51 protein-coding genes (1 of these 51 cut by a window edge) are annotated in these 56,878 nt (G+C 63.0%); 26 read left to right on the forward strand and 25 right to left on the reverse strand.

What is annotated here, in order from left to right:
- From ACJO2E_RS00005 to ACJO2E_RS00015, 3 genes are all read right to left on the reverse strand, one after another.
- Positions 1-371, reverse strand: a 371-nt coding sequence (locus ACJO2E_RS00005; RefSeq protein ID WP_406960654.1) for a TRAP transporter small permease, incomplete at its 3' end; no start/stop codon positions are given.
- A gap of 80 nt (positions 372-451) precedes the next feature.
- Positions 452-1,633, reverse strand: a complete 1,182-nt coding sequence (locus ACJO2E_RS00010) for an acetyl-CoA C-acetyltransferase (protein WP_406960656.1) — start codon at positions 1,631-1,633, stop codon at positions 452-454.
- 142 nt (positions 1,634-1,775) lie between these two features.
- Positions 1,776-2,558 (reverse strand): SDR family NAD(P)-dependent oxidoreductase, encoded by a 783-nt coding sequence (locus tag ACJO2E_RS00015; protein ID WP_406960657.1) that lies wholly within the window; start codon positions 2,556-2,558, stop codon positions 1,776-1,778.
- Between the two features lie 262 nt (positions 2,559-2,820).
- On the opposite strand from ACJO2E_RS00015, the gene ACJO2E_RS00020 reads away from it, so the two are divergent.
- A complete protein-coding gene (locus ACJO2E_RS00020; RefSeq protein ID WP_406960658.1) occupies positions 2,821-5,532 on the forward strand; it encodes a winged helix-turn-helix domain-containing protein in 2,712 nt (903 codons plus the stop codon).
- Between the two features lie 377 nt (positions 5,533-5,909).
- Here ACJO2E_RS00020 and ACJO2E_RS00025 read toward each other — a convergent pair whose 3' ends face one another.
- From ACJO2E_RS00025 to ACJO2E_RS00040, 4 genes are all read right to left on the reverse strand, one after another.
- Positions 5,910-7,058, reverse strand: coding sequence for an acyl-CoA dehydrogenase family protein (locus ACJO2E_RS00025; protein ID WP_406960659.1), 1,149 nt, complete (start codon positions 7,056-7,058; stop codon positions 5,910-5,912).
- Positions 7,059-7,085: 27 nt separating this feature from the next.
- Positions 7,086-8,201 (reverse strand): CaiB/BaiF CoA transferase family protein, encoded by a 1,116-nt coding sequence (locus ACJO2E_RS00030; RefSeq protein WP_406960661.1) that lies wholly within the window; start codon positions 8,199-8,201, stop codon positions 7,086-7,088.
- A gap of 79 nt (positions 8,202-8,280) precedes the next feature.
- Entirely contained in the window at positions 8,281-9,447 is a 1,167-nt protein-coding gene (locus ACJO2E_RS00035) for a C4-dicarboxylate TRAP transporter substrate-binding protein (protein WP_406960663.1), read from the reverse strand.
- Positions 9,448-9,655: 208 nt separating this feature from the next.
- A complete protein-coding gene (locus ACJO2E_RS00040; protein WP_406960665.1) occupies positions 9,656-10,510 on the reverse strand; it encodes a thioesterase family protein in 855 nt (284 codons plus the stop codon).
- A 177-nt stretch (positions 10,511-10,687) separates the two neighbouring features.
- Here ACJO2E_RS00040 and ACJO2E_RS00045 point away from each other — a divergent pair, with 177 nt between their 5' ends.
- The 5 genes from ACJO2E_RS00045 to ACJO2E_RS00065 all read left to right on the forward strand — a co-directional run bounded on the left by ACJO2E_RS00045 (position 10,688) and on the right by ACJO2E_RS00065 (position 15,663).
- Positions 10,688-11,374 carry a nitroreductase gene (locus ACJO2E_RS00045; protein WP_406960667.1) on the forward strand — a complete coding sequence of 229 codons (687 nt, stop codon included), beginning with the start codon at positions 10,688-10,690 and terminating at the stop codon, positions 11,372-11,374.
- Positions 11,375-11,482: 108 nt separating this feature from the next.
- Positions 11,483-12,775, forward strand: coding sequence for a 3-hydroxyacyl-CoA dehydrogenase NAD-binding domain-containing protein (locus ACJO2E_RS00050; protein ID WP_406960669.1), 1,293 nt, complete (start codon positions 11,483-11,485; stop codon positions 12,773-12,775).
- Between the two features lie 13 nt (positions 12,776-12,788).
- Positions 12,789-13,580 (forward strand): enoyl-CoA hydratase-related protein, encoded by a 792-nt coding sequence (locus ACJO2E_RS00055; protein ID WP_406960671.1) that lies wholly within the window; start codon positions 12,789-12,791, stop codon positions 13,578-13,580.
- Positions 13,581-13,605: 25 nt separating this feature from the next.
- Positions 13,606-14,880 carry an acyl-CoA dehydrogenase family protein gene (locus tag ACJO2E_RS00060; RefSeq protein WP_406960673.1) on the forward strand — a complete coding sequence of 425 codons (1,275 nt, stop codon included), beginning with the start codon at positions 13,606-13,608 and terminating at the stop codon, positions 14,878-14,880.
- Between the two features lie 3 nt (positions 14,881-14,883).
- Positions 14,884-15,663 (forward strand): SDR family NAD(P)-dependent oxidoreductase, encoded by a 780-nt coding sequence (locus ACJO2E_RS00065; protein ID WP_406960675.1) that lies wholly within the window; start codon positions 14,884-14,886, stop codon positions 15,661-15,663.
- Between the two features lie 41 nt (positions 15,664-15,704).
- On the opposite strand, the gene ACJO2E_RS00070 is transcribed toward ACJO2E_RS00065, so the two are convergent.
- Positions 15,705-16,442, reverse strand: coding sequence for an SDR family NAD(P)-dependent oxidoreductase (locus ACJO2E_RS00070; protein WP_406960677.1), 738 nt, complete (start codon positions 16,440-16,442; stop codon positions 15,705-15,707).
- Positions 16,443-16,670: 228 nt separating this feature from the next.
- Between ACJO2E_RS00070 and ACJO2E_RS00075 the strand changes: the two genes are divergently transcribed.
- Both ACJO2E_RS00075 and ACJO2E_RS00080 read left to right on the forward strand, forming a co-directional pair.
- Entirely contained in the window at positions 16,671-17,741 is a 1,071-nt protein-coding gene (locus ACJO2E_RS00075) for a BtrH N-terminal domain-containing protein (RefSeq protein ID WP_406960679.1), read from the forward strand.
- Between the two features lie 30 nt (positions 17,742-17,771).
- Positions 17,772-18,200, forward strand: a complete 429-nt coding sequence (locus ACJO2E_RS00080) for a PaaI family thioesterase (protein ID WP_406960681.1) — start codon at positions 17,772-17,774, stop codon at positions 18,198-18,200.
- 16 nt (positions 18,201-18,216) lie between these two features.
- Here ACJO2E_RS00080 and ACJO2E_RS00085 read toward each other — a convergent pair whose 3' ends face one another.
- Entirely contained in the window at positions 18,217-19,257 is a 1,041-nt protein-coding gene (locus ACJO2E_RS00085) for a phosphotransferase family protein (protein WP_406960683.1), read from the reverse strand.
- 170 nt (positions 19,258-19,427) lie between these two features.
- On the opposite strand from ACJO2E_RS00085, the gene ACJO2E_RS00090 reads away from it, so the two are divergent.
- From ACJO2E_RS00090 to ACJO2E_RS00100, 3 genes are all read left to right on the forward strand, one after another.
- The gene (locus tag ACJO2E_RS00090) at positions 19,428-20,366 is read left to right on the forward strand and encodes an NAD(P)H-dependent flavin oxidoreductase (protein WP_406960685.1); all 939 of its coding nucleotides are present in this window, start codon (positions 19,428-19,430) and stop codon (positions 20,364-20,366) included.
- A gap of 197 nt (positions 20,367-20,563) precedes the next feature.
- Positions 20,564-22,120, forward strand: a complete 1,557-nt coding sequence (locus ACJO2E_RS00095; RefSeq protein ID WP_406960686.1) for a long-chain-fatty-acid--CoA ligase — start codon at positions 20,564-20,566, stop codon at positions 22,118-22,120.
- Positions 22,121-22,174: 54 nt separating this feature from the next.
- The gene (locus ACJO2E_RS00100) at positions 22,175-23,332 is read left to right on the forward strand and encodes a C4-dicarboxylate TRAP transporter substrate-binding protein (RefSeq protein WP_406960688.1); all 1,158 of its coding nucleotides are present in this window, start codon (positions 22,175-22,177) and stop codon (positions 23,330-23,332) included.
- A gap of 129 nt (positions 23,333-23,461) precedes the next feature.
- Here ACJO2E_RS00100 and ACJO2E_RS00105 read toward each other — a convergent pair whose 3' ends face one another.
- Entirely contained in the window at positions 23,462-24,622 is a 1,161-nt protein-coding gene (locus tag ACJO2E_RS00105) for a C4-dicarboxylate TRAP transporter substrate-binding protein (RefSeq protein ID WP_406960690.1), read from the reverse strand.
- A 271-nt stretch (positions 24,623-24,893) separates the two neighbouring features.
- Here ACJO2E_RS00105 and ACJO2E_RS00110 point away from each other — a divergent pair, with 271 nt between their 5' ends.
- Genes ACJO2E_RS00110 through ACJO2E_RS00125 form a run of 4 tightly spaced genes read left to right on the forward strand, consistent with a single transcriptional unit; the run spans position 24,894 to position 29,115 of the window.
- On the forward strand, positions 24,894-26,534 hold the full coding sequence (locus tag ACJO2E_RS00110) for a long-chain-fatty-acid--CoA ligase (protein WP_406960692.1): 1,641 nt from the start codon (positions 24,894-24,896) through the stop codon (positions 26,532-26,534).
- A gap of 54 nt (positions 26,535-26,588) precedes the next feature.
- Complete coding sequence (locus ACJO2E_RS00115) at positions 26,589-27,044, forward strand: MaoC family dehydratase N-terminal domain-containing protein (RefSeq protein ID WP_406960694.1); 456 nt, start codon at positions 26,589-26,591, stop codon at positions 27,042-27,044.
- Positions 27,045-27,050: 6 nt separating this feature from the next.
- Positions 27,051-27,476, forward strand: a complete 426-nt coding sequence (locus ACJO2E_RS00120) for a MaoC family dehydratase (protein ID WP_406960695.1) — start codon at positions 27,051-27,053, stop codon at positions 27,474-27,476.
- A 40-nt stretch (positions 27,477-27,516) separates the two neighbouring features.
- A complete protein-coding gene (locus tag ACJO2E_RS00125; protein WP_406960697.1) occupies positions 27,517-29,115 on the forward strand; it encodes a class I adenylate-forming enzyme family protein in 1,599 nt (532 codons plus the stop codon).
- 279 nt (positions 29,116-29,394) lie between these two features.
- Here ACJO2E_RS00125 and ACJO2E_RS00130 read toward each other — a convergent pair whose 3' ends face one another.
- From ACJO2E_RS00130 to ACJO2E_RS00155, 6 genes are all read right to left on the reverse strand, one after another.
- Positions 29,395-31,203, reverse strand: coding sequence for an AMP-dependent synthetase/ligase (locus ACJO2E_RS00130; protein ID WP_406960699.1), 1,809 nt, complete (start codon positions 31,201-31,203; stop codon positions 29,395-29,397).
- Entirely contained in the window at positions 31,200-32,009 is an 810-nt protein-coding gene (locus ACJO2E_RS00135; protein WP_406960701.1) for an ABC transporter ATP-binding protein, read from the reverse strand. Before ACJO2E_RS00135 ends, ACJO2E_RS00130 begins: the two co-directional genes overlap by 4 nt.
- 7 nt (positions 32,010-32,016) lie before the next feature.
- Positions 32,017-33,225 (reverse strand): ABC transporter substrate-binding protein, encoded by a 1,209-nt coding sequence (locus ACJO2E_RS00140; protein ID WP_406960703.1) that lies wholly within the window; start codon positions 33,223-33,225, stop codon positions 32,017-32,019.
- Between the two features lie 82 nt (positions 33,226-33,307).
- On the reverse strand, positions 33,308-34,351 hold the full coding sequence (locus ACJO2E_RS00145; protein WP_406960705.1) for a branched-chain amino acid ABC transporter permease: 1,044 nt from the start codon (positions 34,349-34,351) through the stop codon (positions 33,308-33,310).
- 1 nt (position 34,352) lies between these two features.
- A complete protein-coding gene (locus tag ACJO2E_RS00150; RefSeq protein ID WP_406960707.1) occupies positions 34,353-35,231 on the reverse strand; it encodes a branched-chain amino acid ABC transporter permease in 879 nt (292 codons plus the stop codon).
- Positions 35,231-36,043, reverse strand: coding sequence for an ABC transporter ATP-binding protein (locus ACJO2E_RS00155; protein ID WP_406960709.1), 813 nt, complete (start codon positions 36,041-36,043; stop codon positions 35,231-35,233). Before ACJO2E_RS00155 ends, ACJO2E_RS00150 begins: the two co-directional genes overlap by 1 nt.
- Positions 36,044-36,331: 288 nt before the next feature.
- Here ACJO2E_RS00155 and ACJO2E_RS00160 point away from each other — a divergent pair, with 288 nt between their 5' ends.
- Complete coding sequence (locus ACJO2E_RS00160) at positions 36,332-37,372, forward strand: phosphotransferase family protein (RefSeq protein ID WP_406960711.1); 1,041 nt, start codon at positions 36,332-36,334, stop codon at positions 37,370-37,372.
- Positions 37,373-37,449: 77 nt separating this feature from the next.
- A complete protein-coding gene (locus ACJO2E_RS00165; protein WP_406960713.1) occupies positions 37,450-38,622 on the forward strand; it encodes an acetyl-CoA C-acyltransferase in 1,173 nt (390 codons plus the stop codon).
- Between the two features lie 381 nt (positions 38,623-39,003).
- On the opposite strand, the gene ACJO2E_RS00170 is transcribed toward ACJO2E_RS00165, so the two are convergent.
- The 9 genes from ACJO2E_RS00170 to ACJO2E_RS00210 all read right to left on the reverse strand — a co-directional run bounded on the left by ACJO2E_RS00170 (position 39,004) and on the right by ACJO2E_RS00210 (position 48,371).
- Complete coding sequence (locus tag ACJO2E_RS00170) at positions 39,004-39,825, reverse strand: crotonase/enoyl-CoA hydratase family protein (RefSeq protein ID WP_406960715.1); 822 nt, start codon at positions 39,823-39,825, stop codon at positions 39,004-39,006.
- A 29-nt stretch (positions 39,826-39,854) separates the two neighbouring features.
- The gene (locus tag ACJO2E_RS00175) at positions 39,855-40,742 is read right to left on the reverse strand and encodes an SDR family oxidoreductase (protein WP_406960717.1); all 888 of its coding nucleotides are present in this window, start codon (positions 40,740-40,742) and stop codon (positions 39,855-39,857) included.
- Complete coding sequence (locus ACJO2E_RS00180) at positions 40,739-41,554, reverse strand: enoyl-CoA hydratase/isomerase family protein (RefSeq protein ID WP_406960719.1); 816 nt, start codon at positions 41,552-41,554, stop codon at positions 40,739-40,741. The genes ACJO2E_RS00175 and ACJO2E_RS00180 overlap by 4 nt, the downstream gene beginning before the upstream one ends.
- Before the next feature lie 127 nt (positions 41,555-41,681).
- The gene (locus ACJO2E_RS00185) at positions 41,682-42,755 is read right to left on the reverse strand and encodes an NAD(P)H-dependent flavin oxidoreductase (protein WP_406960721.1); all 1,074 of its coding nucleotides are present in this window, start codon (positions 42,753-42,755) and stop codon (positions 41,682-41,684) included.
- Positions 42,756-42,885: 130 nt separating this feature from the next.
- Positions 42,886-44,034 carry an acyl-CoA dehydrogenase gene (locus ACJO2E_RS00190; RefSeq protein ID WP_406960723.1) on the reverse strand — a complete coding sequence of 383 codons (1,149 nt, stop codon included), beginning with the start codon at positions 44,032-44,034 and terminating at the stop codon, positions 42,886-42,888.
- Between the two features lie 51 nt (positions 44,035-44,085).
- On the reverse strand, positions 44,086-45,135 hold the full coding sequence (locus ACJO2E_RS00195; RefSeq protein WP_406960725.1) for an enoyl-CoA hydratase/isomerase family protein: 1,050 nt from the start codon (positions 45,133-45,135) through the stop codon (positions 44,086-44,088).
- Complete coding sequence (gene mmsB / locus ACJO2E_RS00200; protein WP_406960727.1) at positions 45,132-46,025, reverse strand: 3-hydroxyisobutyrate dehydrogenase; 894 nt, start codon at positions 46,023-46,025, stop codon at positions 45,132-45,134. The genes ACJO2E_RS00195 and mmsB overlap by 4 nt, the downstream gene beginning before the upstream one ends.
- Positions 46,026-46,067: 42 nt before the next feature.
- Positions 46,068-46,841, reverse strand: a complete 774-nt coding sequence (locus ACJO2E_RS00205) for an enoyl-CoA hydratase (RefSeq protein WP_406960729.1) — start codon at positions 46,839-46,841, stop codon at positions 46,068-46,070.
- A 24-nt stretch (positions 46,842-46,865) separates the two neighbouring features.
- Positions 46,866-48,371 carry a CoA-acylating methylmalonate-semialdehyde dehydrogenase gene (locus ACJO2E_RS00210; protein WP_406960731.1) on the reverse strand — a complete coding sequence of 502 codons (1,506 nt, stop codon included), beginning with the start codon at positions 48,369-48,371 and terminating at the stop codon, positions 46,866-46,868.
- A gap of 136 nt (positions 48,372-48,507) precedes the next feature.
- Between ACJO2E_RS00210 and ACJO2E_RS00215 the strand changes: the two genes are divergently transcribed.
- The 9 genes from ACJO2E_RS00215 to fdxA all read left to right on the forward strand — a co-directional run.
- Positions 48,508-49,413: a LysR family transcriptional regulator gene (locus ACJO2E_RS00215; protein ID WP_406960733.1), complete on the forward strand. Its 906-nt coding sequence runs from the start codon at positions 48,508-48,510 to the stop codon at positions 49,411-49,413.
- A 270-nt stretch (positions 49,414-49,683) separates the two neighbouring features.
- Positions 49,684-51,045, forward strand: coding sequence for an ABC transporter substrate-binding protein (locus ACJO2E_RS00220; RefSeq protein ID WP_406960735.1), 1,362 nt, complete (start codon positions 49,684-49,686; stop codon positions 51,043-51,045).
- Positions 51,046-51,100: 55 nt separating this feature from the next.
- On the forward strand, positions 51,101-52,033 hold the full coding sequence (locus ACJO2E_RS00225; protein WP_406960737.1) for an ABC transporter permease: 933 nt from the start codon (positions 51,101-51,103) through the stop codon (positions 52,031-52,033).
- Positions 52,030-52,911: an ABC transporter ATP-binding protein gene (locus tag ACJO2E_RS00230; RefSeq protein ID WP_406960739.1), complete on the forward strand. Its 882-nt coding sequence runs from the start codon at positions 52,030-52,032 to the stop codon at positions 52,909-52,911. The genes ACJO2E_RS00225 and ACJO2E_RS00230 overlap by 4 nt, the downstream gene beginning before the upstream one ends.
- 71 nt (positions 52,912-52,982) lie before the next feature.
- Positions 52,983-53,726: a GntR family transcriptional regulator gene (locus ACJO2E_RS00235; RefSeq protein ID WP_406960741.1), complete on the forward strand. Its 744-nt coding sequence runs from the start codon at positions 52,983-52,985 to the stop codon at positions 53,724-53,726.
- Positions 53,727-53,735: 9 nt separating this feature from the next.
- Positions 53,736-55,472 (forward strand): fumarate reductase/succinate dehydrogenase flavoprotein subunit, encoded by a 1,737-nt coding sequence (locus ACJO2E_RS00240; protein ID WP_406960743.1) that lies wholly within the window; start codon positions 53,736-53,738, stop codon positions 55,470-55,472.
- 49 nt (positions 55,473-55,521) lie between these two features.
- Positions 55,522-55,755, forward strand: coding sequence for a 4Fe-4S dicluster domain-containing protein (locus ACJO2E_RS00245; RefSeq protein WP_406960745.1), 234 nt, complete (start codon positions 55,522-55,524; stop codon positions 55,753-55,755).
- A gap of 8 nt (positions 55,756-55,763) precedes the next feature.
- The gene (locus ACJO2E_RS00250; RefSeq protein ID WP_406960747.1) at positions 55,764-56,723 is read left to right on the forward strand and encodes a HEAT repeat domain-containing protein; all 960 of its coding nucleotides are present in this window, start codon (positions 55,764-55,766) and stop codon (positions 56,721-56,723) included.
- Between the two features lie 55 nt (positions 56,724-56,778).
- On the forward strand, positions 56,779-56,878 hold the beginning of the coding sequence (fdxA, locus tag ACJO2E_RS00255) for a ferredoxin FdxA (protein ID WP_406960749.1). It continues 224 nt past the right edge of the window; only the first 100 of its 324 coding nucleotides appear in the window; the start codon lies at positions 56,779-56,781; the stop codon falls past the right edge of the window.

A 56,878-nucleotide genomic window follows, 5' to 3' on the forward strand; every position in this document is an offset into this window, starting at 1 on the left:
ATGGAGGCGCCCATCTCGAACTTCTTCTGGGCCTCACCAAAGGTGCGTACCGCCAGCAACCCGAACACCACCAGCGAGCACAGCATGGCCAGCCGCTCCAGGTTGTGACGCATCCACGCCGGCATACGCTCGGTGATCACCTCCACGGAGATGTGGGCATCCTTCTGCTCGGCGAAGGCCAGGGGGATAAAGGCCGCAATGGACATGTAGTAGTAGGAAACAATGGTGATGGTGCCCGGGATGGGCGTATTGAAGAAGTAGCGTCCGGCCACATCGAAGCTGATGTGGAACATCATCAGGGCGATGGCCAGGCCACCAATAATGGAGATCAGGTTGGTCACGTTCGACAGGAATCGACCAATGGCGTACATGGTGCACCCTCGCTGATTATTATTGTTACCGATGTGCGGAGGTGGAGCGGGTGACCGTCAGCGGGCCACCCGCGCCGGTGTCAGAGCCTTTCGATAATGGTCACGTTGGCCATGCCGCCGCCCTCACACATGGTCTGCAGGCCGTAACGTCCGCCCCGGTCATGGAGGGCATGGACCAGGGTGGTCATCAGCTTGGTGCCGGACGCGCCCAGCGGGTGCCCCAGGGCGATGGCACCGCCATTGACGTTGAGGCGGTCCGGATCGGCACCGGTGACATCCAGCCAGGCCAGCGGTACTGGCGCGAAGGCTTCGTTGACCTCGAACAGGTCGATGTCGTTGATGTTCAGGCCGGACTTCTTCAGTGCCTGCTGGGTGGCGGGGATCGGTGCCTCCAGCATGATCACCGGATCGTGGCCGATCACGCTCATATGGTGGATACGGGCCAGGGGCTCCACGCCCAGTTTCTTCAGGCCCTTCTCGCTGACCACCATCACCGCAGTGGCGCCGTCGCAGATCTGGCTGGCCACCGCCGCGTTGATGAACCCGCCTTCCTGTAGTGGCTTCACACCGGCGATACCCTCCAGGGTGGCGTCGAAGCGGATGCCCTCGTCCACGGTGTGCATTTCGTCCTGGGGTCCACCGTCCTGCAGTCGTGATTGCAGTGGCAGGATCTCCTTGTCGAAACGGCCCGCCTCGGTGGCGGCAATGGCCCGCTGGTGGCTCTTGAGGGCGAACTCATGAAGGTCTTCCCGGGACTGGCCATACTTCTTGGCGATCATTTCAGCGCCCATGAACTGGCTGAACTCGATGTCCGGGTAACGCCGCTGGATGTTCGGCCCCATGTAGTGCTCGGCAATGCCCGCTTTCTGGGCCAGGGCCATGGGCGAGAACATGGGGGTGCGGCTCATGCTCTCCACACCGGAGGCGATAACCACGTCCTGGAAGCCGGACATCACCGCCTGGGCCGCAAAGTGAATCGCCTGCTGGGAGCTGCCACACTGGCGGTCGATGGAGGTGCCGGGAACCGATTCCGGCAGTTTCGACGCCAACACCGCGTTGCGGGCCACGTTGGTGGACTGCTCGCCAATCTGGCTGACACACCCCATGATCACGTCATCGATCAGGTTGGGGTCGGCCTTGGCCTTGTCCACCACATCGTTCAGGACTGCCGCTGCCAGGTCGGTGGCGTGCCAGCCGGACAATCTGCCGCCCCGGCGGCCACCGGCGGTACGGGTTACTGCTACGATATACGCTTCTGCCATGTCTCTCTTCCTCATTGCCGCCCAGCGGCGAAGGTTGTTCGATGATCATCCCACCGCCCGGGTTGGGATGATGTGCTAACGAATGCCTGACATTCTTGCGTGAACACGCTATGCCCGCGTCGTCGCAAGCGACGATATCCGGTTAACGGGGCGCCATGCGGATGGCACCATCCAGTCGCACGCTTTCGCCGTTGAAGTAGCCGTTGATCACCATCTGCTCCACCAGCAGGGCAATCTCTTCAGGATCGCCCAGACGCTTGGGGAAGGGCACGGATGCCGCCAGGGCTTCCTTGACGTTATCGGGCAACCCATTCATCAGTGGTGTATTGATCAGCCCCGGCATAATGGTATTCACCCGCACGCCCTCGCCCATCAGGTCACGGGCCATGGGCAGGGTCATGCCCACCACCCCGGCCTTGGACGCGGCGTAGGCGGCCTGCCCCATCTGGCCGTCCTGGGCGGCCACCGAGGAGATATTGACGATCACACCGCGCTCCCCGTCCTGCAGGCCGTCCAGGGACAACATGCCGGCGGCGGACTTGGCGGCACAGCGGAAGCTGCCGATCAGGTTGATCTGGATAATCTTCTCGAACTCCGACAGCGGAAAGTGCTTGATCTCACCGGTCTGTTTCGCGCGGCTGGCAGTCTTGTGGGCGTTACCGGTACCGGCACAATTGACCAGGATACGCTCCTGGCCGATGGCGGCGCGGGCCTTTTCAAGGGCCGCATCCACGGCGTCCTCGGAGGTAACGTCCACCTTGCAGAAAACGCCCCCAAGCTCGGCGGCCACGGCTTCTCCGCGTTCTTCATTGAAATCCAGGATTGCCACCTTGACGCCGGATGCCGCCAGGCGACGGGCTGTTGCCTCGCCGATACCGGAGGCGCCGCCGGTAACCACCGCGCTGATGGATGAATCAAGCTTCATAGGGTCTGCCCTTGTGTTATTTCTGGTTCAGGGTTAGTTGTCTCTGGTTCAGGGTCAAAAAGCGACGCCGGCCGCACCCGGGGGCACCGGCCAGAGCAATCTGATCACAGGTTAGGGGAGCCCCGGTGAGGGTGCCATCGTCGTATCCGACGAATTGCCCGGGCTTGCGGCTGATTTGAAAACCGGCTTAGACTGGAGCACTTGCAAGCCTGCAGGCCAGCCACAAAAAAGTTACGATAATCAATAACAAGGATAAGCATCGATGTCATCTGCCACCCCCTCACGCGTGCTGATGACCAGCAAACTCAACCCGCCCACCTCCCGTGCGGCGCAGGTGCCCCGCGCCGGTGTGGTTGACCGGATGCTGTCCGCCTCCGCCGCCCGCCTGGTGCTGGTCCGTGCGCCGGCGGGTTTCGGCAAGACCACTGCCATGAGCCAGTGCATGACACGCATGGAGGACCAGGGGCTGGTCACCGCCTGGCTGACCCTCGACGACGCCGACAACGACGTCTCCCGTTTCCTGTGGTACCTGAATGCGGCGGTGTCCCGGCTGACCGAAGACGGCAAGGACCAGAACACCACCGGGGAGCGCCCGTTCACCTCCACCGGCGATGCCGCCCTTGATATCGTGGCACGGCTGTCTGAGCACCAGTCCGCCTTCGCCCTGTTCCTGGACGACTTTGAACGGGTACAGGACTCCGCGGTGCTGGGCCTGATCCGCGAAATCGTCGAACACCTGCCCCGCCGGGGCCAGTTCATCATCGGCACCCGCAACCTGCCGGAACTGGGGCTTGGACGTCTGCGGGCCCGGGGCCAGCTGCTGGAGATCGACGCCCGGCAACTGCGCTTCTCCATGGAAGAGACCACCGATTTCCTGATCGCCCGCCGGCAACTGGCCCTGACCCAGGAAGACCTGCTGCGCATCCATGACCGTACCGAGGGCTGGGTCACCGGCCTGTGGCTGGCGTCCCTGGCCCTGGAGGGGCACGAATCGCCGGAGACCTTTATCGAGCGTTTCTCCGGCGCCAACCAGACCATCTCCGATTACCTGGCCCATGACGTGCTGGCCCTGCAATCGGAGGCGGTACGCCGTTTCCTGCTGCGCACCAGCATCCTGCGGCACCTGAACGCCTCCATCTGCCAGGCGCTGCTGCCGGACACCGATGCCGAATCCATGCTGTGCCACCTGGCCAGCACCCACACATTCCTGACACCGCTGGATAGCGACGAGAACACCTACCGCTATCACAGCCTGTTCGCCGAATTCCTCAAGGCCCAACTCAAGGCCGAACACCCGGAAGAGATCCCCCGACTGCACCAGGCCGCGTCGCAGTGGTACGAGCAGGAACAGCGGCCCGTGCCCGCCATTGACCACGCCCTGGAAGGGGGCGACTATCAACGGGCCCTGGCACTGCTGCGCACTCACGCCGCCCACCTGTTGTCCCAGGGGCGCATGCGCCTGCTCTCCCGCTGGTTCAGTACCATCCCGCCGGAGCACCTGCAGCGGGACGAGGAACTGCAGATGACCTGGGTCTGGGCCCTGTGCTTTACCCGTGGCCCCACGGAAGCCATCGAGATGCTGGAGGAAACCCGGCTGGAGGAGTCCGACAACCCGGCGATCCGCCCCCATGTCATGGCCATTCGTCCCCTGACCCTGTCCATGTCGGACCGTCAGGAGGAGGCCATCGAGGTTGGTGAACGGGGGCTGCCGGAACTGCCCACCTGCCAGCCATTTGCGGACATGGCCCTGATCAACTCCATGGCCAACAGCTATTCGGTGATGGGTCTTTACAACAAGGGGCGGCAACTGCTGGACGGCGCCCGGGATGCCCAGGGTACCCATTCCAGTTCCTTCAATGTGATGTACTCGGAGACCGTGGAAGGCATTATCGACATGCAGGAGGGCCGCCAGCGCCAGGCCGCCGCCCGCTTCCGCCTGGCGGTGGGCGCCACCCGACAGGCGTCCTCCTTCAGCCAGGCCAACGGCAACGCCTGGGCCGGGGTGCTCCACGCCGGCGCCATCTATGAGCAGAACCAGTTGGACCTGGCGGCGAGGCTGCTGCATGTCTACGGCCCCTTGGCCAGGGATGTGGGCCTGCCGGACCATATGCTGCTGAGCGATATCATGCTGGCACGGATCGCCTTCACCAAGGGCGAGATCGACCAGGCCTTCCGTATCCTGACGGAACTGGAACACCTGGGCCATATCCGCACCCTGCCCCGGGTGGTCGCCACCACCCGGCTGGAACGCTCCCGGCTGCTGCTGTTACAGAGTCGCCACGATGCCGCCCGCCAGGAACTGGAACGGGCCGGTGACCGCGACCTGTGGCAATGGGTCCAGACCCTGCGGCTGCCCGCCAATGACCTGGAATACCTGGAACTGGCGGAAATCCGGCTCGATATCGCCACCGGCAACGCCGACCGCGCCCTGCCGGCACTGGAAAAGGAACTGGCCACCGCCAACGACGAGCACCGCTACCGGAGGGCGCTGAAGCTGAAGCTACTCAAGGCCATCGCCCTGCACCGGGGCACCCGGCTGCGGGAGGCCCTGGAACAGCTGGGAGAGGTACTGCACGTAGCGTCGTCGGAGGGCTACCTGCGACTGATCGTGGACGAGGGCCTGGCCGCCGGCACCCTGGTGCAACTGTTCGCCCAGAACCAGAAGGAAAGCAACGAGCGCAGCGACCCGATCCTGTCGGGCTACGTGCAGTCGCTGCTGGACGCCTTCGGCCCCGGCCTGCTGGAACAGGCAGCCAGCCCGGAACCGGAGAACACCCTGCTCGACCCCCTCACCCGCAAGGAGATCCGCGTGCTGAGGCTACTCTCGGAGGGCTACTCCAACAGTGCCATGGCGGAGAAGCTGTTTGTGTCCGACAGCACCGTTCGTACCCACCTGCGAAACATCAATTCCAAGCTGAATGCCAGCAGCCGGACGCAGGCTGTCGCTATTGCCCGGCGGTTGGGGATTGTCTGAGCGTTTCTCTCGGAGATAGTTTTGGCTTCGGAGTCTGGAGGCATGGTGGGGGGCATTTCCTCCGCTGCAATTCACGGTCCATCCCTGGACCGACCTTGCACCGCGACGTCCTGTCGCTGCTCCGGAAACACCCCCCACCATACCTCCGGCAAACCTCACGGGCGCACGTACCCGTCCATAACGAGCTAAGGTGCTCTTTATATTACCTTCGTGGAAAGATTCCTGAGCGATTGGAGGCCCGCACTACAGTTTGACGGATTTGGTGTGGGTACCCTTTCGTAGCAGCGCCATGGATGGCGCGGTGCAAGGTCGGCTCATGGACGAGCCGTGAATTGCAGCGGAGAAAGGGTACCCGCACCAAAGCCAGCCCCCAATCACTAGAGAGACCGGGAAATCACCTCTTTCATGATCTCGTTGGTACCACCGTAGATCCGCTGAATACGGGCATCGGTATACATCCGCCCAATCAGATACTCATTCATGTAGCCGTAGCCACCAAACAGTTGCAGGCATTCATCAATCACCCGGCACTGGTTCTCGCTGCCCCAGAGCTTGGCCATGGAGGCCTTGTTGGTATCCAGCTTACCGGCCAGCATGTCCTCGACACACTCATCGACAAAGGCCCGCCCCACCTTGAGGGTGGTGGCGATCTCCGCCAGCTTGAACTTGGTGTTCTGGAACTCGGCAATGGGCTGGCCGAAGGCCGTACGCTCCCGGACATAGTCCAGGGTGGCGTTATAGGCGCCTTCCATCGCGGCCATGGCGCCCACGCCGATAAACAGGCGCTCGTAGGGCAGATCCCCCATCAGCTGGAAGAAACCCCGGCCCTCGACGCCGCCGAGCAACTGGCGCTCGTGTACCCGCACATCCTCGAAGAACAGCTCCGAGGTGTCCTGGGCCTTGAGGCCGATCTTGTCCAGTACACGACCCACCTTGTAGCCGGGCTGATCCTCGGTATCCACGATCATGATGGACATACCCTTGGCGCCCTGACTGGTGTCGGTCTTCACCACCACCAGCACCACGCCCGCCAGGTAACCGTTGGAGATAAAGGTCTTGGAGCCATTGATCACATAGTGATCGCCGTCTTTTTTCGCATGGGTGCGTACGCCCTGCAGGTCAGAGCCGGTGCCAGGCTCGGTCATGGCGATGGCGCCCACCAGCTCGCCCCGAGCCATGCGGGGCAGGTACTTTTCCTTCTGCTCGTCGGTACCATGGTTGAGGAAATAGTGCGCGACGATGCTATGAACGGAATGGTTCAGGCCTGTGAGGCCACGCTTGCCCATTTCCTCGGCCACCACCGCCTCATGGCGGAAGTCCCCGCCGGCACCGCCGTACTGCTCAGGGATGTCGGTACACAGCAGGCCCATCTCGCCCACCTTGCGCCACATGGCGTGGCCCACGTTGCCCTGCTTGCGGGCCTCCTCGTCGTGGGGGGCCACTTCGGCCTCCAGGAAGCGGCCAACGCTGTCGCGGAACATGGACAGCTCTTCGTCCTGCCAGCGTGGGGTGAGATCAATCGACATAATGCAGTCCTCGGTTAATGAATCAGGTCACAGGGAGCGGATCAGGTCGTCCGGCAGCCCCCAGTCGGAGAGTACGCCGGTGGCGTCTTCCACCGGGGCCGTGGGCGCCGCCGGCGAATCCGAAGGCGTTCGGCTGAAACGGGGCGCCGGTGCCGGCTGGGTATAGCCGCCCGCCTCCACGAAGGTCTTGCGGGCCCGGTTATGGGGATGCAGTGGCGCCTCGTCCCAGTCCAGCACCGGTGCGAAGCAGGCATCGGTGCCCTCCAGGATCTCACACCATTCGTCCCGGGTGCGGGTACGGAATACATCCGCCAGCTTCAGTTTGAGCATGGGCCAGCGGCGGGGGTCCATCTGGGGCTCGAAGGCGTCCTGCTCCAGGCCACAGCGTTCCAGCAGCTCGGCGTAGAACTTGGGTTCGATGGCACCGACCGCCACGTAGCGGCCGTCGGCACAGGTGTAGACATCATAGAAATGAGCGCCGCCGTCGAGCATGTTCTCGCCCCGGTTGTTACTCCACTGACCGGCGGCCTTGAATCCGTACATCATCGACGACAGCAGCGCAGCGCCATCGGTCATGGCGGCGTCCACCACCTGTCCCTGTCCGGAATCCGCTGCTTCCAGCATGGCGGCGAGCACGCCCACGGTCAGCAGCATGCCGCCACCGCCGAAGTCGCCTACCAGGTTCAGTGGTACAACCGGCGGTTCGTCGGCACGGCCAATGGCATGCAAAGCGCCGCTGATGGCGATGTAGTTCATGTCATGGCCCGCAGCGTGGGCCAGCGGGCCATGCTGCCCCCAGCCGGTCATACGACCATAAACCAGCGCCGGGTTCCGGGCCTGGCATGCTTCCGGCCCCAGGCCCATCTTCTCCATCACGCCGGGGCGGAAGCCCTCGATCAGCGCATCGGCGTTTTCCACCAGCGCCAGTACCGCCTCCACTCCTTCCGGCTTTTTCAGGTCAAGACAGACCGTCGTTCGGTTTCGGGAGAGGATATCGTACTTCCAGGCGCCGTCCCTGCCGGCACCCGGGCGGTCTACCCGGATAACCTCCGCCCCCATGTCCGCCAGCATCATGCCGCAGAAGGGCGCCGGACCAAGGCCGACCATTTCAACAATTCGCTTGCCAGTGAGTGGACCTGACATGGTTCCCCCGGATCACATTGGTCATTCGATAATCCGGGCCTCCAGAGGGGCCCGGTCAATACGGTATAGCTGCCTGGTTTCAGAGCCCGTGGCTGGACACATCGACCTTGGCGAAGATCTCGTCGTAGTAGAGTTCGGCCAGTTCATCGACGCTCTCCACGCCCTGGACCAGGTCAACCCACTTGTCGAGCACCTGGGAGAACTCCGTCATGATCTCCTCGCCACGTTCGATGCCATAACGCTCCTGGTAAAACTCGACGATGGTATCCATATCCTTTTCCACAAAGGCCGCCGTAGCCTCGTGGAATTCCTCCGATGCGGTGTGGACATTGCCGCCCTGCTCGCGGACGGCATCCAGCGCTTGTTCCTGGGTGGTCTCATAACGCCAGGGGGTGCTGGCGGTCAGGTAGGCACCCGCCCGCAGCATGACCCGCCGCTGGTCCTCGGACAGGGACTGCCAGACGTCCCGGTTGACACTGGCACCACTGGAACCGGCGTAGATACCGCCCGGCAGGTCCACCGTCACATCGGAGACCACTTCGGTCAGGTTCAGGTTGGTGATTTCCGGCAGCGATGAAATGGTACAGTCCAGCACACCCTGGCTGAGCCCTTCACGGATCTCGCTGATGGTCATGGATACCGACGATCCGCCGAATCCGGATACCCAGCGGGACCAGTGCGACCCGGCCACCCGCATGCGCAGGCCTTCCATATCCCCCGGCGTCACCACCGGTTCGTTACACACCATGCCATAACCGCTGCTGGCGACATTGCCGGTGTACACGTGGTTCTGGGCTTCCAGTTCCTGCAGGCATTCCGGACAGTTGAAGAAGATAAATTCGGTGATCGCCCCCTGGAAGGCGTAGGTTCCCAAGCCGTTGAGGCGGTCCTTGTCATACAGGTTTACCTGCATGGCGGACTCGTTGAGCAGGTTGATATGGGGATACTCCGCCGGGAAGTACGCCGTTAGCAGATAGCCAGCGTCAGCCAGACCGTCACGGACACCGCCGGACACTTCCGACGCGCTCAGCAACGACATGGCGTAGATCTTGGCGGTCAGGTCGCCATCGGAATACTCTTCCAGCTTGTCGGCCCAGGCGTTGACCGCCTTGTCGGCTTCCGATCCGGCGGGATAGACCGAGGCATAGCTGAGGGTCCGGGCCTGGGCCTGGCCGGCCACCAGGGCCATGGTAAGCAGGGAGACCGACAGTACGGCCAGCGATCGCGGTTGTCTGGGATGTGCCATGGGTGTGCTCTCCGGTGTTGTTGTTCTGATGACAGAGCTGTCTGTATGTATCGCACAGTGTAGGCAGGCCAATCCGGCGGTCCCATCGTCGAAACCGACGAACTGACGACGATCTTTTGGGTGGAGGCAGAAGGGGCTGACACAAAAAAGCCCGGGCTGCGCCGGGCTTGTCAGGGAACCTTGCCGGCCAACGCCGGAACAGGTCGGTTCAGAGCGACAGGCGCTCCAGTTGCTGCCGGATCTCGTCGGTGATCGGCGTCGGACGGTTGGTGGACAGGTCAACGATGACCATCACGCTGTTGGCGATGGCGTGGACCCCGTGACGGCTCTCGGCGCCGCCGGTCAGATGGAAGGAGGTGTTGCCAATGTGGCTCACACCGGTCACCAGGTTGACGGGCGTGGAGCTGGGTCGATAGTGGCCGAAGGTGACGTCCAGGGCAGCAATCAGCAAACCCTTGCCACCCAGATCCACCTCGCGCAGGGTGCCGAAACGGGCCTGCTCCATGTACCGGGCAATGGCCGCTTCGCTGCGCTGGCTGTCGGCGTCCAGGTCCGCGTAACGGGGCGTCAGTTCCCGCTGTACCGGGAACCGGGAGAAATCGTCGGCGTACTGGCTGTAGCCCTCGTCCGGAAGGGCGGCGGGGGCGGCATCCACCCCCGATCGGAAGCCGCTGAAGAGGTCGTCCGGCAGGGCCACCCGTTCATGGTTGAGGAAAGCCCCCAGCCAGACATCCTGAATGCCCACCAGTTGATCGTTCTGGTGCAGTTGGGTGCGCAACTGCACGGTGTCCCGGTCACAACCGAGCACTTCCACCTCGAACCCGATGTCGTTGCCGTAGAAGCTCATCTCCCGAAACTGGGTGATGGCCCGCAACGGTCGCAGCCGCTCGGCATCGGAGAACCAGGCATCGGGGCCGAAACGATGGACCAGCGCCTGCATCCGGGCTTCGATATGCAACTGGTAGGCGCGGGAATTATTCACGTGGCGCCAGGTGTCCTGGTCGGTATATCGGGGGGGCAGGGTGCCGCGGAAAACGGCACCGGGTTGCGTATCTGTCGTCATATTGCGATGAATGTCCTGCTGGAGTTGATCCTTTTAGGATCCATTTTCCTGTCAGATTTCGCAACCTACTTCGTCGTAAGCGACGATTGCCAAGTGACCCGCCGAAAGCCACGATAGCACCATCAAAACTTTCATCTCTTACAAGATACAAGAACCAGTCCATCAGGGAGCCCCGCCATGAGAGACAAGGCCACAACCGTTTCAGAGGCCGTCGACACCCGCATGTCCACACGCGGCTTTACCGACCAGCCCGTGGACGGCACCGTTATCCGCCGGGTGCTGGAGAAAGCCGCCCGTTCCCCGTCCGGCGGCAACCTTCAACCCTGGCAGCTTTACGTGATCGGTGGTAACGAGCTGAGATCCTTCAAGGAAATCATGGCCACCCGGGTGAAGGAAGCCCCCACCGGTGAGGGGCCCGAGTACAGTGTCTATCCAACCAAGCTGAAATCCCCCTACCGGGACTACCGTTTCCAGGTGGGGGAGGACATGTACGGACTACTGGGCATCCCCCGGGACGACAAGGCCGCCCGTATGGGCTGGTTTGCCCGCAACTACCAGTTCTTCAATGCGCCCCTGGCCCTGTTCTGCTATGTAGACCGGCAGATGGGCCCGCCCCAGTGGTCGGACCTGGGCATGTACCTGCAGACGGTGATGCTACTGCTACGGGAGGAAGGCCTGGACTCCTGCGCCCAGGAATGCTGGAGCCTGTATCACCAGACCCTGAAGGAATTCCTCGAACCGCCGGAGGACCTTATGCTGTTTACCGGCATGTCCATCGGCTACATGGACGAGGATGACCCGGTTAATCAGCTCCGCACCCGTCGGGCGGCGCTGGAGGACTTCACCACCTTCCGGGGCATCTGACCCCGGCGCCCCCGCTTCGTCGGTTCGGACGACGACAGCGGGGCGCTGCCACGCTATTTCTCTCACCAATATTCATACCGCTATTCAGATAGAACAGGAGGCAGACACGTGTCCGGACTTTCCGCCGAACTCAAGCAGGTTTTCAAGGAACACGGTGACAAGGCCCGCCCGGTCAATCAGGCCGCGGTACTGGGCGCCGGCATTATGGGCGGCGGCATCACCATCACCAGCGCCGCCCATGGCGTGTCGGTCATCATGAAGGATATCGCCCAGGAACAGCTCGACCTGGGTATGAAGACGGCCACCAGTCAGGTCAACCGGTTGGTGAAGAAGGAAAAGCTGACCCAGGCGCAGGCTGAGGAAGTACTTGCCACCATCGTTCCCACCCTGGAATACCAGGGCTTCGACAGGGTGGACGGCGTGATCGAAGCCGTGGTGGAGAACCTCGGCCTCAAGCACAAGGTGCTGGATGAGGTGGAAACCGCAGTCCGCGACGACACCCTGATCGCGTCCAACACCTCCAGCCTGCGCATCGACGACATCAGCCAGCACATGAAGCGCCCGGAGCGCTTCGTGGGCATGCACTTCTTCAATCCGGTGCCGGTGATGCCGCTGGTGGAGATCATCCAGGGCTCCCGCACCTCCGACGAGTCGGTATCCACCGCCGTCACCTGGGCCCTGAAAATGGGCAAGACGCCGATCGTGGTTCAGGACTGCCCCGGCTTCCTCGTCAACCGCATCCTCACCGCCTATACCCGGGCCTTCCTGCAACTGGTGGAGGAAGGTGCCGACTTCGAGCACGTGGACAAGTCCATGGAAGCCTTCGGCTGGCCCATGGGCCCGGCCTACCTGGAGGACGTTATTGGTATCGACACCGGCAGCCATGTGTCCGACGTGATCTCCGCCGGCTACCCGGAGCGCATGCCCCATATCGAAAACGACGCCTTCCGGCTGATGAAGTCGAAGGACCGGCTCGGCCAGAAGAATGGCAAGGGCTTCTATGAGTACACCCCGGATGACAGCGGCCGGCCCCAGAAGCACTCCAGCCCGGAGGCCCATGAGCTGATCCGTACCATCCAGCCCAACGGCCCGAAGGACATCAGCGTCGAGGAGATCCAGCAACGCATGATGCTGGCGATGATCACCGAAGCCGTGCACTGCCTGGAGGACAAGGTGGTCAACTCCGCCGAGGAACTGGACACCGCCCTGCTGATGGGCATCGGCTTCCCCCGGGAAAAGGGCGGTGCCATGCGCTACGCCGACAGCCTGGGTGCCAAGGCCATCCTGGACCAGTGTGAGCAATACCGCCACCTGGGCACCCAGTACGAACCCACCGCCACCATCCGCAAGCTGGCTGAGAACGGCGGCAGCTTCTACGACGCCTTCCCGGCGGGCAACTGACAGGAGACCGGCCATGAGCTACGAACGCATTCACCTGGCCATCGAGGACGGCATCGCCACCCTCACCCTGGACCAGCCCAAAACCATGAACGCCATGTCGGTACCGCTTCAGCAGGAAGTCATGGCGGCCCTGGATGAGCTGTCCGGCAACGGTGATATCAAGGCGCTGATTATCACCGGCACCGGCAAGGCCTTCTGTTCCGGGGCGGACCTGGGCTCCATGGGCCCCGACAGCGACGGCCCCAGCCTGGGTACCCAGGTGAAGAACCTGATGGAGGAACTGTCCAACCCGCTGGCGCTGAAGCTGCGGGCCCTGCCCTTCCCGGTGGTCTCCGCCGTTAACGGCGCAGCCGCGGGCGCCGGCGCCAGTATCGCCCTGGCGGCGGATATCGTGGTGGCCGGCAGGTCCGCCTACTTCCTGTTCCCGTTCATTCCCAAGCTGGGCATCCTGCCGGACCTGGGTGCCACCTGGATCCTGCCCCGGCTGATCGGCCGGGCCAAGGCCATGGCCGTCAGCCTGCTGGGGGAACGACTCTATGGTGAAGATGCGGTCCGCGAAGGCCTGATCTGGAAATGCGTGGCGGACGACGACCTTGCCGGAGAGGCCCTCACCACCGCACGACGGGTGGCCGCCGGCCCCAATCACGGGGCCCCGGAACTGCGGGAAGCGTTCGACCGCGCCGATGGTGCCACCCTCGCGGAACAGCTGGACTACGAGGCCGAGCGCCAGCAGGAACTGATCGACAGCCCCACCTTCCAGGAGGGCGTCCAGGCGTTCCTGGAAAAGCGGGACCCGACATTCTGACCCCATCCTGACAGCGAGGCACGCCATGTGGAGCTTTGAGACCGACCCCGACTTCCAGCGGGAACTGGACTGGATCGACCAGTTCGTCCGGGAGGAAGTGGAACCGCTGGACCATGTACTGGGCAGCCAGTGGAACATCCATGACCCGGAATTCCAGCGTCTGGTGAGACCCCTGCAGAAGCAGGTACAGGAGCGCGGCCTGTGGGCCTGCCACCTGGGCCCGGAACTGGGCGGCAAGGGCTATGGCCAGCTCAAGCTGGCGCTGATGAACGAGCAGTTCGGGCGCTCCCGCTTCGGCCCCATCGTGTTCGGCTCGCAGGCCCCGGATACCGGCAATGCTGAAATTCTCGCCCATTACGGTACCCCGGAGCAGAAGAGACGTTTCCTCGACCCGCTGCTGGATAACGAGATTGTCTCCTGCTTCACCATGACCGAACCCCAGGGTGGCGCCGATCCGCTGGTGCTGGAGGCCTCGGCGGTCCAGGACGGTGACGAGTGGGTGATCAATGGCGAGAAGTGGTTTGCCTCCAACGCCCGTTTCGCCAGCTTCTTTATCATCATGGCGGTGACGGATCCCGAGGCCCCGCCCTACCGGCGCATGTCCATGTTTATCGTGCCGGCAGATACGCCAGGCATCGAGATTGTCCGCAACTACGGGTTCTACGGTGAACCCCAGGACACCCATGCCCACCTGCGCTGGACCAACGTGCGGGTGCCAGCCGAGAACATGCTCGGAGAGCGTGGGGATGCCTTCGTGGTGGCCCAGGTGCGTCTCGGTGGTGGTCGCATGCACCACGCCATGCGCACCCTGGCCCAGGCGTCCCGCGCCTTCGACATGATGTGCGAGCGGGCGGTGTCACGCTTTACCAAGGGCGAACAGCTGGCGAAAAAGCAGATGGTGCAGGAGAAGATCGCCGACTCCTGGGTGGAGCTGCGCCAGTTCCGTCTGCTGATCCTGGAAACCGCCTGGCTGCTGGACCAGGGCCAGGATTACAAGGCCACCCGCAAGAACATTGCCGCCGTTAAGACGGTGATGCCCGGGGTGCTCAACAACATCGCCTCCCGCGCCCTGCAGATCCACGGGTCCCTGGGCATTTCCCATGACATGCCCTTCGCGGAGTGGATCATCAACTCCTTCCACGTCGGCCTGGGGGACGGCCCCACCGAGGTGCACAAGGTCACCGTCGCCCGTGAGGTGCTGAAGGACGTGGAGCCAGCACAGGGCCCGTTCCCGGATTACCTGAAATCGGAGCAGGTTCGCCGCGCCCGGACAAAGTTCGGCCTGGATAAGGAGGCCTGAATCATGACCGGAATCACCGAACTGAGCCGATCCCTTAAAGGCAGCCGCGTTTTGGTTACCGGAGCCGCCAGTGGCATGGGACGGGCGACGGCCGCCATTTTTGCCGCCGAGGGGGCGCAGGTTGCCGTTACCGACTTTGACATGGAGGGCGCCCGATCCGTGGCGGATGAGCTGACCGGAGCAGGGTATCAGGCCCGGGCCTGGCATCTCGATGTGAGCGACCCGGAGGCCATTCGCCAGGTAACCCGGGACGTGGCCGAGGCCTTCGGCGGCCTGGATATCCTGATCAATAACGCCGGCATCGCGGGCTTTTCCGCCATTGACGATGACCAGTACGACATCGTGTGGGACCGTTGCCTGTCGGTCCTGCTGACGGCCCAGCAACAACTGGTCCGGGCCGCCTTGCCACACCTCCGACAGTCGTCCCACCCCCGAATCGTGAATATCGCATCCACCGAGGCGCTGGGGGCGACCGCGGAAAACAGCCCCTATGCCGCCGCGAAGGCGGGTGTCACCGGACTGACCCGGGCCCTGGCGGTGGAGCTGGGTCCGGTGGGCATTACCGTGAACTGCATTTGCCCGGGGCCCATCGACACGGCGATGACCGCCTTCGTCGAACCGGACCACAAGCAGATTTTCGCCAGACGACGCACCGCCCTGCGCCGGTATGGTACACCGGAAGAAGTCGCCCAGGTCACGGTCAGCCTGTGCCTGCCGGCATCGTCCTATCTGACCGGCGCGGTTATTCCCGTCGATGGCGGGCTGATGGCCCGCAATGCCTGAACCTTTTGCCTTGCGGCCATCAGACCGGTGGCTTCAGGCACTCATGACAGGGTGAGGCCACCATCCACAATCAGGGTCTGGCCCCGCATGTAGGACGCCAGCGGCGACGCCAGGAACAGCGCGGGGCCGGCCATTTCCGAGGGCAGGCCCATGCGGCCCACGGGGATGGCAGCCTCCGCCATCTGTTTTCGTTTCGGGTTTTCAGTGGTCACTTTCGTCATCTTGGTAGCGACGAACCCGGGCGCAATGCCGTTAACTGCGATCCCTTCCGGTGCCCAGGCCTCGCCAAGGGTTCGCACCAGTGCCACGGCCCCCGCCTTGGAGGCGTTGTAGGCCGGGTTACCCTTGGTGGAATGGAACGCTGCCGTGGAGCTGACGATGATTAACGAGCCCTGGCTTTCAGCAAGCTGGTCATAGAACTTCATGGCGCAGGCCCGCAGGCTGTTCAGGTTCACGTTCATGACATGGTCCCAGCCCTCCCGATCGAATTCACCCCGCTTGTAGATCACCGCGCCCTGGCACAGGATCAGCACATCCAGCGTCTCGAACGACGGCCGGCAGGCGTCGATGGCATCGATGTTGCCCACATCGACCTGGCTGTAGTGCAGACCGGACAGGTCCGAGCCCTCGCCAGGATCATAATCTTCCGCCGACGCCCGCGTCCCCCAGACATACACCTTCGCACCCCGGGCGCGGAAAGCCTGGGCGATACCGTTACCGATGCCGCTGGAGCCGCCCACCACCAGCACGGTCTTGCCGGAATAGTCCAGATCGTTCATTGTTCTGTCTCCTGGCTGCTGCCTGTAAAGGCCTGATAATGCATCGACATTACCGGCCTCCACCGCTGCCAGCATCGTCGGATCGGACGATGCCGGGTAACCGGCACCCGGCTAAGGTGACCCTTAAGAACAACAAGATCGACGGATAGCCCCTATGCCCCACTCAGGACCTGACGCCAGCACCGGCGTTAACCGCAAAGCCCGCCATTTCATCGGGAGTCCGACATTATGAGCCGGGTTCTGATTGAGCCCTATCCCCACAACCTGGGCGGCCACTGCGGCTCCGGCGCCCTGCGGGATTTGCTGCACTGGGCCGACCTCGGCTGGAACAACCTGCCCGGTGACGGGCGACCCAGCGAAGGGCTGGTATTCGGGCTTGGGGGCGGATTGTCGTTTATGTACACCCGCTATCCGGGACTGACTCCTCCTATTTACCTGGTGGGTCGTAACGCGGATATGGAGCTGGATTTCTGCCGCCGGCTGGGGATCGACACCCGGCACCAACAGACCGATGACCCGGACCAGGGCTGGCACTGGGTAAAAGACGAAATCGACGCGGGCCGACCGGTCATGGTCTGGTGCGATATTGCGGAATTGCCCTATCTGCGGGTCCGGCTGTCCAACACCCGCCATGATGTGGTGATCATTGGCTACGATGACGACCGGAAAACAGTGTTCATTGTGGATAATGATCGGGAGGATGTGCAGGAAGTCCCCATGGAAGCCTTCCGCAGGGCCCACGGCTCCAACGGCTTCCCGGGCCCCAACCGGTTTGCCTCCTACCCGATGCGCTTCCCGGCGCAACTGCCCGACCTGCTGACCTGTGCGCGGGATGCCGCCACCTCCGCCGCCCGGGTGCTGGGCGGGGAGGATGCCCTGCTGTTCGACGTTACCAGCCTGCCCGCCGGCAGCCAGGTGGCCAGCGGCGTGGACGGCGTCAAGGCCTTTGCGGACGACATCATTACCTGGCCCTATCGTTTTGACCCGGACGAACTGCCCGCTGCGGTAAAAAGCCTGCCCGTCTTCGTGGAAAAGGCCGGTACCGGGGGCGGCCTGTTCCGGCGCCTGGAAGCTGAATTCTGTCGGGACGTGGCCCAGACCACCGGCGACCGGCACTTTACCGCTGCCGCCGAGGCCTGCCAGCACAGTGCCGATGCCTGGTCGGCCCTGGGCGAGATTGCCCGTGCCGAGCCCATGGACATCCAGGCCATCAGCGATGCTGCCCACCGGCTACCGGCCCTGGAAGCGGCCATGCAGGCAGTCCTGGAAAGGGCCGGCCAGGGTGGCCCGAATAACTGACACTATCGCCAACACCGAGGACCCGACGCCATGACCATCCAGGTAACCGCTTACGAACTGCAGTCGTTCATGCGCACCGAGTTTCCCCAGGCCACTATCACCGTGGAGCAGGTGAGTGAGCAGGAAGCCTGGGTGCGCCAGCCAGTGGATGAGTCGCACCTTCGCCCCGGCGGCACCGTGTCCGGCCCCACCATGATGGCCACGGCGGATACCGCCGCCTATGTAGTAGTGCTGGCCCATATCGGCATTGTCCCCCTGGCGGTCACCAGCAACCTGAACATCAACTTCCTGCGCAAACCGGAATCCGGCAAGGCCCTGCTGGCCCGGGGCACCCTGCTGCACCTGGGGCGCCGTTCGGTACTGACGGAAGTGAACATCTACTCGGAAGGCCACCTGCAGAAGCCGGTGGCGCACGCGGTGGTTACCTACGCTATTCCTTCATCCCACAGCCAGGCCTGAGCGATTTACCGCCGGCTTAACGCACCCACCCCAGCGCCCGTTCAAACAGCGCCACCGTACTGGCATGCAACTGATCCCCGATCGCCTTCGGGGCCTTGCCGGCACAGGCCCGGGCGTGGGTGCCCTCGAGGATAATACCCAGCTTGTAGCAGGCCAGTACGGCGTACCAGTCGATGGCCGAGAGATCCCGGTGACTGTTTGCCCGGTAGCGTTCCACCAGTTCATCGGCGCTGGGGAAGCCTTCCCAGGGCTGTAACCGGAAGTGCTCTATGGTGTCCTCATCGACAACCTCACCGGGCCAGGTGGCCAGCAGCCAGCCCAGGTCCAGCAGCGGATCGCCGATGGTGGTCAGTTCCCAGTCCACAATGGCCGCCAGTTCGCCGCTGTCGGGTCGGACCATGACGTTGGCCATGTGGTAGTCCCCATGGATGATGCCCGGCTCGAAGGACGATGGTCGGTTCCGGTCCAGCCATCCCGCGATGGTATCGACACCCGGTATCGACCGGGGCCCCGGCCAACCGGGAAAGTCAGCGTAACCCTGCAGTTGCTGCTGCCAGCGGCGGACCTGGCGCTGCAGGTAATTGTCCGGCTTACCGAAGCCTTCCAGCCCCACCGCCCGGTAATCCACCGCACCCAGCGCTGTAATACCCTCCACCAACGACAACCCCATGCGATGCCGGACGGTGGTATCCGAGGAATGAAGGGAAGGCAAGCCATTGACCGGCGCAAAGCCCTCAACTGGCTCCATCAGATAGAAGGCCGCCCCCAGCACGCCCTCGTCAGGACAGCCTGCCACCAGCCGGGGGTGAGGAACATTAGTACCGGCAAGGGCCTCCAGCATGCGCATTTCCCGCCGCATGGTGTCATTGGAGTTGGCGCGCAGGTGCGGCGGCGGTCGCCGCAGGACCAGGTCCTGGCCGTTGTAATCGAACCTCAGCAGCAGGTTCTGCGTGCCGCCGCCCAGCAGGTGGGCGTTGGCGACTTCCCCCTGGCCAAGCCCCTGCCCGGCTATCCAGTCCGCCAGCCTTTCGGTGTCGATGTGCCTCTGCCAGTCCATAGGTGTCACCCTGTCTGCGGTAATGTTATGAACCTATCGGAGTTGCACACCGTCCGAATCGTCAGATTGGACGAATCGAAAGGCGCGCCCACCTGTCAGGATGACGGAAATGGAAGACCGTGCTTCACTTCCAGACGACACATACCGACCACCTGATGGAGACTAACGCCATGCCCCTTCCCTCCGCATTCGAGGGCCGGCTCAAGGTTCCGGCCATTGCCGCCCCCATGTTCCTCACCTCCGGCCCGGATCTGGTGGTGGAAGCCTGCCTGAACGGCGTGGTGGGCACCTTTCCTGCCCTCAACCAGCGCTCCACGGAAGGTTTTGTGGAATGGCTGCAGGACATCGAAGCCCGCCTTGAAGGCAAGGATGCTGCTCCCTATGGCGTGAACCTGATCGTGCATCGCTCCAACCCCCGGCTGGAGGCGGACCTGGAACAGGTGGTGAAGCATCAGGTGCCATTGGTGATCACCTCCCTGGGCGCGGTGCCGGAGGTGGTGAAGGCCGTGCATTCCTATGGCGGCCTGGTGTTCCACGATGTGATCAACCGCCGCCACGCCGAAAAGGCCGCAGAAGCCGGCGTTGACGGCATTATCGCGGTGTCAGCGGGCGCCGGGGGCCATGCCGGCACCATCAGCCCCTTCGCGCTGGTGCAGGAAATCCGCCAGGTATTCGACGGCACCATCATCCTGGCCGGCTCCATCAGCACCGGTGCCCAGGTTGCCGCCGCCCGGCTCATGGGTGCCGACCTGGCCTACCTGGGTACCCGTTTCCTGGCCACAAAGGAATCCCTGGTGGAACCGGAGTACAAGGCTATGGTTCGGGACACCCGGGCCGCCGATATCGTCTACACCCCCAAGGTGTCCGGCGTGAATGCCAACTTTCTCCGCCCCAGCATCGAAGCCGCCGGTCTCGATCTGGACAGCGACGAAGCCCACGGCGGCCTGGACATGGAAAACGAGGCCAAGGCCTGGAAGAATGTCTGGTCCGCTGGCCACGGCGTTGGCGCGATCTCGGACGAGCCGGCCACCGCCGAGCTGTGCCAGCGCCTCGCCCGGGAGTACCACGATGCCCTGCAACAGGCCTGCAACGACGAATTCAGCCGGTAACTGCCAGACCGGGAGCCGCCTGTTCCATGGCGGCTCCTGCCCGCCCCGACAGTCCCTTTCCGACATCCCCCACCGCAAATGAAAACAATTCGTCGTTTCCGACGATAGCTGACCCTGACTTCGTGACCTAGCTTGACCATGACTGGTTAATCAACAACCAACATCCGGAACAACAACAAGTCACGGAGACCCGACGAATGTACCTGACCCAACCCCTGCACAAGGCCCTGACTGAAGCCCCGGACAAGACCGCCACGGTCTTCCAGGGCCGCCGCCACAGTTATCGCGAATTCGTATCCCGGATCGCGAGACTGGCGGCAGGCCTGCGACAGCTTGGCCTGAAGGAAGGCGACCGGGTGGCGATCCTGAGCCTGAACTCGGACCGCTACGCCGAGGCCATCTACGCCACCTTCTGGGCTGGCGGCGTGATCAACCCGGTGAACATCCGCTGGAGCCCGGCGGAGATCATCTATTCCCTGGACGACTGCGACAGCACCTTCCTGATCGTGGATGACACCTTCAGTCCCATGGTCAAACCGTTGACTGAAGGCTCCAGGTCCCTGAACACGGTCATCTACTCGGGCGACGGGGAAACACCCGCCGGCACCCACAATTTAGAAGCCCTGATCCGCGACCACGAGGAAGCCGAAGACGCCCTGCGCAGCAACGATGACCTGGCAGCGGTCATGTACACCGGCGGCACCACCGGCAAGCCCAAGGGGGTGATGCTCAGCCACATGAACCTGTTCAGCAATGCGCTGGGCTCCCAGGCGGTGGCCAACATGCCCCTGCGCTCGGTGACCCTGCATGCCGCACCCACCTTCCATGTCGCCGGCACCGGCCTGATCCTGCAGGGGGTCACACGCCACAGCACCAATGTGATCATCCCCATGTTCGAGCCTAAAGCGGTGCTGGAGGCCATCCAGAACGAGGGGGTGATCGAGACCTTCCTGGTGCCCACCATGCTGCGGATGGTGCTGGCCCATCCGGAGTTCGGCAACTACGACCTCAGCGGCCTGCAACATATGATGTACGGGGCCTCGCCCATGGACAGCACCCTGCTTAACAAGGCCCGCCAGGCCATGCCCCAGGCCGGTTTCCTGCAGGCCTACGGCATGACCGAGCTGTCGCCAACGGTGACCATCCTCACCAAGGACTGGCATGGTAATGAAGGCTTTGAGAGCGGCAAAATGATGTCCGCCGGACGCCCCCTGCCCATGGTGGAGATCCGCATCGTGGACGAGAACGACAACCCGGTACCCCACGGCACCCGGGGGGAAATCGTGGCCCGCGGGCCGGTGGTCATGCAGGGCTATTGGAACAAGCCGGAGCAGACCGCCCAGGCGCTGCGCAATGGCTGGATGCATACCGGCGACGCCGGCTACATGGATGAGGATGGTTTTGTCTACGTGGTGGACCGTATCAAGGACATGATTGTCACCGGTGGTGAGAACGTCTACTCCGCCGAGGTGGAGGAAGCCCTGCTGCAGATGCCCCAGGTGGCCCAGTGCGCGGTAATCGGCGTGCCGGACGACGACTGGGGCGAGCGGGTACACGCCACGGTGGTGGTGAATGACGACGCCGACCTGACCCTGGACGAGGTCATGGCCCATTGCCGGACCCTGATTGCCAACTACAAGATCCCCCGCAGCCTGGAAATCCGCGAGGAACTGCCGCTGTCACCAGCCGGCAAGCTGCTCAAGTACAAACTCAGGGAGGAACACTGGTCCGACCGGGACCGCAAGGTGAGCTGAACAACAACAAGACCACACCAAACCCCATGACAACAACAATGACGGGAGTGTCCCATGACCTACCTGAAGAACCCCCTGGCCGGCTTTATAGCCGGCGCTGCCCTGACCTCCATGATGGCGGTGGGCAATGCTGACGCCCGGGAACTGAGCTTCGCCTCCGGCGCCACGCCCAACTCCATCGGCTCCAAGAGCATCGAGGTGTTTGCCGATGCCCTGGAGGAACGCAGCGATGGTGATCTCAACACCAAGGCCTACATGCAGTCACTGCTGAGTTTCATGGAAACCCCGCCGGGCCTGCGGGATGGCATGGCGGATATCGGCTCGGTGCTGACGCCCTATTTCCAGACCGAGTTTCCCGCCACCATCATGCTCACCGAGATGACCATGCTGCTGGAGCTGGACGACACCACCGCCCGGGAAGCCACCTTCGCCTTTGGCGGCGCCATCTCCGAATACGTGTTCAACAACTGTCCGGAGTGTCTGGAAGAGTACAACAATGAAAACCAGGTGTTCCTGGGGATATCCGGCAGCACCCCCTATACCCTGATCTGCAACACCCCCGTGGTGACCATGGATGACATTGAAGGCAAGCGCATCCGCATTGGCGGCCCCCAGTGGGCCCGGTGGGTGGAGTCCATGGATGCCTCACCGGTGTCCATGGCGGTCAACGAAGTCTACGAAGGTCTGGGCCAGGGTGTGCTGGACTGCACCGCCCATAACCTGCCGGACCTGACCAACTTCAACTTTATCGAGGTCACCACCGACGTCACCATGGGCGTACCCGGGGGCATCTTCGGCGGCATCGCCACCCATATGAACAAGGACACCTGGAACAGCCTGTCGGCGGAGAACCGCGAGGCCATGCTCTACGCCTCGGCGGCCATTGCGGCGGAGCTGGCCCGCCTGTATGTGAAGGAACATGAGGAGAACCGCCAGCTGATTGAAGACAAGGAGGACATCACCGTCCATGAAGCCGGGGATAGACTCAAGGCCGCTACCCGCGAATTCATCGAAGGGGACATCGACACCATCGCGGAACGCTACCGGGACAACCACGACCTGGAACGCTCCGAAGAGATGATCAGCGAGTTCCGCGAAAGCATGACTCGCTGGGTGGAGCTGGTGAAGGACGTGGAAACCGGAGAGGAACTGCAACAGCTCTACTGGGATGAGGTGTTCTCGAAAGTGGATGTGAACGAGTACGGCCTGTAACAACCCTGACGGGCCAGGCAGGACGCCCGGCCCGTCAGTGCCCTTACAGGTTGCGCAGCTCCTTCATTCAGGTTGGTGCAGAATCATGATTCGGCTCTCCTGTCGCAACGGTCTTGTGATTTCAGGACTTCACAGGCCATGGCGACTCACATCCACTTTGGAGAAGACTTCCCGCCAGTAGAGCTCGGCCAGGGCTTCGCCGCTGTCAACGCCATCCACCAGGGAAACCCATTTCTCGAGGATCGGGCGGAAGGTCTCAATCATGTCACCGCCATTGTTGACATCGTATTTTTCGGCATAGGTAGCGGCCATGTTGTCCAGATCCTGACGGATGAATTCCCGGGTCTTTTCCTTCATGGCATCGCTGGCGTCGTGGATGGTAATCCGGTCGAGCTCTTCGGCGGTCTGCATGTTGTCCCTGGCCGCCTCGGCATAACCCCAGCTCAGTTCTGCGGACAGCACCGCGGAGGCGTGAAGCACGGCACGGCGCTCGTCCTCACTCAGACTGGCCCAGGCATCCTGGTTGACGGTGTTACCCACCCCTGCGAACACACCGCCCGGGGCACCGGTGGTGATGTCCGATACCACCTCCATCAGCTTGACGATGGTCAGTTCCGGCGCGGAATGGATGGTGCAGTCAACCACGCCCTGACTGAGTGCTTCGTAGGTTTCGTGTTGTGGAACCGATACCGGGGAAGCGCCAAGATCTTCGGCCCAACGGGACCACTGGGCTCCACCGATCCGTACCCGTTTGCCCTCAAGCTCTTCCAGGTTCCGTACCGGGGTATTGCAGAGCAGCATATAGGGCGATGTGCCACCGCCACCGATAAATACCTGATTCTGAGCCTCGAATTCATCGGCACACTCCGGGCAGTGGTTGAACAGGTACTCGGACATGGCACCGGCGTATGCCAGGCCCGCCGTGTCCGCCGGCGCATCCGTCAGCTCCAGCAACATGGACACTTCCGCCGCCAGATTTGTGCTCGGAAACTCCGCTGGGAAATAGGGTGTCAGAACCAGACCCGTGTCTGCCATGCCGTCCCTCACACCGGAGGGCGTCTCCGAGAAACTCAACAGCGACTGTGGAAAAACCTTCACCGTAATGGCCCCATCAGAATATTCCGACATGGCTTCAGCAAATACGTTGCCCGCTTCTGCGCCGATGGACTGAGGGGCGTAGCCGGTGGCGTAGGTCAGGGTGCGGGCCTCCGCGATACTGGCCAGCATGGAACCAGTGACCACCAGCGACAGGGCAAGGCGGGGAAAACGGGGAATATTGAAAGAACGCATAACAGCTCCTGGGGGACCCATCCGGGTTCCATTTTTGTTGTATAACAGGTTGTTGTATGTCGGCTGTCCGTTGAAAAGCAGGTCTGAGGCGACCATCGTTCAGCTTAGGAAGAGCGGCGGAGAAGGGCCTCGTCTGTTCCGACGAGATCGGAGAAAGGTGTTCCGGGTTCCAATCGGTCAAATCGTCGAATCAGACGAGGTCGGGGCTTTTTTCGTGAGGGACACTGGCACAAACGTCCCGCTATAAACACAAGAACCCCAGGAGACAGCCATGCACGGACTTATGCAGGATCGGCCGCTGCTCATTTCCTCCATTATTGAGCACGCCGCCACCTTCCACCCGAACACCGAAATCGTCACCAAGACCGTTGAAGGAGACATCCACCGCACCAACTACGCCGAGATCCGCGACCGCTCCAAGCAGGTGGCCAACGCCCTGGCAAAGCTCGGGATCAAGCAGGGGGACTGCGTCGGCACCCTGGCCTGGAACACCTTCCGGCACTTCGAGCTGTACTACGGCGTCTCCGGCAGCGGAGCGGTCCTGCACACGGTGAACCCGCGCCTGTTTCCGGAGCAGATTGATTACATCGTCAACCATGCGGAGGACCAGGTGTTGTTCTTCGACACCACCTTCGCCCCGCTGGTGGAGAAAATGGCGCCGGCCTTCAAGAGCGTGAAGGCGTTCATCGCCATGACCGACCGCGCCCACATGCCGGACATCGATGTGCCCAACCTGCTGTGCTACGAGGAGCTCGTACAGGCTGAATCCACCGAGTTCGAGTGGCCGGAGTTCGAGGAGCGCACGGCCTCATCCCTGTGCTATACGTCCGGCACCACCGGCAACCCCAAGGGCGTGCTCTACTCCCACCGCTCCACGGTGATCCACTCCCTGATGGAGCTGGCGCCGGACGCGTTCGATTTCAGCAGCAAATCCACCCTGCTGCTGGTGGTACCCATGTTCCACGCCAACGCCTGGGGCGTACCCTACTCCGCCCCCATGGCCGGCTCGAAGATGGTACTGCCGGGACCCCATGTGGATGGCGAGAGCATCTTCCAGCTGATGCGCGACGAGAACGTCACCTTCTCCCAGGGCGTGCCCACTATCTGGCTGATGCTGTTCCAGTACCTGGACGCCAATCCGGAGGCGGACCTGCGCAAACTGACCCACCTGGAAGGCGTGGGTGTGGGTGGCGCCGCGCCCCCCGCCGCCATGATCGAACGTTTCCGCAATTCAGGCATTAAAATGGTCCAGGGCTGGGGCATGACCGAGACCAGCCCCATCGGCGTGATCAACAAGCCACTGCCCAAGCACGAGTCCTGGTCCGACGATGAGCGCACGAAACTGACCGCCATGGCGGGCCGGGGTGTCTGGGGCGTGGAGATGAAGATTGTCGACGACAACGGCAACCGCAAGCCCTGGGATGGTGTGGCCTCAGGTCACCTCTATGTTCGCGGCCCCTGGATCTGCAGCGGCTACTACAAGGGCGAGGGCGGCAACCCGCTGGATGACGAGGGTTACTTCGGCACCGGCGACATAGCCACCATCAACCCGGACGGCTTCCTGCAACTGGTGGACCGATCCAAGGACGTGATCAAGTCCGGCGGCGAATGGATTTCCTCCATCGAGCTGGAAAACGCCGCCGCCTCCCACCCGAAGGTGGCAGAAGCAGCGGTGATCGGCATCCCCGACCCGAAGTGGACCGAACGGCCCCTACTGCTGGTGGTCACCCGGGATGACCAGGAGATGGAAAAGGAGGAAATGATCGACTTCCTGAGCGACCACGTGGCCAAGTGGTGGCTGCCGGACGATGTCATCTTCCTGGATGAACTGCCCCACACCGCCACCGGCAAGCTGCTCAAGACCAAGCTGCGGGAAGAGTTTGGCGGCATGAAACCCGCCAGGGTCTCCTGAACCAACCATCGGACTGCCCTCCCCGGAGGGCGGGTACCCGCAGGAGCGCCAGCCATGATTGATCCCGCGTTCGTTGGCTACGAGACCCGCCCCCATACCCAGATGGTGGAGGCGGGCCGGTTACGCTTCTTTGCCAAAACCATTGGCGAGGACAACCCCGTGTACCTGGACGAGGGTGCGGCACAGGCCGCGGGCTGGCCATCCCTGCCGGTGCTGCCCACCTTTCTGTTCTGCCTGGACCTGGAACGTGATGATCCCCTGGACTACATGACAGCCCTTGGTATCGAACTGGGCAAGGTCCTGCACGGGGAACAGCACTTCGACTACCACCGGATGGTCTGCGCCGGTGACCGGCTGACCTTCCGTTCCCGGGTTACCGATATCTACCAGAAAAAGGCGGGCAGCCTGGAGTTTGTGGTGCGGGAGACCGCGGTGTTCCGGGAGAATGGAGGGCCCACCCCGGAGAGAGTGGCCGATCTCCGTTCCACTATTATCATCCGTCACAGGTAGAACTCCATGAGCACGACTGTCGATATCGCTTCCCTGAGGGTCGGGGACGAGATTCCGGCCCTGACCACACCGCCCATATCCAGGCTGACCCTGGCACTCTATGCCGGGGCCTCCGGCGACCATAATCCGATTCATGTGGACCTGGATTTTGCCCGCTATCATGGAATGGACGATGTCTTTGCCCACGGCATGCTCGCCTCTGCCTACCTGGGACGCATGCTGACCAACTGGCTGCCCCAGGAGGCTCTGATCAGTTTCGGGATGCGGTTTGTCGCCATCTCCCAGGTGCACGACGAATTAAGCTGCCGGGGTCACATCATCGAGCGCTTCGAGGAGGAAGGTGAGCAGCGGGCACGCCTGGAGCTTCGCGTCGTCAACCAGTATGGCGACACCCGGGTGGTGGGTGATGCGGTAGTCCGGCTCAGTTCATGATTTACAGTCCCCCCAGGATCAAACCCGGAGAGTCTTCCCAATGAGCACGACACCCCGCTTTACCATCCGCCACGAACACCATTTCGGTGACCGTGTAGTCCGCTGTTACCAGGAACGCCCGGCCAGCGTGCTGGCCTCCTTCCTGGCCTCGGTGGAACGGGCGCCGGAGGCGGACTGTATCGTCTGCGAAGGGCAGCGGCTCAGCTATCAGGAAGTGGCAGACCGGGCGGACGCCATGGCAGCACAACTCCGGCACCGGGGCGTTGAGCCCGGTGACCGGGTAGGACTGCTGATGGGTAACAGCACGGAACTGGTGCTGACCATCCTGGGTGTCCTGCGGGCCGGCGCCATCGTCATGCCCCTGAACATCCGTGAGCAGGCGCCGGGGCTGCGCTACATGCTGGAGCACTCCGACGCCAGGGCCGTCGTCTACCACGCCGACCAGGCCAACAAGCTGCCATCCCCCGATGACCTGCCGGGGCTTCGCCACCGGTTCGCCATTGGTGGCGGAGACGACCACAGTGAGCCCTTCGACAACCTGCTGAAGGACGCGGGAACCGACCTGCCGCTGCCGTCGACAAAGGAAGAAGACCCCGCCGTCATCCTCTATACCTCAGGCACCACCGGAAAACCCAAGGGGGTCATCCTGACCCACTTCAACATTATCCATTCGGTGATGCACTTCCAGCACACCATGGCGCTGGGGGAAGGCGAACGCAGCCTGCTGGTGGCCCCGGGCAGCCATGTCACCGGGCTGGTGGCCAATATCCTGACCATGACCCATGTGGCCGGTGCCACTGTGGTCATCCCCGCCTTTGATGCCGTGCAGGCGGTGGAACTGATCGCCCGGGAGAAAGTCACCCATACGGTCATGGTGCCGGCCATGTACAACCTGTGCCTGCTGCGCACCAATTTCCGGGACCACGACCTCAGCACCTTCCGTATCGGCGGCTTCGGCGGCGCCCCCATGCCGGAGAGCACCATTGCCCAACTGCGGGAGCAACTGCCGGACCTGGAGCTGATCAACGCCTACGGCGCCACCGAGACCACCTCGCCCTCCACCTGCCTGCCCCTGGGCGACGCTGGCCGCCATGCCGACAGTGTCGGATTGGTAGTGCCCTGCGGCGACATCCGCATCATGGATGATCACGGCCGGGAAGTGGCGCCGGGGGAATCCGGCGAGCTGTGGATCAGCGGCCCCATGGTGTCACCGGGCTACTGGAACAACCCGGAAGCCAACGCCCGGGAGTTCACCGCCGGGCACTGGAAGTCCGGGGATATCGGTTCCATGGATGAACAGGGTTTTGTCCGCATCTTCGACCGCAAGAAGGACATGATCAACCGGGGCGGCTACAACATCTACAGCGTGGAGTTGGAGAACCTGATTATCAGCCACCCCGCGGTGGTGGAATGCGCGGTGATTCCCCATCCGGACGAGGTGCTGGGGGAGAAGATCCATGTGTTCGTGACCCGGGTGGAAGACCAGGGGTTGAGCGAAGACGACATCCGCCGGTTCTGCCGGGAGAACCTGGCGGACTACAAGACGCCGGATTATGTGACGATTCAGGAGGAGCCCTTGCCGCGGAATGCCAATGGGAAGTTGGTCAAGGCTGGTCTCAAGGAGCGGATTGGGGGCTAAGTCGGCAACAGGCTGGCTTTGTGCTTAACTGCTCCCCCCTCTCCCCGGCCCTCTCCCTCCAGGGGAGAGGGGGGAGTTTGCCGCTAATCTGTATCTGGACTTCACCCCTTAGTCTCCCCGAAACGTCGTTGTTTAAGTTTGCACAGGACAGTCCCCTCTCCCCTGGAGGGAGAGGGTTAGGGAGAGGGGGGAGCAGACGAGTTCGGGGCTAGATGGACTGCACCTGAAATGCAATGGAGAAAGCCTCCCGGCCCCGGACCTCGAAGATCAACGGTCCGATCAGGCTCCCTCATAAAGCGACTCAATCACTTCGGTATACTTCTCATGGATCTTGCTCCGCCGTACCTTCATGGTGGCAGTCACTTCGTCATCGTCGTGGTCCAGTTCCTTGGTGAGCAGGTGGAAACGCTTCACCTGTGCCACCTGCGGTAGCTGGTCATTCCCCCGGTTGATCTCGTCCTGAACCAGTGCGTTGACCCGTTCATGCTCCGCCAGGCTGCGGAAGGTGGTGTAGGCCACCCGCTCCTGCTCCGCCCATTTGGCCACCGTCTCGAAATCAATCTGGATCAGGGCGGACACATACTTGCGGGACTCGCCGATCACGATACATTCCTTGATGTAGGGGCTGGCCTTGATGGTGTTCTCGATCTCAGTGGGCGACAGGTTCTTGCCCCCGGCGGTGATCATGATGTCCTTCAGGCGGTCCACGATGCGCAGATGCTCGCCCTGCCACTGGCCCACATCGCCGGTGTGCAGCCAGCCATCCTTCAGGGTTTTGGCCGTGGCCTCGTCGTTCTTGTAGTAGCCCTGGAACATACTGCCACCCCGCAGCAGGATCTCGTCGTGCTCACCAAGCCTCACCTCCACACCGGTGATTGGCCTGCCCACGGTACCCAGCTGGATCTCGTCCAGGGGCTGGGCGGTGGCGACGCCGGTGCTTTCCGTCTGGCCGTAGACTTCCACCAGCGGCACGCCGATGGTGCGGAAAAACTCAAGGATGCCGGAAGAGATGGGCGCCGCCCCGGTCATGGCGATATGGCAGCGGCGCAGGCCCACATAGTTCTGCAGGGCCCGGAACACCAGCCAGTACCAGAACCCGTAACGGGCCCGGTCCATCCGGCTCCACCGGGCCTTCGGCTTTGTCGCCAGTGACGCGCAGGCGGCCATGGCCCGGTTGAACAGGGCCCGGCGCAGGCGACCGGTTTCCTGGATCTTGATGTAGATGGCCGAGTGCAGCTTCTCCCAGATACGGGGCACCCCAAGGAAAAAGGTGGGCGCGATTTCCCGCAGGTCCTCCTGCACCGTGCGCAGGCTTTCGCCAAAGCTGACGGTGCTGCCCACGTACAATGGCCCGATATTGGTGAAGGCCTGTTCAGCCACATGGCACAGGGGCAGGTAGGACAAGCTGGTGTCCTGCTCATCGATGGCCAACAGCTCAATCAGCCCCGGCGCCGCCGCGTACAGATTACGCCAGGAAATCATGGCGCCCTTGGGCCGCCCGGTGGAGCCGGAGGTGTAGATCATCAGCGCGGTTTCATCCATGCCCTGCTGGTCCAGCAGTTCATCCACAATGCCCGGATACTCCCCCTCGTAGGCCACACCCATGGCCTCCACTTCCCCGAAGGGGGTGGGCGGATCCGGGTAATGGCGCAGGCCCTTCATGTCGATCACCACGTTGTGCCTGAGACGGGGTAACTGCGGCCAGGCTTCCAGCACCTTGTCGGTCTGTTCCTGGTCCTCGCAGATCACCATGGTGCTGTCGCTATGCTCCAGCACGTAGGCCACTTCATTCCAGGGGCTGGTGGGGTAGACCCCGACACAGATGCCCCGCACCATGCCGATGCCCATCTGGGCGATCACCCATTCCACCCGGTTCTCGGAGATGATCGCCACGTGGCCACCGGGCTCCAGTCCCAGGGCTTTCAGCCCCAGGCCGAACTGCCAGGCACGGCGGTAGAAGGTCTGCCAGTCGATGGCCTGCCAGATGCCGAAGTCCTTCTGGCGCAGGGCCAGATCATTGGGCCGCTGGCGGGCATGTTCCCGCAGCATCTGTGGCAGGGTCAGTTCGGGTAATTCCGGTCGGGTCATGACAACCACCGTTTACGACGCTTGTAGTGCTTGATGTCCCGGTAACTGCGGGCTTCCCCGTCCTTGCCGCCGACACCCAGGTAGAACTCCTGCACGTCCTCGTTGTCGGTGAGCCGGTCCGCCGGTCCGTCGATCACGATCTTGCCGTTTTCCATGATGTAGCCGTAGGAGGCGATGGCCAGGGATACCGCCGCATTCTGCTCCACCAGCAGGATCGCGGTGCCCTGCTCGCGGTTGATACGGGCGACGATCTCGAAGATCTCCTCCACCAGCAGCGGCGCCAGCCCCAGGGAAGGCTCGTCCAGCATGATCAGCTCGGGCCGGGCGATCAGTGCCCGCCCCAGGGCCAGCATCTGCTGCTCACCGCCGGAGAGGTAACCCGCCAACTGACGCCGGCGTTCCTTCAGTCGGGGAAAGTAGTCATAGACCAGCTCGTACCCCCCGGAGCGGGAGGATTCCCGCCCGGTCAGGGCATAGGTGGCCGCCACCAGGTTTTCCTCCACGGTGAGATCCTCGAACACCCGCCGGCCTTCCATGACATGGAACAGGCCATCCCGCACCAGTTTCTCCGGCGGCCGGGTCTTCACGCTCTGGCCGTTGAGGCGGATATCCCCGGCGGTGACCTCGCCATCCTCCAGGGACAGCAGACCGGACACGCTCTTGAGGGTGGTGGACTTGCCGGCTCCGTTGGACCCCAGCAGCGCGACAATGGCGCCCCTGGGGACCCTCAGGGACAGGCCCCGCAGGACCTGCACCGTCTTGTTGTAGACCACCTCAATGTTGTCGACTTCCAGAACGGCGTCCATACCGGCCTCAGTCAAGGTGAATCCAGTCGGATACCGGCTCGTAACGGCCTTCTTCCGCGTTCACCCGCCAGATACGGCCCACCGGGAAGGACATGTCCTTCACTGTCACCGGGATACCGATGATGCCGCCGGTGTCCCAGTCCTCGATGGAGGCCAGGGATTCGGCCATATTGTCGGCGGTGAGTTCCTTGCCGGCGTCCAGGGTGCGCTCAATCACCTCGGTCCAGACCATGGCGTTGAACCAGCCCTGCATGTAGCCGGTGGGACGGTAGCCTGCTTCCGGGTCGCTTTGCTCGGCCTGGGCCCGCAGGGCATCCAGCATGGGGCCGCTGTCCGGGCTGTCGTAGTAGTTGTAGGGCATGACACCCATGTAGCCGTCGGCGTCCTCACCCATCTTGTCGATGATCAGCTTGTCGGAGGACCAGAAGGTGCCCATGAACTGGGTGTCCAGCCCCATCTGACGCATCTGCACCATGAACTCGTTGATGGGCGAGAGTACATAGCCGTGGAACACCACATAATCCGGGCGCACGCGACGCAGCTTCAGCACCTCGGCGGACACATCCACACTGCCCGGCTTGGTGACGATCTCCTCAACCACCTCAATGCCCAGATCGGCGGCCCTGGCCTTGCCGTTCTCGATGGGGTCCTTGCCGAACTCGGTATCGCTGTAGACGAACGCCACCGTGGGCATGTCGCCGCCTTCACCCTGGCTGGCGATGTACTCCAGGATGATGCCGAACATCTGGCTGTAGCTGGGTCCCGGAATGAACTGGTAGGGGTACTGCTCGTTGTCGGTGAGGGCCGTGGCGAAGGAGGCGCCGCTCATCAGCGTGGTGTTCATGCTGTTCAGCTCGGAGGAGATGGCCTTCATGAAGCCCGTGCTGTCGCCGTAGTAAACCGCGGGTGACTCACTGCCGGAGATCTTCTTGAAGGCTGCGACCGACCGGTCCACCTCATAGGCGGTGTCCTCCATCACGTACTCCACCGGGTGGCCGTTGATGCCGCCCTGACTGTTGATCCAGTCGGTGTAGTCGGTCAGGCCGGCGTGGATATGGATGCCGGCAAAGGCAAACACCCCGGACAGGGGAATGGAGCCACCAAACACGATCGGCTCCTTGTCCTGGGCCATGGCCGGAGCGGCCAGTCCCAGGGCGGCCACAAAGCTGGAAATACCAGCCAGCCGGCGGCCCTTCTGCATCAGTTGGTTGAACATGGTGTGTCTCCTTGCTTCTTGTTGTTGGGGCTGTCGGGTCGGTCTGTTGGTGTTGTCGGGTTAATGGCGTCCACCGCCTTGGTCAGCTGCGGAACGGCCACAGGTGGAAGAAGCGGCGTATACGACGCCATATTTCCGCCAGCCCGTGGGGCTCGAAAATCAGGAAACCGACGATCAGGGCGCCGAAGATAATCTCCAGCATCGGTGACATGAACACCGGGGCATTGGGCCAGATCGGCGTCATTACCGCCGTCAGCAGTTTCAGCGCCTCCGGCACCAGGGTCATGAAGGCGGCTCCCAGGATGCCCCCCAGCAGGTTGCCCATACCGCCGACGATCACCGCCGCCAGGTAGAAAATGGACATGGACAGCGGGAAGCTCTCCGGTGTCACCACCCGATAGAAATAGGCAAACAGGCCTCCGGCCACACCGGCGTAGAACGAGCTGAGGGCAAAGGACATCAGCTTGTACTTCAGTAGGGGGATGCCCAGGATCTCAGCGGAAATATCACGATCACGGATCGCAATGAAAGCCCGCCCCACCCGGGTTCGGAACAGGTTCTTTGCCGCCAGCAGGGCCAGTACCGCCAGCGGCACAATGATGAAGTACATGGCGAAGTCGCTGCGGAATTCGAGCCCGAACAGGTGGGCCGGGTCCAGGCTCAGACCCTCCATGCCGCCGGTCACCGGCTCCCACTCCGCAAAAATGAAATGCAGGAACACGCTGGCCGCCAGGGTGGCGATGGCCAGGTACAGCCCTTTCACCCGCAGGGACGGCAGACCCACGAGAATGCCCACCGCCGCGGCCACCAGCCCTGCCGCCAGCAGGGTCACCGGGAACGGCAGGCCCGTGTTGATGGACAGCCAGGCCACGGTGTAAGCGCCGACTCCCATGAAACCCGCCTGCCCCAGGGAAATCAGCCCGGTGTAGCCGGTAAGGATATTCAGGCCGGTGGTGCTGATGATGGCAATCCCCACCAGGCAGCCCAGGTACAACAGGTAGGAACTGGCCAGGAACGGGAACGCCAGCAATACCGCCAGCAGCAGCGCAAACCAGGTTTTCTGGGTGCTGCTGGTCCAGATGGCCTCGTCGGCCAGGTAGGTCTGTTTGGCGTCGCCGATGCGCATCTTACACTCGCTCTATTTCGTGGGTTCCGAACAGGCCGTAGGGTTTGAACACCAGAATCACCGCCAGTACCGCAAAGGTGGCGGGCATGCGGTATTCGCCCCCCAGGTAGGCGCCTGCGACGGTTTCCAGCCAGCCGATGAATACCCCGGCAATCAATGCTCCGAGGATGCTGTCCAGACCGCCGACAATCACTACCACCAGCACACTCAGGCCGATAATGCCGAATTGGGGACTGAGGCCACCGGTGGCCGCCACCAGGATGCCCGCCAGGGACGCCGCCAGGGACCCGAACACCCAGGCCAGGTTGAACACCCGGCGCACGTTGATGCCCATGGAGTAGGCCGCCGCCTGGTCCGATGCCGTGGCCCGCAGCGCTACCCCGCCCCGGGAGAAGCGGAAATACAGCAGGTAGAGCACCAGCACCGCCATGCCGATGAGGAAACCGTAGGCAATCTTGGGGGCGAGATACATGGGGCCGATAAACACCGGCTCCCGTGGCAGGAACGATGGCAGCAACTGGGGATCGGCGGTCCAGACCAGTTCCACCAGACCCACCAGGATGCTGGCGATACCGATAGTGACCATCACCACGGAAATGGGCGACTCCCCCAGCATGGGGCGGATCATGGTTTTCTCGATCACACCCCCCAGCAGGGCACCACCGATTACGGCCAGGGGCACCGCCAACCAGGGCGACAACTCCATGCCGCCGGCAAATGCCAGGAACAGGTAGGCGGCAAACATCATGATCTCGCCGATGGCGAAATTGATGACCCGGGTGGCCTTGTAGATGATCACAAAGCCCAGGGCGATCAGGGCATAGAGTCCGCCCATGGCCAGCCCCGCCAGGCTGATCTCACCAAAGAACAGCCAGTCCATCAGGCCGCCTCCCGGTCCGGGTTGAGTCGCTTGCGCAGGCTATCGATATCGCTGTTGCCCAGGTAGGCCTTGATCACTTCGGGATTCTGCTGGACCTCGGCGGGAGCGCCCTCGGCGATCACCTGACCGAAGTTGAGTACGGCGATGTGGTCGGAGATATCCATCACCATGCCCATGTCGTGCTCCACCATCAGCACGGTGATGTCCCATTCCTCCCGGATATCCAGGATAAACCGGGCCATGTCCTCTTTCTCTTCCCGGTTCATACCGGCCACCGGCTCATCCAGCATCAGCACCTTCGGGCGCATGGCCAGGGCCCGGGCCAGCTCCACCCGCTTCTGCAGGCCATAAGGCAGGCTGGCCACCGGTTGGCGGCGGATATGGTCAATCTCCAGGAAGTCGATAATGCGGCGCTCCACCTCCTCACGGATCTCCATTTCCTCCCGGCGGGCGCGACCATAGTAGGCCAGCGAGCCCAGCAGGCCGGTTTTCATATGCACATGGGCGCCGAGTTTGATGTTGTCGAGCACAGTCATGCCCCGGAACAGGGCGATGTTCTGGAAAGTACGGGCGAGACCCAGGGCCGCCCGCTTCGGGGGTTTAAGGCCCTTGAGGGGCTCACCCTGATAATGGATCTTTCCGTGCTGGGGTTTGTAGAAGCCTGAAATACAGTTAAACAGCGAGGTCTTGCCGGCACCGTTAGGACCAATCACGGTGGTGATCGTGTCCCGCGGCACCCGGAAACTGACATCCTGCAGCGCGTGCACGCCACCAAAGGAAAGCGACAACTGGCTGATTTCCAGTATATTCACAACGCCTCCATGTGCTGACCCGCACCGATACGCCAGCTGTCCAGTCGGGCCGGGGGTTCCTGGAGCGGATCAATAGTTGTTGTTTTTATCTATTCGCTAGATTGCTGGGGCGGCAGCGGGAAAAAATCGTCCATTCCGACGATATTTCACGTCTTTTGGCGGCCAGCGGTTCCAGTGTCAGGCCCAGCAAAATCGTCCATAGCGACGATAGGGGGACAGGGCCGTGTGGCCTATGGTCTGGTGTAGTACAACTGTCCCGATTCATACGCTCCAGAAAGGCCCTGCACCATGAGCGGTACCAGCCAGACCGACTTCGATCCCGAGGCATTGCTCGGCTACCTGAAAACGCACCTGCCCGAACTCGCCAGTCCCGTTAACGCTGGCGACGCCTCCATCACGCCTATCTCCGGCGGCCAGTCCAATCCCACCTATTTCGTGACCGTGGGCGACCGTGAACTGGTGCTGCGCAAGGCCCCCAACGGCGAACTCCTGCCCGGTGCCCACCGGGTGGACCGGGAGTACCGCATCATGGATGCTCTGTCGGATTCCGGGGTACCGGTGCCGGATATGGTGCGACAGGAAAACGACAAGAGTGTGTTGGGTGCCGCCTTCTACCTGATGGAACGACTGCACGGGCAGGTTTTCCATGAAAGCACCCTGCCAGACCACAAGCCCGAGGCAAGGTCCGCCATATACCGCCACAAGGCCCAGGTTCTGGCCAACCTTCACCGGGTGGATGTCGCTGACAAAGGGCTGGCGGATTACGGTCGCACAGGCCCCTTCTTCAGTCGCCAGATCCATCGCTGGACCAAGCAGTGGGAACTGTCGAAGACCCGGGAAATTCCCGAGATCGATCAACTTGCCCAGTGGCTGAAGGACAACGACGACGGCGACGAAACCTCCACCCTGGTACACGGCGACTACCGCATCGGCAACCTGATGATCCACCCCTCCGAGCCCCGTATTGTCGGTGTGCTGGACTGGGAACTGTCCACCCTGGGCCACCCCCTGGCGGACCTGGCCCATGCCACCGCCATGTGGCATATCACGCCAGAAGAGTATGGCGGACTGATGGGCGCGGATCTGAAGGCACTGGGCATTCCGGAACGTCAGGAATTTGAGGACATTTACCTTGAGGCCGCCGGGTTCAGCAACGGCCTGACCACCTTCCACCATGTCTTTGCCCTGTTCCGGTGGGCGGTGATATTCCAGGGCATCGCCAAGCGGGCCGAGGAAGGCAACGCCGCCTCTGACAACGCCGCCACCGTCGGGGCCCTGGCCATTGCCTTGGGACGACGCGGGGCGGACATGCTTTCCGGTGATCGCTAGCCGGCCCGGCTCATCGACTCCGCCCATCCAGGCGCAGTATCCTGATTGCAGACACTGAAAACCGAAGGTAACTCACCGTGACCAACGATCCGATTGTTATCACCAGCATCGCCCGCACCCCCATGGGGGGCTTCCAGGGCGACCTGAAAAACCTGTCCGGCACCGACCTGGGCGCCACGGCCCTCAAGGCGGCGTTGCAGCGCTCGGCCATGGGCAGCAAGGACATCAGCGAGGTGATGATGGGCAACGTGCTGCCCGCCGGCCTGGGCCAGGCACCGGCACGGCAGGCGGCGCTGGGCGCCGGGCTGGACCTGTCCACCCCCTGCACCACCATCAGCAAGGTTTGTGGCTCCGGCATGAAGGCCGCCATGCTGGCCCATGACCTGATCACCGTAGGCAGCGCCGATATCATCGCCGCCGGCGGCATGGAGAGCATGACCAACGCTCCCTATCTGGTGCCGAAGATGCGAGGTGGCGCCCGCCTGGGCCATGCCGAGATGCTGGACCATATGTTCTTCGACGGGCTGGAGGATGCCTACGACAAGGGCCGGTTGATGGGCACCTTCGCCGAGTCCTGTGCGGACCATTACGCCTTTACCCGTGAGCAGCAGGACGAATACGCCCTGGCCTCCCTGGACCGGGCCCTGAAGGCCATCAAACAGGGCCATTTCCGCAATGAGATCACGCCAGTGGACACTGGCAAAGGCATGGTGGACACCGACGAGCAGCCCGGCAAGGCCCGCCCGGACAAGGTCCCCTCCCTGAAGCCGGCCTTCCGCAAGGACGGCACGGTGACGGCGGCCAATTCCTCCTCGATTTCCGACGGCGGTGCGGCGCTGGTGCTGATGCGCCGGTCCGAGGCGGAGAAGCGGGGCCTGACACCGCTGGCGACCATTCGCGGCCACAGCAGCCACGCCCGGGCCCCGGAGTGGTTTACCACGGCACCCGTGGGCGCCATCCAGCACCTGATGGAAAAGACCGGCTGGAGCGTATCGGATGTGGACCTGTTCGAGATCAATGAGGCGTTTTCGGTAGTGCCCCTGGCGGCCATGAAGGAGCTGGATATCCCCCACGACAAGGTGAATGTGCATGGCGGGGCCTGTGCCCTGGGCCATCCGCTGGGGGCGTCCGGGGCGCGGATTATCGTGACCCTGTTGGGGGCGATGCAGACCTATGATCTGAAGCGTGGGGTGGCTTCATTGTGTATTGGTGGGGGTGAGGCTACGGCTATTGCCCTTGAGCGCGGATAGCAATAAAGCTCCGAAACCGCCCCCAAACTTCGAGGTCAGTGATGGGCGTGGGGGCTTTCAGAGCAGCGCCATGGATGGCGCGGTGCAAGGTCGGTACAGGATGTACCGTGAATTGCAGCGGCGAAAGCCCCCACGCCTATCGCTGACCTGCACCGATGTTTGATCTGCTTAAGGTTCAGGACCGGAAAATCCAAACTCGTTATGTATGCCGGGATCGGTGCGACAGCCCGGCAGGTGGGTAGGGTCTTTCTCCACCGCAATTCAGGGGCCATCCCTGGCAACCCACCTTGCTCCGCGCCTTCCCTGGCGCTGTTCCGAAAGACCCTACCCACCCACCGGGCTGCCCATAGTTTGGTGCCAGGTCAAACTCAGCAAAGGGATCTACACCTTGGGATCCGCAAACCTCGGCGCCCTTTTCTCCAGATTGGCATACACCGCCTCCACCTGATTCGGGCTGCCAATAATGGCCTCCTGCTCCCGGGACTCTTCCAGCAGGATTCGGGCGGCATGTTCCTTCGGGGTGATGGCGTCGTTAAGCATACGCTTCATGGCGCGGATGGCATCGGGGCTCTTGCCGGCGATGGCCTGGGCCTGGGTGAGGGCTTCCTCCCGGGGGTTGCCGGCGATGCGGGTGGCCAGGCCTACGTCCAGGGCTTCCTGTCCGGAGAGGATACGACCGGTGTAGCACAGCTCCCGGGCGATGTCCGGGCGCACCAGTTCGTTGACCAGCACCATGCCGCCCATGTCCGGCACCAGGCCCCATTTGATCTCCATCACCGCCCACTGGGAGTCCGGGGTGGCGTAACGGAAGTCCGCGCCGAGGGCGATCTGCAGGCCGCCGCCGAAACAGACGCCATGCACCGCCGCAATTACCGGCACCGGTACTTCCCGCCACACCATGGCCACGTACTGAGCCAGGTTGGAGTCGCCGTGGGTTCTCTTCTCCAGACCTTCAGTGGTGGAACTGGGCTGGCCCTCAGCCATTCTGGAGAAGTTGCCCATATCCAGGCCCGCACAGAAGCAACGGCCTTCGCCGCTGACGACAACCGCCCTCACCGTGGGGTCGTTCTTCAGGGACTCCCCCGCGGCTGCCAGATCGGCAAACATCCCGGTGCTGATGGCGTTCATCTTGTCGGGGCGATTGAGGCGAACCTCGACCACGCCTTCATGTTCAGTGCGGATAACCTGTACGGTTTCGGACATAGTGACTTCCTCGATAGCAGCAGGCCCGCTCAGGTGGAGCGTTTGGCCTTGTCCTGATTGTTAATAGCGGTAATGGCTTCCCGGGCACGGCGCCATTCATCGTCGCCCCAGGCGGCCAGGGCGGAGAAGTTGGCGCCGTCCGCCTGGTACTGGCCACCGTCGATGGCGATGGTCTGGCCGTTGACGTATTCGGCGCCCGGTCCCAGCAGGAACACAGCCAGGTTGGCCAGTTCCGGGTAACGGCCGGGGCGGCCCATGGGGCTGTCCCCCAGGTCCATTTCTCCCAATGGTCCCAGACGTTTGCTCATGCCTTCGGTGGGGAAAAGGCCCGGGGCGATGGCGTTGAGGCGGATGCCGCGGTTGCCCCACTCTACCGCAAGTGACTGGGTCATGGCATTAATGCCGGCCTTGGACATGGCCGAGGGCACCACGAACGGCGATCCGTTCCAGACCCAGGTGGTGACAATGGACACCACCGACGCCGGTTTGCCTTCCGCCAGCCAGCGCTTGCCGCAGCTCTGGGTCACCAGGAAGCTGCCCCGGAACACGATATTGGCGACGGCATCAAAGGCCCGGTGGGACAGGTCCTCGGTGCGGCTGACAAAGTTGCCGGCAGCGTTATTCACCAGGCCAGTGAGGGCGCCGCCGTCGTCCCAGATCTGCTGGACCATGGCGTCGATGGCCTCCGGGCTGCGGATATCGCAGGGGATGGGGGTGACCCTGCCGCCATGGCGTCCCGTCAACTCGCTGGCGGTCTCTTCCAGCACACTGCCCCGGCGGCCACAGATATACACATGGGCCCCCAGGATCAGACAGGCTTCGGCCATTTCCTTACCCAGCCCGGTGCCACCACCGGTCACCAGGATGCGTTCGCCGTCCAGGAGGCCTTTCCGGTACATCAGTTCTTCTGCGTTCATGATGGTTCTCCTTCGCGGGCATATCGGGGTTCGCGCTTTTCCAGGAAGGCACTCACTCCTTCCTGGAAATCATCATCCTGCACACACAGGATCTGGTTGCGGTCCTCCAGGGCCACCACCGCTTCCAGGCCCTGGGCGTCGATGGCCAGGCCCAGGGCTTCCTTGGTCAACCGCAACCCCAGGGGCGTGGCCCGCAGCATGTCCGCCACCAGGCCGTCGGCATGCTCATGGAGCTGCTCCAGCGGTGCCACCAGACTGGTGAGCCCCAGTTCCCGGGCCCTCTCGGCCTCGATAAAACGACCGGTGAGCAGGTATTCCGCCGCCACGGAGGCGCCGACCATGCGGGGCAGGAAGTAACTGACACCCACATCACAGCCACTGAGCCCCAGTTTGATAAAGGCGGCGTTCATGCGGGCATCGGGGGTGAGCAGGCGGATATCACTGGCCAGGGCAATGGCAAAACCGCCACCGCTGGCGGAACCCTGCACGATGCTGATGATCGGCTGGGGACAGCGGCGCATGGCCACCATGATGTCCCGCACCGCCCGCTGCTCGTCCAGCGCGCCACCTACCCGGGGGTTGATCGGCGTCTGTGCCTGCTCCTTGAGGTCCAGCCCGGCGCAGAAGGCACGGCCCTCGCCGGCCAGCACCACCACGCGGATATCCCGACGATAGTAGAGTTCATTGAACCAGGTTCGCAGGGCCTGGATCAGGGGCCGGTCCAGGGCATTCAGGGCATCCGGTCGCGCCAGGGTGACACGGGCCACACCGCCGGACTCTTCAATGTTCAGGGAGGTGGGAAGATCTGACATGAGCGGTTTCCTCGCCAACGGCGGTGCCCCTTCGAGACACCACCGGGTTCTGTGGGATCCACTACATGATCATTTGATAAGCAAGCTCACACATCGTCGGAACGGACGAACCGGCAGGAGGTCGTAATCACCGGGAACTCAGCGGGGGACATTCCTGCACCAGTCTTTCGATCAGCTCCCCCGCTGGCATCTCCCGGGCCAGCGGCGCCCCCTGGCCCGCCCAGTGGGCCGCGAATGCCTGGCTCCCCTTTGCGGTTGCGGCAGCGGCCAGGGCCTTTCCCGCATCGTAGGCAATGGGATAGTCGGGTAGCGTCGGGGCGCCGGCCAGATCAACATCCGTATAAAAACGGTTCACAATGCCCCGGGCGGGGCGGCCCGAGATGGCGCTGGTAATCTGCGTGTGATGACTGCGGTCACTGCGCATCGCATCGCGATGGCCGGCACTGGCGCTGGACTCCGGGCACAGGATGAAAGCGGTGCCCAGTTGGGCGCCGGCTGCCCCCAGTTCCATCACGGCGCCGATGCCCTGGCCATCCATGATCCCGCCCGCCGCGACAACCGGCACGCGGCTATTGGCGCAGACCAGGCGGGTAAGGGGCAGGATACCCAGTTGCTGGTCGCCCTTCTCCGGCTCGAATACACCACGATGCCCCCCGGCCTCGGCGCCCTGGGCAACGATGGCATCCACGCCCGCGGCTTCCACCTTGACCGCCTCGTCGGGGGTTGTGGCGCAGCCAAAGGTCACGATGCCCGCCTCCTGAAGGGAGCGGATCCATTCCTTCGGCGGTAACCCGAAATGAAAACTGACCACCGCCGGCCGTTCCTCCAGGAGCATGTCCAGGGTTGAACGGTCTTCAGTGAAACTCCGGTAGGGCGCGTTCAGCGCCGACGGCGGGGTGGCATCGAACTCGTCGAAGAAGGGCCTGAGGTGGCTGACCCAGTTGGTCTCCCGCTCCGGGTCCGGCGTGGCGGCCTGGTGACAGAACACGTTGACGTTAAACGGTTTGTCCGTCAGCGCACGGGTGGCGGCAATCATCTCCCGCGCCTTTTCCACCGAACTGGCCCCGATCCCGATGGAGCCCAGGGCCCCGGCATTGGATACGGTGGCGGCCAGCTCGGGCGTGGAAACCCCCACCATCGGTGCCTGGACGATCGGGTACTGGATGTTGACGAGACGGGTCAGCGGATTCGAGAAGCTCATGGTGTTCCCCCTTGCGTAATGCGATCACATTATCATGCCATGATCGCCTGTGCCGCAGCGGGTGCCACGTAAGCCCGTTCCCCGGCGCATGCCTGCTGAACCGTTTGCAGGCCTGCCCGTCAACAACCGGTCAGAGCAGGTTCTTGAGTTCCCGGGCAATCAGAAGCCGCTGCACCTCGCTGGTGCCCTCGTAGATCTGGGTGATGCGGGCGTCCCGGTAAAGTCGCTCAACCCCGTAGTCTTCCAGGTAACCGTAGCCGCCGTGGATCTGGATGGCGTGAGAGCAGACTTCCTCCGCCAGCTCGCTGGCAAACAGCTTGGCCTGGGAAGCCTCCGACAGGCAGGGCTGGCCGGCGGTTTTCAGGCGGGCGGCGTGGACTACCAGCAGTCGTGCCGCATTCAGGCGGGTGTGCATATCCGCCAGCATGTTGGCGATACTCTGGTGCTCAGTGAGCGGCACCCCGAACTGCACCCGTTCACGGGCGTACTTCAGGGCTGCCTCGAAGGCCGCGCGGGCCACCCCCACCGCCTGGGCAGCGATGCCGATACGGCCACCTTCCAGGTTGGACAGGGCAATGTTCAGGCCCTTGCCCCGCTCTCCCAGCAGGTTTTCCTCGGGAATGCGGCAATCCTCCAGGGTGATGGCACAGGTGTCGGAGCCGCGGATGCCCAGCTTGTGCTCCATGCGGTCCACCCGGAAACCGGGGTTATCGGTGGGCACCAGGAAGGCGGACAGGCCGCGCTTGCCCTGGTCCGGGTCGGTCACTGCGAACACCACCGCCAGCCCGGCCCGCTTGCCGTTGGTGACAAACTGCTTGGCACCGTTGAGCACCCATTCGCCGTCCTTCAGTTCCGCCCGGGTCTTGAGGTTGTGGGCCTCGGAGCCAGCCTGGGGTTCAGTCAGACAGAAACAGCCGATGGTCTCGCCACTGGCCAGGGAGGGCAGCCAGCGTTTCTTCTGGTCCTCGGTGCCGTAGTTGAGCACCGGGGCGCAACCCACGGAGTTATGCACGCTCATCAGGGTACTGGTGGCGCAGCAGCCGGCGGCCACTTCCTCCACCGCCAGGGCGTAGGCGACGAAGTCCACGAAGCTACCGCCCCACTCCTCCGGCACCACCATGCCCAGCAGGCCCAGCTCGCCCATCTGCCGGATCACGGCCTCGTCGATATAGCCGGACTTGTCCCACTCCGCTGCCCGGGGCGCCAGTTCGCTCTGGGCAAACTGCCGGGCCATGTCGCGGATCATCCGCTGGTCTTCGTTGAACTCAATATCCTGCATGGTGGCGTTCTCTTGTTGTTCTCTGCGTCTGACAGGGTGACAAACCGTTGGTTACCGGGCCTCGTCGAAAAAGACGGAAATGTCCTCAGGCTTCAGGTCATCAATGCTCGCGATACGCCATTTCGGAGACTTGTCCTTGTCCACGATGAGCGCTCGGATGCCCTCGACAATATCGCCCCGGTCGAACCATTGATAATCCAGCGCCAGCTCCAGTTGGAGGGCTTCTGCAAGGGACAGCTCCCGGCCCCGGCGTACCAGTTCCAGGGACAGGCCCATGCCCAGGGGGGACAGTGTATCCAGTGCCTTCAGGGTGTCCCGGGCCCAGTCCGCGTACGCCGGACGCTGCTCCTGGCGCAGGGAATCACGCACCGCCCGCAGATCAGGCTTCGCAAAGTGCTCATCGATGGCCGGCTGCATCTCGGCCAGGCGGGAGGTCCCTGGCTCGGCGGCGGCATGGGCCAGACCTGACGTCAGGGAAGCCACGGTGGTGGCGTCGGTGCCGTCCAGGGTGACGTCGATGGTGGCGAAGGTTTCCTCGGGTATATAGAGGTCCGCCAATCCGGCATGGATGGCATCCGCAGCATCCAGGTGGCTGCCGGTCACCGCCAGGTATTCCCCGAGGCGGCCTGGCAGGCGCCCCAGGAAATACGTCGCCCCCACATCGGGAAAGTAGCCGATGCCGGTCTCGGGCATGGCAAGCTTCGACCGATCACTGACAATGCGCAGACTGGCGCCCTGGGCGATGCCCATGCCGCCCCCCATGACAATGCCGTTCATCAGGGCCAGCACCGGCTTGGAATAGTCGTGGATGGCCTGGTCGAGGGCGTACTCCTCCTCGAAAAACACCCGGTGCAGGTTGTCACCGGACCGGTAACTGTCATACAGGGCGCGGATGTCGCCCCCGGCGCAGAAGGCCCGGTCACCGGCACCCAGGACGACAACCGCATCGATGCTGCTGTCTTCGGCCCAGTCGTCCAGTTGCCGGTGCATGTCCCGCACCATACCCAGGGTCAGGGAATTCAGCCCCTTGGGGCGGTTCAGAGTCAGATAGCCGTAGCGGCCACGGACTTCGACAATCAGTTCAGGCTGGCTGTCACTCATTCAGACTCCTTGCGATAACGTTTGATAATGGCGGAAAAATCCAGGTGGCCATGACCCTCGAAACTCATGGACTGGTAGAGCTGCTGGGCCAGGGCGCCCATCACCACCGGCTGGCCCGCCACCTTGGCGGCCTCGGTGGCCAGGCCCAGGTCCTTGACCATCAGGTCGGTACCGAAACCGCCGGTGTAACCCCGGTTGGAGGGGGCGGTCTCGATAACGCCTGGATAGGGGTTGTAGGTGTCGGTGCTCCAGCAGCGGCCACTGGAGGTGTTGATGACCCCGGCCAGCACTTCCGGGTCCATGCCCATGGACACCCCCAGGCTCATGGCCTCCGCGGCGCCGATCATGGAGATACCCAGCAGCATGTTGTTGGCCATCTTGGCCACCTGGCCATTGCCGGCGGCACCGCAATGTACGATATTCCGGCCCATGTTCTCCAGCACGGGGCGGGCAAAGGCGAACTCGCTGTCCTCGCCGCCCACCATAAAGGTCAGGGTGCCCGCCTGGGCACCGCCGGTACCGCCGGACACGGGGGCATCCAGCATCGGGTTGCCCTGCTTTGCTGCCTGGGCGGCCACATCCCGGGACGTCATGGGGTCGATGGTGGAACTGTCGATCAGGTGCACGCCCCTGGCCACATTCGCCAGGATGCCATCCTCCGCGAGGTAGACGGCCTTCACATGCTTTGCGGCGGGCAGCATGGTGATCACCAGCTCGACATCACTACCGGCCACGGCGGCAATACTGTCCGCGGCGGTTGCACCCTCGGCGCGGGCTTTCTCCACCGCCGCCGGTACCAGGTCAAATACGGTCAGTTCGTGGCCGGCCTTGAGCAGGTTGCTGGCCATGGGCGCGCCCATGTTGCCCAGGCCGATAAATCCGATTTTCATGATTGTGCCTCCAATGTTTTTGTTGTCCGGGGCGTTACAGGCCTACTGGTGTTTGAAGTTCGGCTTGCGCTTCTCGACAAAGGCCCGCATGCCTTCCTTCTGGTCATGGGTGGCGAAGATGGCGTGGAAGATCCGCCGCTCGAAGCGCACCCCTTCGCTCAGGCTGGTCTCGAACACCCGGTTCACCGCCTCCTTGGTCATCATGGTGCTTGGCAGGGACTTTTCCGCAATGCTGTCCGCGGCCTTGAGGGTTTCCGCCAGCAGCTGGTCCGCCGGGAACACCCGGGCCACCAGGCCGGCGGTTTCCGCTTCCTTCGCATCCATCTGGCGGCCGGTGAGGCACATCTCCATGGCTTTGGCCTTGCCCAGGGCCCGGGTCAGGCGCTGGGTACCACCGATGCCCGGCAGCACACCCAGACTGATCTCCGGCTGGCCGAAACGGGCGTTGTCGGCGGCGTAGATAAAGTCGCACATCAGCGCCAGCTCGCAGCCACCACCCAGAGCATAGCCGGCCACCGCTGCAATCATCGGCTTGCGCCGCTGGCCGATACGATCCGCCTGGGCGAAGAAGTCATCCAGGTAGATCTGGGGGTATTCCAGCACCGACATCTCCTTGATGTCGGCGCCCGCGGCAAAGGCCTTCTCGGAGCCGGCCAGCACGATGCAGCCAATGTCAGGATTGCGCTCGTGCTCGTCGAGCGCCAGGTTCAGTTCCTCGATCAACTGGCTGTTCAGGGCATTCAGGGCCTTGGGCCGGTTCAGGGTGATAACACCAACCCGGCCTTTTACCTCCGTCAGGATCGTTTCGTAAGCCATGTCGTTGCTCCTTCCCTATGTCGCTTACCGCAGGTTGATGGTGGTGTTCACGGAACCCACCTGCTCGTCCTCATCGAACCAGCGGGCGGTGACGGTCTTGGTCTGGGTGTAGAACTGCACCACCTGCTTGCCGTAGGGACCCAGGTCCCCCAGCTTGGACCCCCGGGAACCGGTAAACGAGAAGTAGGGCACGGGCACCGGAATGGGTACGTTGATGCCCACCTGGCCCACGTCGATATGCTCCTGGAAACGATGGGCCGCCGCGCCGGAGCGGGTAAAGACGGCGGTGCCGTTGCCATTGGGGTTGGCGTTGACCAGGTCGATGGCCTCATCCAGGGTTTCCGCCTCCAGCACGCACAGCACCGGGCCGAAGATTTCCTCCCTGTAGATGGTCATGTCCGGAGTCACGCCGGAGAACAGGGTGGGCCCGATAAAGTTGCCCTTCTCGTAGCCCCTCACGCTGGGATCGCGACCATCCAGCACCAGCTTGGCGCCCTCGCTGATGCCCTTCTGCACCAGGCCCTCCACGCGCTCCAGCGCCTGCGGGGTGATCAGCGGCCCTACGTCGGTCCCTTCCTCGGTACCGGCGTTGACGTTGAGTTTCTCCGCCCGGCGAGCCAGTTCCGGCAGCCAGTTGCGGGCCTCGCCCACCAGCACCAGGGCCGACACCGCCATGCAACGCTGACCGGCCGCGCCAAAGCATGAGCCCACCAGGGCGTTGAGGGTCTGCTCCTTGTTGGCATCGGGCAGCACCACGGCGTGGTTCTTGGCGCCCATCATGCACTGCACCCGCTTGCCCGCCTGAGAGGCGCGGTTGTAGACATGGGTGCCCACCGGGGTAGAGCCCACGAAGGACACCGCCTTGATGTCCGGGTGGTCACAGATGCCGTTCACCATATCCGGTCCGCCATGGACCACGTTCAGCACGCCCTTGGGAACGCCCGCCTCCAGGGCCAGCTCCACCAACCGCATGGTGACCATGGGGTCCCGTTCCGAGGGCTTGAGCACAAAGGTGTTGCCGGTGACGATGGCCATGGGGAACATCCACAGGGGAATCATCGCCGGAAAGTTGAACGGGGTGATGCCGGCGCACACGCCCAGGGGCTGACGCAGGGTATAGGTGTCCACATCGCCAGCCACATTGTTCGCGTATTCCCCCATCTGCAGGGTGCCGATACCGGCGGCGTGTTCCACCACTTCCAGGCCCCGGAACACATCCCCCTCCGCATCGGGCAGGGTCTTGCCCTGCTCGGCGGTGAGGATGCCCGCCAGCTCTTTCATGTTGTCGCGGATCAGTTGCTGGTATTTGAGGAAGATGCGGGAACGGACACCGATGGGTGTCTTGCGCCAGCTCTTGAAGGCTTCCCGGGCAGCGCTGACGGCCGTGTCCAGTTCATCTGTGGTGGCAAAGGGCACCTTCGCCAGCACTTCCTGGGTGGCCGGGTTGGTGATGTCCCGCCACTCGCTGGTCTTCGATTCGACAAATTCGCCGTCAATCAGCAGTTTGACGGTGGGTACCTGTGCGTTCATGGGGGCTGTCTCCGGTGTTGTTCTTGTGTTGGCTTTGTATAAATACCGATCACCGGATAGTAGCAGTGCATTTTTAAGCGCTACAATGGCGCTAAATGCAACCCCGATCTGCAAATATGCACAGGCCGATTAAAAAATGAACTGGGATGACCTGAAATTCTTCCTGGAGCTGAGCCGGGCCGGCAAACTGACCGCCGCCGCCCGCCGCATGGGCGTGGACCACACCACGGTCTCACGGCGCATCCACGCCCTGGAGAAGAGCCTGGGCATGACCCTGTTCATTCGCGAGCAGACCGGCTACAGCCTCACCGAGGCCGGCCGCCAGCTACTGCCCCAGGTGGAGCAGATGGAAAGCGCCAGCGTGCGCATCGAGCAGAGCCTGCCGGAGGCCGACGAACAACTCTCCGGCCAGGTGCGCATCGGTGCCACCGAGGGCTATGGCACCATTATGCTGGGCCGGGAACTGGGGCACCTCACTGGCCGTTACCCCCACCTGCATGTGGATCTGCTGGCCATGCCCCGGGCCCTGCGCCTGTCCCGCCACGAAGCGGACATCGTTATCACCCTGGAGCGTCCGGAGCGCGGCCCGTTCATCGTCACCAAACTCACCGACTATGTGCTCCGGCTCTACGCCAGCCGCGACTACCTGGAAGAGCACGGTCCCATCCGCCAGCGCAACCAGCTCGGCAAACACAAGTTCGTCAGCTATGTGGACGACATGGTGTTCAGCCGCGAACTGCTGTTCCTGGACGAGATCGCCGGCTCCGGCGAGGTCAACATCCGCAGCACCAGCGTCCTGGCACAGCAGGAAGCCATCGCTACCGGCGCCGGCATCGGCATACTGCCGGCCTTCTCCGCCGACATCGACGACCGGCTGGAAGTGGTGCTGCCGGACCAGATCCGCTTTATCCGCACTTTCTGGATGCTGATGCCCGAGGAGCTGAGGCACATTGCCCGTATGCGGGTGACGTGGGATTTCCTGCGTGAGCGGGCGGAGCAGAACCGCCCGCGCCTGATGGCAGATCAGTTGTCCGGCAAGTAACAGGATAGGCAGCCAACGACTTGCACTACTTGTTATAGCTGCCGCAAAACCGCCTGCGCCCCCCTGGAACCGAAATTCGCCCTTCGCACCAAAGGCGGGCGCAGTGAACACTGTTCATTTTCTCACCTTTCTGTTCTCACCCTTTCCCGAATAACCCTGAAAAACATCGGGTTAAAACCTTTCTCCTTCCTCCTGGCACGCCGGCTGCAACACCTACCACAGGCATCATGACCTGTTAGTACAAGTGGACCAACCGGGAAGGCTATAACGATGAGAGACACGAAAACACTGGCAACACTCACCCTGTGCGGATCGCTGTCGCTGCTTGCGGCCGGCGCATCCGCTGAAACCATCCGCGTCGGTATCGGCCACCAGAGCATGGTGACCAATACCATCCCCGGCGGCATCATCCTTGAAAAACTGGAGCTGCTGGAAAAGCACCTGCCCACTACCGGCAAATACGAAGACGTTGATTACGAGATCATCTACCGGGATTACGATTCCGGCCCGCCCATTACCAACCAGATGCTGGCCGGCAAGCTGGACTTCGGTGTGATGGGGGATTACCCGCTGATCGTCAACGGCGCCAAGTTCCAGGAAACCGGCAAGCAGGAAACCCGCTTTATCGCGGTGACCGGCTACAACCTCCGCGGCACCGGTAACGGCATCGTGGTCCCCATCGACTCCGACGCCCAGAGCCTGGCGGACCTGGAAGGCAAGCAGCTTTCCGTGCCCGTGGGCAGCGCGGCCTGGGGCATGACCCTGAAGGCCCTGAGCGAGGCCGGACTCAGCGACAAGGTGCAGATCGTTAACCAGAGCCCACCTGTAGGCGCTGCCAACATCCAGGCGGGCCGTATCGACGCCCATGCGGACTTCTGCCCCTGGTCCGAGATCATGGAGTTCCGTGGCACCGGCCGCAAGATCTACGACGGTAGTGAAGCCGAGATCCCCACCTTCCACGGTACCGTGGTGCGCAAGGAGTTCGCCGATGAATACCCGGAAGTGGTGGAGGGCTATCTGACCGCCACCCTGGAAGCCCAGAAGTGGATCCAGGACGACCCCATGAACGCGGCGGTGCAGGTATCCGAATGGACTGGCGTGGAGAAAGAGGTGCTCTACCTCTATTTCAGCGACGGCGGGATCACCACCTTCGAAGCCAGCGTCAAGCCGGAATGGGTGGACGCCCTGGAATACGACCACGCCCTGCTGCAGCGGGAAGTGGAAGTTCCCGACCTGGATTTCGGCCGCTGGATTGATGACAGCTACCTGCGCAACGCCTACGAAACCATGGACATGGACTACGAGGCCCTGGTCAGCACCGTGGTCGATACCGAGCCCAATAACCCGGACCTCAAGCCGGCGGAAATCTGGTTCGCCGACAAGGGCATCGTCACCTACGACAGCGTGGCCGACATGCTGGCTGCCCAGTCGGAAACGGGCGACGACATCAACGCCACCTACGTCTACGACAACCTCACCGGCCTGAAGCTCTTCGGCAAGGCGGCCTACCTGGTGCGCGGCACCGACGATGAGGTGGTGGCTTTCCTGAAGAAGGCGGATTCCGACAAGTACATCGCTGAAAACGGCGGCACCCTGATCACCGGGGACAGCGCCGTGGCCATGGCTGAGTGACCCACCCCCGGGCGGATACCGCCGTATCCGCCCGGCAAGGTCCGAGGAGCAGACAATGGACAGCAAGAGCAACGCAGCATTGAAAACCACGGCGCCGGAGGCTGTCGCAGAGGCAACGCCCGCCCCGTCGGTGACGGCGCCGGAAACGCCCCGGCCCGCTGCCAATACCCCGACGGCAACGAAACGTCCCTCGCCCACCGGCCTGTGGTTCCGCGCCACTGGCAGCCGCTACCTGGTGCGTGTGGTGGCACTGATTGTGGCGGTGGTTCTGTGGCAGTTCGCCTCCGACGCCGGCTTTAACGTCTACATCAACTTCGACAACATTCCGGCCCCCACTGCCGTGGGCTCAGCGCTGGTGACGGAACTGGGTGGCCAGGAATTCTATCTGCACATCCTGCACAGCCTGCAACGGGTGGCCATTGCCTACGGTCTGGCGGTGGTAATTGGCGTCATTCTGGGCGTGGCCATGGGCCGTTCCAAATGGGCCGAGGACATCATTCTGCCCTACATCGAACTGCTGCGACCCATTCCGGCGGTGGCCTGGATTCCCCTGGCCATCCTGATGCTGCCCACCGAGCAGGCCAGCATCATCTTCATCACCTTCCTGGGGGCCCTGTTCCCGGTGGTGCTGAACACCATCCACGGGGTTGAGCAGACCAACAGTGTGCTGATCCGCGCGGCCCGCAGCCTGGGCGCCAGCAACCGTGCCATTCTCTGGCACGTGGTGCTGCCCGGGGCCATGCCCTCCATCGTGGCGGGCCTGGCCATCGGCATGGGCGTGGCCTGGTTCTCCCTGCTGGCCGGGGAAATCATCAGCGGCCAGTACGGCATTGGTTACTACACCTGGAACTCCTACACCCTGATCCAGTACCCGCAGATCATCATCGGCATGCTCACCATTGGTGGCCTGGGCACCCTGTGCACCCTGCTGATCCGCAAGGCCTGTAACCCGCTTCTCAAGTGGCAGGTAAAAGGAGGTCAGTCATGAGTGATGCAGCGATGATGAACGACAACCGACTGGCGGTGCTGGACCACAGCCGTCTGCAGGGCAAGGGCAACAAGACCGGCGAGGACCGGGGACGGATTTCGGTGCGGGACGTGGATATCGTCTTCGACACCGCCAGCGGCCCCCATATGGCGGTGCAAAGCGCCAGCCTGACCGTGCGCCCGGGCGAGTTCCTGTGTCTGCTGGGCCCCTCCGGCTGCGGCAAGTCCACGCTGATGAACACCGTGGCGGGTTTCGTGAAACCCAGTCAGGGTGAGGTCACCGTGGACGGCAAGCCGGTCACCGAACCGGGCCCGGACCGGGGCATGGTGTTCCAGCAACACTCCCTGTTCCCTTGGAAAACGGTGAAGGAAAACGTGGCTTTCGGCCCGCTGATGGCCGGTTCCAGCAAATCAGAAGCCTGTAGCATCGCCCGCACCTTCCTGTCCCTGGTAGGGCTGGCGGCGTTCGAGAACGCCTATCCCAACACCCTGTCCGGCGGTATGCAGCAGCGGGTGGGCATTGCCCGGGCGCTGGCCAACTACCCCAGCGTGTTGCTGATGGATGAGCCCTTCGGCGCCCTGGACGCCCAGACCCGCTCCATGATGCAGGAGAACCTGCTGGAGATCTGGAGCGAGTTCCACAACACCGTGGTGTTCGTCACCCACGACATCGACGAGGCCGTGTTCCTCTCTGACCGCATTGTGGTCATGAGTGCCAGCCCCGGGCGGATTATCGCCGACATTCCTGTGGAGCTGCCCCGGCCCCGGGAGCAGTCCCTGATCACCACGCCGGAGTTCATGGAATTGAAGCGCCAGTGTCTGGAGCTGATCCGCCAGGAAACCCTCAACGCATTCGAACAGCAGAACAAGGCGGGGTAAACCATGAACCTCTTTGACCTGACTTCGACTGCACTCGCCATGACCTGTCATGACAAGCGGGAGGGCACACGATGAACAACGCCACCCAACTGATGGCTGGGCATTCGCCACTGCCGCTGTATGTGCAGATACGCGACAGCCTGCGGCGGCAGATCCTCGAGGGCCAGTACCAGGTCCACGAACGGCTGCCCTCCGAGAACGCCATGATGAAAACCTTTGGCGTGTCCCGGATCACCATCCGCCAGGCCCTGCGGGACCTGCACAACGAGGGCCTGGTGTTCTCGGCCCAGGGCAAGGGCACCTTCGTCAGCAAGCCCAAGGCGGTGCAGAACGTGCAGCGTCTGGAAGGCTTCGGCGAGGCCATGGCCGCCCAGGGCTACGAGGCTTCCGCCCGGGTGCTGAGCATCCAGCAGATGAAGGCGCCCAAGGCAGTGGCTGCGGCGCTGGATCTGCACGCCGGTGACGACGTGGTGGAAGTGAAGCGCGTGCGCTACCTGAACCGTGAGCCGGTCTGTATCGAGAACAGCTACTTCCCCCTGGATGTGGGCCGGCAGATGTTCAGCCTGGACCTGTCCGGGGACATCTTCCCGATGCTGGAGAACCTCTTCGGCCTGCCCCTGGGCGGCGCTGATATCGGCCTGGACGCCATCCTCGCGGACGACGAAACCCAGCACTACCTCAACCTGAAGGCCGGCGAGGCCATCCTGCGGGTGGAACGACTGACCCATAACCGGGACGGCCGGCCCATCGATTTTGAATACCTCTGCTATCGCGGCGATTCCTTCAAATACCAATTCCGGATCGACCGGAAATAGGAGCACCTGATGATGAAGATCAACGACATTCCCGTAATCGACACCGACGTACTGGTCATCGGCGGCGGCACCGCCGGACCCATGGCGGCGGTTACCGCCAAGGAGCAGGACCCCAACCTGAAGGTCATGCTGCTGGAGAAAGCCAACGTCAAACGCTCTGGCGCCATCTCCATGGGCATGGACGGCCTCAACAATGCCGTCGTGCCCGGTCACGCCACCCCCGAGCAGTACGTGAAGGAGATCACCATCGCCAACGACGGCGTCGTCCACCAGCCGGCGCTGATGGCCTACGCCACCCGCTCCTTCCCGATGATCGAGAAGCTTGACTCCTGGGGCGTGCACTTCCAGAAAGACGAAACCGGCGACTACGACATGAAAAAGGTGCACCACCTGGGCACCTATGTACTGCCCATGCCGGAAGGCCACAACGTCAAGAAGATCCTCTACCGCCGCCTGCGCCGCAACCGGGTGGAGATCGAGAACCGCTACACCGCCACCCGTCTGCTGAAAGACCCGGACGGCAAGATTGCCGGCATGATCGGGGTCAACACCCGCACTGCCGAGCCCATCATCATCCGCGCCAAGGCGGTGATCATGGCCACCGGCGCCGCCGGCCGCATCGGCCTGCCCACTTCCGGCTACCTGTTCGGCACCTATGAGAACCCGGCCAATAATGGTGACGGCCACGCCATGGCCTACCACGCCGGTGCCGACCTGGCGAACCTGGAATGCTATCAGGTGAACCCGCTGCTGAAGGACTACAACGGCCCGGCCTGTGCCTACGTTACCGGTCCCCTGGGCGGCTTTACCTCCAATGCCTTCGGTGAGCGCTTTATCGAGTGTGACTACTGGTCCGGCCAGATGATGCTGGAGTTCTTCAAGGAACTGGAATCCGGCACCGGCCCGGTGTTCCTGAAACTGGACCACCTGGCGGAAGAAACCATCCAGGAAATCGAGACCGTGCTGCACACCAACGAGCGCCCCAGCCGTGGCCGCTTCCATGAAGGTCGGAAAGTGAACTACCGCCAGCGCATGGTGGAAATGCACATCTCCGAAATCGGCTTCTGCTCCGGCCATTCCGCCTCCGGTGTGTGGACCGATGAAACCGGTGCCACCACCGTGCCCGGCCTCTATGGCGCCGGGGACATGGCCAGCGTGCCCCATAACTACATGCTGGGGGCCTTCGTGTACGGCCAGATCTGTGGCGAAAGCGCCGCCGAGTTCGTCAAGACCCGGGGTGAGATCAAGCTGGATGAGGACTTCATTAAAGCCGAACTGGAGCGCATCCAGGCACCCATGAAGCGCTCCGATGGTATTCCTCCGGAGCAGATGGAATACAAGGTGCGCCGGCTGGTGAACGACTACCTGCAGCCGCCCAAGGTCACCAAGAAAATGGAGATCGGCCTGGAGCGCATCCTGTCCGTGCGGGACGACGTGCCCATGCTCTGCGCCCGCGACCCCCACGAGCTGCTCCGGGCCATGGAAGTGCAGTCCATTATCGACTGCGCCGAGATGGCCGCCCGGGCCTCCCTGTACCGCACCGAATCCCGCTGGGGCCTCTACCACTACCGGGTGGACTGCCCGGACCAGAACAACGAGGACTGGTTCTGCCACACCCGCCTGTACAAGGACGAGAACGGCAACATGGCCAGCGGCAAGCGGCCCATCGCCGATTACATCGTGTCCCTCGGTGAAGAGAAGGACGCCTACAACAAGTTGCGGGTTCAGAAAGCCGCCAACGCTTGATCCATAAAGGCTTTGCTGATTCATAAAGACTTTGAGAGAGGAAACGACCATGCCTATCGCCAATCATCATTCCAGCGTCCCGGTGACTGTGGACGAGGACAAGTGCATCGCCGACAAGGGCTGCACCGTATGCATCGACGTCTGCCCCCTGGATGTCCTGTGGATCAACGAGGACACCGGCAAGGCCCACATGAAATACGACGAGTGCTGGTACTGCATGCCCTGCGAGGCGGACTGCCCCACGGATGCCGTCACCGTCAACATCCCCTACCTGCTGAGCTGAGGTTAGCCATGAAGACCTACGACGACCCCGAACTGCAGGCCATCGCCGTCAAGCTGGCCTCCGATGACCCCGGCATCCGCCGTGTGGGCGTGCTCGACCTGGTGGACTCCGGTGAACCGGAAGCGGTGGAACTGCTGCTGCTCGCCCTGCGGGACAGCGACACCGCCGTGCGCCAGGAAGCCGCCAAGGTGGTGGACGAGTTCGAAGCCGAGGACATGGCCGATGCCCTCATCGCCGCCCTGGGTGACAACGACGAGGTGGTGCGCAACGCCGCCGCCCACGCCCTCGCTGACCTGAAAGACCCGGCCATGGCCGAGCCGTTGCTGGAAGCCCTGGACAACAGCTCGGATGGTTTCGTGGTGGCCGGCATACTGCGGGCCCTCAAACCGCTGCGGAACCCGGGCTCACAACGCCCGGCCCTGAAACGCCTCAGTGACGCTGACCCCGTTGTCCGGCGTGAAGCCGTGGGCGTGATCGGCTGGCTGAAGCAGCCGGAGAACCTGCCCGCGCTGGTTGAAGCGGCCCAGCACGACAAGGACCCGGAAGTGCGCCGCGCCGCCACCGGCGCCCTGGTCTACGCCAGCCCCCAGCAGGTGGGCCAGGCCCTGATCGGACTGCTTAACGATGACCACTGGCAGGTGCGCTGCGAGGCTGCCAACAGCATCGGCAAGCTGGACCACCAGACGGCCTTGCCGGCGCTGATGACCGCTACCCGGGACGAGCTCTGGCAGGTACGGGAAAAGGCCGTGGACGCCCTGGGCAAGCTGGGCTCCGCACAGGCCATTCCGGTACTGGGCGAGTGCTCCCAGGATGCCATGAGCAACCTGCGCAAGGCCGCCATCGGGGCGCTCGGCACCATCGGCCACAGCGACGGCCTGCCCTTTGTACAGACCGCCATGGACGACCCGGATCCGGACGTGCGCAAGCTGGCCCGCTGGGCCATGTCGAAACTCGACACTGCTGCCTGATCGGGGGTAGGTCGGCTTCGGCCGGCCACCCTGAACGACTCTGAAGGAGACCGACATGACCTTTGTCGTTACCGAAAACTGCATCCGCTGCAAGTACACCGACTGCGTGGACGTGTGCCCGGCCGACTGCTTTCACGAAGGCCCCAACTTCCTGG

The sequence above is a fragment of the Marinobacter shunpengi genome, from assembly GCF_045449695.1.
Lineage (GTDB): Bacteria > Pseudomonadota > Gammaproteobacteria > Pseudomonadales > Oleiphilaceae > Marinobacter.

Excerpts from the sequence above, each read along its gene's own strand:
- ACJO2E_RS00010 (WP_406960656.1), bottom strand. The coding sequence starts at position 1,633 with ATGGCAGAAGCGTATATCGTAGCAGTAACCCGTACCGCCGGTGGCCGC.
- ACJO2E_RS00015 (WP_406960657.1), bottom strand. The coding sequence starts at position 2,558 with ATGAAGCTTGATTCATCCATCAGCGCGGTGGTTACCGGCGGCGCCTCC.
- ACJO2E_RS00020 (WP_406960658.1), top strand. The coding sequence starts at position 2,821 with ATGTCATCTGCCACCCCCTCACGCGTGCTGATGACCAGCAAACTCAAC.
- ACJO2E_RS00025 (WP_406960659.1), bottom strand. The coding sequence starts at position 7,058 with ATGTCGATTGATCTCACCCCACGCTGGCAGGACGAAGAGCTGTCCATG.
- ACJO2E_RS00030 (WP_406960661.1), bottom strand. The coding sequence starts at position 8,201 with ATGTCAGGTCCACTCACTGGCAAGCGAATTGTTGAAATGGTCGGCCTT.
- ACJO2E_RS00035 (WP_406960663.1), bottom strand. The coding sequence starts at position 9,447 with ATGGCACATCCCAGACAACCGCGATCGCTGGCCGTACTGTCGGTCTCC.
- ACJO2E_RS00040 (WP_406960665.1), bottom strand. The coding sequence starts at position 10,510 with ATGACGACAGATACGCAACCCGGTGCCGTTTTCCGCGGCACCCTGCCC.
- ACJO2E_RS00045 (WP_406960667.1), top strand. The coding sequence starts at position 10,688 with ATGAGAGACAAGGCCACAACCGTTTCAGAGGCCGTCGACACCCGCATG.
- ACJO2E_RS00055 (WP_406960671.1), top strand. The coding sequence starts at position 12,789 with ATGAGCTACGAACGCATTCACCTGGCCATCGAGGACGGCATCGCCACC.
- ACJO2E_RS00060 (WP_406960673.1), top strand. The coding sequence starts at position 13,606 with ATGTGGAGCTTTGAGACCGACCCCGACTTCCAGCGGGAACTGGACTGG.
- ACJO2E_RS00065 (WP_406960675.1), top strand. The coding sequence starts at position 14,884 with ATGACCGGAATCACCGAACTGAGCCGATCCCTTAAAGGCAGCCGCGTT.
- ACJO2E_RS00070 (WP_406960677.1), bottom strand. The coding sequence starts at position 16,442 with ATGAACGATCTGGACTATTCCGGCAAGACCGTGCTGGTGGTGGGCGGC.
- ACJO2E_RS00075 (WP_406960679.1), top strand. The coding sequence starts at position 16,671 with ATGAGCCGGGTTCTGATTGAGCCCTATCCCCACAACCTGGGCGGCCAC.
- ACJO2E_RS00080 (WP_406960681.1), top strand. The coding sequence starts at position 17,772 with ATGACCATCCAGGTAACCGCTTACGAACTGCAGTCGTTCATGCGCACC.
- ACJO2E_RS00085 (WP_406960683.1), bottom strand. The coding sequence starts at position 19,257 with ATGGACTGGCAGAGGCACATCGACACCGAAAGGCTGGCGGACTGGATA.
- ACJO2E_RS00090 (WP_406960685.1), top strand. The coding sequence starts at position 19,428 with ATGCCCCTTCCCTCCGCATTCGAGGGCCGGCTCAAGGTTCCGGCCATT.
- ACJO2E_RS00095 (WP_406960686.1), top strand. The coding sequence starts at position 20,564 with ATGTACCTGACCCAACCCCTGCACAAGGCCCTGACTGAAGCCCCGGAC.
- ACJO2E_RS00100 (WP_406960688.1), top strand. The coding sequence starts at position 22,175 with ATGACCTACCTGAAGAACCCCCTGGCCGGCTTTATAGCCGGCGCTGCC.
- ACJO2E_RS00105 (WP_406960690.1), bottom strand. The coding sequence starts at position 24,622 with ATGCGTTCTTTCAATATTCCCCGTTTTCCCCGCCTTGCCCTGTCGCTG.
- ACJO2E_RS00110 (WP_406960692.1), top strand. The coding sequence starts at position 24,894 with ATGCACGGACTTATGCAGGATCGGCCGCTGCTCATTTCCTCCATTATT.
- ACJO2E_RS00115 (WP_406960694.1), top strand. The coding sequence starts at position 26,589 with ATGATTGATCCCGCGTTCGTTGGCTACGAGACCCGCCCCCATACCCAG.
- ACJO2E_RS00120 (WP_406960695.1), top strand. The coding sequence starts at position 27,051 with ATGAGCACGACTGTCGATATCGCTTCCCTGAGGGTCGGGGACGAGATT.
- ACJO2E_RS00125 (WP_406960697.1), top strand. The coding sequence starts at position 27,517 with ATGAGCACGACACCCCGCTTTACCATCCGCCACGAACACCATTTCGGT.
- ACJO2E_RS00130 (WP_406960699.1), bottom strand. The coding sequence starts at position 31,203 with ATGACCCGACCGGAATTACCCGAACTGACCCTGCCACAGATGCTGCGG.
- ACJO2E_RS00135 (WP_406960701.1), bottom strand. The coding sequence starts at position 32,009 with ATGGACGCCGTTCTGGAAGTCGACAACATTGAGGTGGTCTACAACAAG.
- ACJO2E_RS00140 (WP_406960703.1), bottom strand. The coding sequence starts at position 33,225 with ATGTTCAACCAACTGATGCAGAAGGGCCGCCGGCTGGCTGGTATTTCC.
- ACJO2E_RS00145 (WP_406960705.1), bottom strand. The coding sequence starts at position 34,351 with ATGCGCATCGGCGACGCCAAACAGACCTACCTGGCCGACGAGGCCATC.
- ACJO2E_RS00150 (WP_406960707.1), bottom strand. The coding sequence starts at position 35,231 with ATGGACTGGCTGTTCTTTGGTGAGATCAGCCTGGCGGGGCTGGCCATG.
- ACJO2E_RS00160 (WP_406960711.1), top strand. The coding sequence starts at position 36,332 with ATGAGCGGTACCAGCCAGACCGACTTCGATCCCGAGGCATTGCTCGGC.
- ACJO2E_RS00170 (WP_406960715.1), bottom strand. The coding sequence starts at position 39,825 with ATGTCCGAAACCGTACAGGTTATCCGCACTGAACATGAAGGCGTGGTC.
- ACJO2E_RS00175 (WP_406960717.1), bottom strand. The coding sequence starts at position 40,742 with ATGAACGCAGAAGAACTGATGTACCGGAAAGGCCTCCTGGACGGCGAA.
- ACJO2E_RS00180 (WP_406960719.1), bottom strand. The coding sequence starts at position 41,554 with ATGTCAGATCTTCCCACCTCCCTGAACATTGAAGAGTCCGGCGGTGTG.
- ACJO2E_RS00185 (WP_406960721.1), bottom strand. The coding sequence starts at position 42,755 with ATGAGCTTCTCGAATCCGCTGACCCGTCTCGTCAACATCCAGTACCCG.
- ACJO2E_RS00190 (WP_406960723.1), bottom strand. The coding sequence starts at position 44,034 with ATGCAGGATATTGAGTTCAACGAAGACCAGCGGATGATCCGCGACATG.
- ACJO2E_RS00195 (WP_406960725.1), bottom strand. The coding sequence starts at position 45,135 with ATGAGTGACAGCCAGCCTGAACTGATTGTCGAAGTCCGTGGCCGCTAC.
- mmsB (WP_406960727.1), bottom strand. The coding sequence starts at position 46,025 with ATGAAAATCGGATTTATCGGCCTGGGCAACATGGGCGCGCCCATGGCC.
- ACJO2E_RS00205 (WP_406960729.1), bottom strand. The coding sequence starts at position 46,841 with ATGGCTTACGAAACGATCCTGACGGAGGTAAAAGGCCGGGTTGGTGTT.
- ACJO2E_RS00210 (WP_406960731.1), bottom strand. The coding sequence starts at position 48,371 with ATGAACGCACAGGTACCCACCGTCAAACTGCTGATTGACGGCGAATTT.
- ACJO2E_RS00215 (WP_406960733.1), top strand. The coding sequence starts at position 48,508 with ATGAACTGGGATGACCTGAAATTCTTCCTGGAGCTGAGCCGGGCCGGC.
- ACJO2E_RS00220 (WP_406960735.1), top strand. The coding sequence starts at position 49,684 with ATGAGAGACACGAAAACACTGGCAACACTCACCCTGTGCGGATCGCTG.
- ACJO2E_RS00225 (WP_406960737.1), top strand. The coding sequence starts at position 51,101 with ATGGACAGCAAGAGCAACGCAGCATTGAAAACCACGGCGCCGGAGGCT.
- ACJO2E_RS00230 (WP_406960739.1), top strand. The coding sequence starts at position 52,030 with ATGAGTGATGCAGCGATGATGAACGACAACCGACTGGCGGTGCTGGAC.
- ACJO2E_RS00235 (WP_406960741.1), top strand. The coding sequence starts at position 52,983 with ATGAACAACGCCACCCAACTGATGGCTGGGCATTCGCCACTGCCGCTG.
- ACJO2E_RS00240 (WP_406960743.1), top strand. The coding sequence starts at position 53,736 with ATGATGAAGATCAACGACATTCCCGTAATCGACACCGACGTACTGGTC.
- ACJO2E_RS00245 (WP_406960745.1), top strand. The coding sequence starts at position 55,522 with ATGCCTATCGCCAATCATCATTCCAGCGTCCCGGTGACTGTGGACGAG.
- ACJO2E_RS00250 (WP_406960747.1), top strand. The coding sequence starts at position 55,764 with ATGAAGACCTACGACGACCCCGAACTGCAGGCCATCGCCGTCAAGCTG.